At 66.9% G+C, this 41,926-nt stretch carries 41 protein-coding genes; 24 read left to right on the top strand and 17 right to left on the bottom strand.

Annotated features, from left to right (window positions below; translation table 11 throughout):
- From A5704_RS13305 to A5704_RS13275, 7 genes are all read left to right on the top strand, one after another.
- Window positions 1-812, top strand: an 812-nt coding sequence (locus A5704_RS13305; RefSeq protein ID WP_156737670.1) for an amidohydrolase family protein, incomplete at its 5' end; no start/stop codon positions are given.
- A gap of 1 nt (window position 813) precedes the next feature.
- Complete coding sequence (locus tag A5704_RS13300) at window positions 814-1,917, top strand: amidohydrolase family protein (RefSeq protein WP_067782536.1); 1,104 nt, start codon at window positions 814-816, stop codon at window positions 1,915-1,917.
- 11 nt (window positions 1,918-1,928) lie between these two features.
- A complete protein-coding gene (locus tag A5704_RS13295) occupies window positions 1,929-2,954 on the top strand; it encodes an acyl-CoA dehydrogenase family protein (RefSeq protein WP_067889357.1) in 1,026 nt (341 codons plus the stop codon).
- Window positions 2,951-4,153, top strand: a complete 1,203-nt coding sequence (locus A5704_RS13290) for an acyl-CoA dehydrogenase family protein (RefSeq protein WP_067889353.1) — start codon at window positions 2,951-2,953, stop codon at window positions 4,151-4,153. The genes A5704_RS13295 and A5704_RS13290 overlap by 4 nt, the downstream gene beginning before the upstream one ends.
- Window positions 4,125-5,372 carry a cytochrome P450 gene (locus A5704_RS13285; RefSeq protein WP_082954857.1) on the top strand — a complete coding sequence of 416 codons (1,248 nt, stop codon included), beginning with the start codon at window positions 4,125-4,127 and terminating at the stop codon, window positions 5,370-5,372. Before A5704_RS13290 ends, A5704_RS13285 begins: the two co-directional genes overlap by 29 nt.
- The gene (locus A5704_RS13280) at window positions 5,369-5,560 is read left to right on the top strand and encodes a ferredoxin (RefSeq protein ID WP_067755181.1); all 192 of its coding nucleotides are present in this window, start codon (window positions 5,369-5,371) and stop codon (window positions 5,558-5,560) included. The genes A5704_RS13285 and A5704_RS13280 overlap by 4 nt, the downstream gene beginning before the upstream one ends.
- The gene (locus tag A5704_RS13275; protein ID WP_082954856.1) at window positions 5,553-6,458 is read left to right on the top strand and encodes an NAD(P)-dependent oxidoreductase; all 906 of its coding nucleotides are present in this window, start codon (window positions 5,553-5,555) and stop codon (window positions 6,456-6,458) included. Before A5704_RS13280 ends, A5704_RS13275 begins: the two co-directional genes overlap by 8 nt.
- A 192-nt stretch (window positions 6,459-6,650) precedes the next feature.
- On the opposite strand, the gene A5704_RS13270 is transcribed toward A5704_RS13275, so the two are convergent.
- The 3 genes from A5704_RS13270 to A5704_RS13260 form a co-directional block, all read right to left on the bottom strand.
- Window positions 6,651-8,090: an aromatic ring-hydroxylating dioxygenase subunit alpha gene (locus A5704_RS13270; RefSeq protein WP_067889350.1), complete on the bottom strand. Its 1,440-nt coding sequence runs from the start codon at window positions 8,088-8,090 to the stop codon at window positions 6,651-6,653.
- 19 nt (window positions 8,091-8,109) lie between these two features.
- The gene (locus tag A5704_RS13265; RefSeq protein WP_231965165.1) at window positions 8,110-9,021 is read right to left on the bottom strand and encodes an SDR family NAD(P)-dependent oxidoreductase; all 912 of its coding nucleotides are present in this window, start codon (window positions 9,019-9,021) and stop codon (window positions 8,110-8,112) included.
- Between the two features lie 78 nt (window positions 9,022-9,099).
- Window positions 9,100-9,996: an enoyl-CoA hydratase/isomerase family protein gene (locus A5704_RS13260; RefSeq protein WP_067784295.1), complete on the bottom strand. Its 897-nt coding sequence runs from the start codon at window positions 9,994-9,996 to the stop codon at window positions 9,100-9,102.
- A 76-nt stretch (window positions 9,997-10,072) separates the two neighbouring features.
- Here A5704_RS13260 and A5704_RS13255 point away from each other — a divergent pair, with 76 nt between their 5' ends.
- From A5704_RS13255 to A5704_RS13225, 7 genes are read left to right on the top strand one after another with little or no spacing between them, the layout of a single operon-like run.
- Window positions 10,073-10,504, top strand: a complete 432-nt coding sequence (locus tag A5704_RS13255) for an SRPBCC family protein (protein WP_067889347.1) — start codon at window positions 10,073-10,075, stop codon at window positions 10,502-10,504.
- A gap of 42 nt (window positions 10,505-10,546) precedes the next feature.
- Window positions 10,547-11,857: an amidohydrolase family protein gene (locus A5704_RS13250; RefSeq protein ID WP_082950438.1), complete on the top strand. Its 1,311-nt coding sequence runs from the start codon at window positions 10,547-10,549 to the stop codon at window positions 11,855-11,857.
- Window positions 11,854-13,047: an acyl-CoA dehydrogenase family protein gene (locus A5704_RS13245; RefSeq protein ID WP_067889344.1), complete on the top strand. Its 1,194-nt coding sequence runs from the start codon at window positions 11,854-11,856 to the stop codon at window positions 13,045-13,047. Before A5704_RS13250 ends, A5704_RS13245 begins: the two co-directional genes overlap by 4 nt.
- A complete protein-coding gene (locus tag A5704_RS13240; protein WP_067889341.1) occupies window positions 13,037-14,119 on the top strand; it encodes an acyl-CoA dehydrogenase family protein in 1,083 nt (360 codons plus the stop codon). Before A5704_RS13245 ends, A5704_RS13240 begins: the two co-directional genes overlap by 11 nt.
- A complete protein-coding gene (locus A5704_RS13235) occupies window positions 14,116-16,215 on the top strand; it encodes a CoA transferase (RefSeq protein WP_067889338.1) in 2,100 nt (699 codons plus the stop codon). The genes A5704_RS13240 and A5704_RS13235 overlap by 4 nt, the downstream gene beginning before the upstream one ends.
- On the top strand, window positions 16,205-16,447 hold the full coding sequence (locus tag A5704_RS13230; RefSeq protein WP_067889335.1) for a hypothetical protein: 243 nt from the start codon (window positions 16,205-16,207) through the stop codon (window positions 16,445-16,447). Before A5704_RS13235 ends, A5704_RS13230 begins: the two co-directional genes overlap by 11 nt.
- Window positions 16,444-17,562, top strand: coding sequence for a thiolase family protein (locus A5704_RS13225; RefSeq protein ID WP_067889332.1), 1,119 nt, complete (start codon window positions 16,444-16,446; stop codon window positions 17,560-17,562). The genes A5704_RS13230 and A5704_RS13225 overlap by 4 nt, the downstream gene beginning before the upstream one ends.
- An 8-nt stretch (window positions 17,563-17,570) precedes the next feature.
- Here the strand turns inward: A5704_RS13225 and A5704_RS13220 are convergent, their stop codons facing one another.
- On the bottom strand, window positions 17,571-18,125 hold the full coding sequence (locus A5704_RS13220) for a TetR/AcrR family transcriptional regulator (RefSeq protein ID WP_067784306.1): 555 nt from the start codon (window positions 18,123-18,125) through the stop codon (window positions 17,571-17,573).
- Between the two features lie 183 nt (window positions 18,126-18,308).
- Between A5704_RS13220 and A5704_RS13215 the strand changes: the two genes are divergently transcribed.
- Window positions 18,309-19,523 carry a cytochrome P450 gene (locus A5704_RS13215; RefSeq protein WP_067889329.1) on the top strand — a complete coding sequence of 405 codons (1,215 nt, stop codon included), beginning with the start codon at window positions 18,309-18,311 and terminating at the stop codon, window positions 19,521-19,523.
- An 18-nt stretch (window positions 19,524-19,541) separates the two neighbouring features.
- Here A5704_RS13215 and A5704_RS13210 read toward each other — a convergent pair whose 3' ends face one another.
- From A5704_RS13210 to A5704_RS13195, 4 genes are all read right to left on the bottom strand, one after another.
- Window positions 19,542-20,831 carry a phosphotransferase family protein gene (locus A5704_RS13210; protein WP_231969094.1) on the bottom strand — a complete coding sequence of 430 codons (1,290 nt, stop codon included), beginning with the start codon at window positions 20,829-20,831 and terminating at the stop codon, window positions 19,542-19,544.
- Window positions 20,832-20,895: 64 nt separating this feature from the next.
- On the bottom strand, window positions 20,896-21,753 hold the full coding sequence (locus A5704_RS13205) for a mycofactocin-coupled SDR family oxidoreductase (protein WP_067889322.1): 858 nt from the start codon (window positions 21,751-21,753) through the stop codon (window positions 20,896-20,898).
- 39 nt (window positions 21,754-21,792) lie between these two features.
- Window positions 21,793-23,013: a CaiB/BaiF CoA-transferase family protein gene (locus A5704_RS13200; RefSeq protein WP_067755144.1), complete on the bottom strand. Its 1,221-nt coding sequence runs from the start codon at window positions 23,011-23,013 to the stop codon at window positions 21,793-21,795.
- Between the two features lie 11 nt (window positions 23,014-23,024).
- Entirely contained in the window at window positions 23,025-24,227 is a 1,203-nt protein-coding gene (locus A5704_RS13195) for a cytochrome P450 (RefSeq protein ID WP_231969092.1), read from the bottom strand.
- A gap of 110 nt (window positions 24,228-24,337) precedes the next feature.
- Here A5704_RS13195 and A5704_RS13190 point away from each other — a divergent pair, with 110 nt between their 5' ends.
- From A5704_RS13190 to A5704_RS13165, 6 genes are read left to right on the top strand one after another with little or no spacing between them, the layout of a single operon-like run.
- Complete coding sequence (locus A5704_RS13190) at window positions 24,338-25,573, top strand: CaiB/BaiF CoA-transferase family protein (protein WP_082954859.1); 1,236 nt, start codon at window positions 24,338-24,340, stop codon at window positions 25,571-25,573.
- Window positions 25,570-26,772, top strand: a complete 1,203-nt coding sequence (locus A5704_RS13185; protein ID WP_067889315.1) for a CoA transferase — start codon at window positions 25,570-25,572, stop codon at window positions 26,770-26,772. Before A5704_RS13190 ends, A5704_RS13185 begins: the two co-directional genes overlap by 4 nt.
- Window positions 26,769-27,218: a VOC family protein gene (locus tag A5704_RS13180; RefSeq protein WP_067784316.1), complete on the top strand. Its 450-nt coding sequence runs from the start codon at window positions 26,769-26,771 to the stop codon at window positions 27,216-27,218. Before A5704_RS13185 ends, A5704_RS13180 begins: the two co-directional genes overlap by 4 nt.
- A gap of 52 nt (window positions 27,219-27,270) precedes the next feature.
- Window positions 27,271-28,464 (top strand): cytochrome P450, encoded by a 1,194-nt coding sequence (locus A5704_RS13175; RefSeq protein ID WP_082954855.1) that lies wholly within the window; start codon window positions 27,271-27,273, stop codon window positions 28,462-28,464.
- Between the two features lie 2 nt (window positions 28,465-28,466).
- Window positions 28,467-29,510: an acyl-CoA dehydrogenase family protein gene (locus tag A5704_RS13170; protein WP_067755129.1), complete on the top strand. Its 1,044-nt coding sequence runs from the start codon at window positions 28,467-28,469 to the stop codon at window positions 29,508-29,510.
- Between the two features lie 2 nt (window positions 29,511-29,512).
- A complete protein-coding gene (locus A5704_RS13165; RefSeq protein WP_067889312.1) occupies window positions 29,513-30,652 on the top strand; it encodes an acyl-CoA dehydrogenase family protein in 1,140 nt (379 codons plus the stop codon).
- Between the two features lie 11 nt (window positions 30,653-30,663).
- Here A5704_RS13165 and A5704_RS13160 read toward each other — a convergent pair whose 3' ends face one another.
- Window positions 30,664-30,882 carry a hypothetical protein gene (locus A5704_RS13160; RefSeq protein WP_067755123.1) on the bottom strand — a complete coding sequence of 73 codons (219 nt, stop codon included), beginning with the start codon at window positions 30,880-30,882 and terminating at the stop codon, window positions 30,664-30,666.
- A gap of 117 nt (window positions 30,883-30,999) precedes the next feature.
- Between A5704_RS13160 and A5704_RS13155 the strand changes: the two genes are divergently transcribed.
- Window positions 31,000-32,295: an amidohydrolase family protein gene (locus tag A5704_RS13155; protein WP_067755120.1), complete on the top strand. Its 1,296-nt coding sequence runs from the start codon at window positions 31,000-31,002 to the stop codon at window positions 32,293-32,295.
- Between the two features lie 13 nt (window positions 32,296-32,308).
- On the opposite strand, the gene A5704_RS13150 is transcribed toward A5704_RS13155, so the two are convergent.
- From A5704_RS13150 to A5704_RS13125, 6 genes are read right to left on the bottom strand one after another with little or no spacing between them, the layout of a single operon-like run.
- Window positions 32,309-33,805 (bottom strand): adenylate/guanylate cyclase domain-containing protein, encoded by a 1,497-nt coding sequence (locus A5704_RS13150; protein ID WP_082954854.1) that lies wholly within the window; start codon window positions 33,803-33,805, stop codon window positions 32,309-32,311.
- Window positions 33,802-34,749: an SMP-30/gluconolactonase/LRE family protein gene (locus tag A5704_RS13145; protein WP_067755117.1), complete on the bottom strand. Its 948-nt coding sequence runs from the start codon at window positions 34,747-34,749 to the stop codon at window positions 33,802-33,804. Before A5704_RS13145 ends, A5704_RS13150 begins: the two co-directional genes overlap by 4 nt.
- Entirely contained in the window at window positions 34,746-35,282 is a 537-nt protein-coding gene (locus A5704_RS13140) for a nuclear transport factor 2 family protein (RefSeq protein ID WP_067755114.1), read from the bottom strand. Before A5704_RS13140 ends, A5704_RS13145 begins: the two co-directional genes overlap by 4 nt.
- Before the next feature lie 5 nt (window positions 35,283-35,287).
- Window positions 35,288-36,103, bottom strand: a complete 816-nt coding sequence (locus tag A5704_RS13135; RefSeq protein ID WP_067755111.1) for an SDR family NAD(P)-dependent oxidoreductase — start codon at window positions 36,101-36,103, stop codon at window positions 35,288-35,290.
- A 9-nt stretch (window positions 36,104-36,112) separates the two neighbouring features.
- Window positions 36,113-36,910, bottom strand: coding sequence for an enoyl-CoA hydratase/isomerase family protein (locus A5704_RS13130; protein ID WP_067755108.1), 798 nt, complete (start codon window positions 36,908-36,910; stop codon window positions 36,113-36,115).
- A complete protein-coding gene (locus tag A5704_RS13125) occupies window positions 36,907-38,103 on the bottom strand; it encodes a cytochrome P450 (RefSeq protein ID WP_067755105.1) in 1,197 nt (398 codons plus the stop codon). Before A5704_RS13125 ends, A5704_RS13130 begins: the two co-directional genes overlap by 4 nt.
- A 100-nt stretch (window positions 38,104-38,203) precedes the next feature.
- On the opposite strand from A5704_RS13125, the gene A5704_RS13120 reads away from it, so the two are divergent.
- The gene (locus A5704_RS13120; RefSeq protein WP_067755102.1) at window positions 38,204-39,016 is read left to right on the top strand and encodes an enoyl-CoA hydratase/isomerase family protein; all 813 of its coding nucleotides are present in this window, start codon (window positions 38,204-38,206) and stop codon (window positions 39,014-39,016) included.
- Between the two features lie 2 nt (window positions 39,017-39,018).
- Complete coding sequence (locus A5704_RS13115) at window positions 39,019-40,221, top strand: acyl-CoA dehydrogenase family protein (protein ID WP_067889309.1); 1,203 nt, start codon at window positions 39,019-39,021, stop codon at window positions 40,219-40,221.
- 2 nt (window positions 40,222-40,223) lie between these two features.
- On the opposite strand, the gene A5704_RS13110 is transcribed toward A5704_RS13115, so the two are convergent.
- Window positions 40,224-40,982, bottom strand: a complete 759-nt coding sequence (locus A5704_RS13110; RefSeq protein WP_067755096.1) for an enoyl-CoA hydratase/isomerase family protein — start codon at window positions 40,980-40,982, stop codon at window positions 40,224-40,226.
- Complete coding sequence (locus tag A5704_RS13105) at window positions 40,979-41,779, bottom strand: enoyl-CoA hydratase/isomerase family protein (RefSeq protein WP_067755093.1); 801 nt, start codon at window positions 41,777-41,779, stop codon at window positions 40,979-40,981. Before A5704_RS13105 ends, A5704_RS13110 begins: the two co-directional genes overlap by 4 nt.
- Window positions 41,780-41,926: the final 147 nt, after the last annotated feature.

The following is a 41,926-nucleotide window of genomic DNA, read 5'->3' as shown; positions in this document are numbered from 1 at the left end:
TTGTGCCGATGTGGGATCCGGAATTGTGCGCGGCCGAGGTGCGGCGTCTGGCCGGCAAAGGCTGCAAGGCCATCAGCTTCCTCGAGGCGCCGCACGCTTTCGGCTTCCCCAGCTTTCACAGCGAGCACTGGGACCCGATGCTGACCGCGATGTCGGAGACGGGCAGCGTGCTGTGCATGCACATCGGGGCCAGTGGCGGCCTGATCACGCTGGCGCCTGACGCTCCGATCGACCATCACATCATCCTGCCCACCCAGCTCACGCTGATGGCCTTGCAGGACCTCATGTTCGGCCGTACCCTGCGCAGATTCCCGGACCTGCGTATCGCCCTTTCCGAGGGCGGCATCGGTTGGATCCCCTATTACCTCGAGAGGGCCGACCGACATGCCAAGAATCAACTCTGGATCGGTCAGGACTGGTCGGATCGCATGCCCAGCAGGATATTTCGGGACCAGGTCCTGGCTTGCTTCATCACCGACCCGGCCGGCGTCAAGCTGCGCAACGAGATCGGCATCGACAATCTGGCGTGGGAGTGCGACTATCCGCACACCGACTCGACCTGGCCCAACGGCCCGGAGCAGTTGTTCGGCGAGTTCACGGCTGCCGGTGCGACCGACGAGGAAATCAATAAGATCACTCACGAAAACAGCTGTCGTTTCTTTGATTTCGACCCGTTCAAACACACCGCGAAGAAAGACGCGACGGTGGGTGCGCTACGCGCCAGGGCCACCGACGTCGACCTGTCGACGGTGAGCAAGGCCGAATACCGGGCCCGTGCGGAGGCGGCCGGCCGGGAGACGGTGCAGGTCTGATATGACGAGTACCGTCGATCTGCCCAAGATCTCGGCCGATGCGCACGTCGACGAGCCGCATGACCTCTGGTATGAACGCCTCAGCGTGGACCTGCGCGATCACGCCCCGCGCCGCATCCTGGCCAATGACGCCGGCGGGTGGAGCCTGGTCGTCAACGGCAGCCCCATCGGTTGGAACGAACTGTCGGCAGAAGAGGCAGCAGCCAAGGAGGCCGAGCGCGTGGCGGCGGCCTCGCCCGACGTGCGGCTCGACATGATGCGGACCGACCGCATCAACGCCGAAATCGTCTTTCCCACCATCGGGCTATACGCGTGGGGCATCGCCAATCCCCTTGCTGGGCAGTCGGTATGCGAGGTCTACAACGATTGGATTCGCGAGCAGATCGGGGGACACGACCGGATCAAACTTGCGATGATGATCCCCACCTGGAATGCCGACATGGCCATCGCCGAGGTCGAGCGGGTGGCTGCCGATCCGTCGGTGGGTGGACTGCTGTTGCCGCTGGTCGGCAAGCCGGAGTGGAACTCCAAAGAGTGGGAACCGCTGTGGGGCGTCATCGCGTCGACGGGCCGGCCGGCCGTCATGCATCAGGGCAGCGGCCACGACATGATCTTCTATCGAGGGTGGGGGAGCGGCACGGCGAATCTTCTTGCCACGCAATCGATGGCGCCGCGCGCAGCCGCCTTGTTGAGCTGCAGCGGGATCCTGGAGCGGCATCCAGACCTGCACGCTGTCTTCGTCGAGTGCAACGGCGGCTGGATCTCGTGGGCGATGCAGACGCTGGACTACTATTACCAGGCGCACGACGAGATCGGCTGGACCAAACCGAAACTTGCCGAACTGCCCAGTCACTACATCCGGCATCAGATCCACTCGACCTTCCAGGACGATCCCGTCGCGATTACGAACCTCGCGGATACCGGCGCCGAATGCCTGTTGTGGGGCAACGACTATCCCCACCCCGAGAGCACATACCCAGAGTCGGAGAAGATCCTCGACAGGCTCTTCGCCGGCGTCGACATCGACAGTGCGCGGGCCATCATCGGCGGAAATGCACGCAGGCTATTTGGTTTTGACGAAAGCGTCCTGAAGGACGCCCCCTGAGTGGCCGTCCGATGAACGCAGAGTTCTCGCTTCGCCAACAGGACTACTCGCTCAGCGAGGAGCAGGCCGCACTGCGGGATTCCTTCCGGGCCTATTTCGAAAAGACCATCCCGACATCACGGGTTCGCTCGGCCGAACCGGACGGGTTCGACGCGGCGCTGTGGGACGAGCTCCAGGAACGTGCCCTCGTTGAGATGGCGCTGCCCCAAGCGGTCGGTGGCGACGGGGCCGGCTTGGTCGAGCTGGCGTTCGTGCTCGAAGAGGCCGGCCGCCGCGCGGCGCCGGTACCCCTGGCCGAGGTGTTGGCGGCGGCTCGCGCGCTCGCCCGCATCGACCCGTCATCGCGGCTGCTGGCCGCCATGCGCGATCGTGGCGCGGTTGTCACCCTCGCCCCGGGCACCGCCGACCGTCGGCTAGCACCCGCCGGAGCGATCGCAGAGGCCGTGCTCGCGCCGCAGGGCGCCAACCTGACGCTGGTCACCAGCCCGCCGGCGCCGACCCAGCCCAATCTGGCGTGCGCTCCGCTGGGCTGGCGCGAGGTTACCGGTGGCGCACGGGTGGGTTCGGCCGACGAGTGGGACCTAGCTGAACGGGAATGGCACGTCTTGACGGCGGCCGCGCTGGTCGGGCTGGGTCAGGCCGCCCTGGACCTCGGTGTGCAATACGCCAAAGAGCGCACGGCTTTTGGCACCCAGATCGGAGCGTTTCAAGCCATCGCTCATCCATTGGTCGACGCCGCCAACAGCGTGGGCGCGGCCCGGCGGCTGATGTGGCGCGCTGCCTGGTTCTGCGACCATGAACCCGAATCCGTTGGTGCGCTGGCCTTGTGCGCAGTGCTGGCCGCCGGTGACGCCGCCGAGCAAGCCGGGGCCACCGCCATCCACACCCAGGGCGGCTTCGGGTTCACCCTTGAATCCGACGTTCAGCTCTACTACCGCCGGGCCAAAGGCTGGGCGCTGGCCGTCGGCGACCGTCGCACCCTTCTGCGACGCGTCGCCCGGTGGGCGCCGCATGTGTTGAAGGATGCGCTCGCGTGAATTTCGAGACCATCGAACTCGACGACGACACCCTCACGTTCTGGCAGGGGGCACGCGCCTTCTTCGGCGAACACGTCACCCCGGCGGTGCTGGAAGACGAACGGCTGCACGGCGGCGGATTCAACGAGGGCCTGCACCTGGCGATGGGGGCGCGGGGATGGGTCGCGACGCAATGGCCGACGTCCGAGGGTGGGGCGGGCCTGGACGCGTTGCGGGCGCGCATCGTCGCCACCGAATGGGCGCGCAGCGGCGCGCCCTACATCCTGGCCTCCACGACGTTGCTACCACCGATCGCCATCCGAATCTTCGGCTCGCCGGACATCCAGGCCGAGGTGCTGCCGCGGGTCGCTGACGGCACCGTTCGCATCTGCCTGGGTTACACCGAACCGGACTGCGGATCGGATTTGGCCGCGGTGCGCACCCGCGCGGAGCGGGATGGCGACGAATGGGTTATCAACGGACAGAAGATGTTCACCACCGGTGCCCAGTTCAGCCAATACTGCTTTCTCCTCACGCGCACCGACCCGTCGGCGCCCATGCACAAGGGCCTCACCGTTTTCCTTCTGCCCCTGGACACTGCGGGGGTGGAGATCCGGCCGATCGGCACACTTGGCGGCGAACGTACCAATTTCGTTTACCTGCAGGATGTTCGCGTCAACGACCGCTGGCGCCTGGGCGACGTCAACGCGGGTTGGACCGTGGTCGCCGCGCCGCTGAGCCAGGAACACGGCATCTCCGCCGACGGCAGTGACCCGACCATCGGGGGGCCCTACCTGGCCGAGTGCGAGAAACTCCTCGCGGAGTTCGTTCGTTGGGCCGCAACGCAACCGGGTCCCGCAGGCACATCCTTGCTCGACGACACCGTGGTGGCCGAGCGCATCGGCGAAGCGCTCGTCAAGGTCGAGATGACGCGTTCGGCGTCGGGACCGCCGGCTCGCATCCTGTCCTCCGACCTGCTGGTGCAGACGGCGTCGGAGCTGATCGATCTCATCGGCCCGACAGCCCTTCTGGCGCGCGGGGCGGAGGGGAGTGCCGGCGACGGTGCATTCGAAGCGGGATTCCGATTCGCGCCGGGGACCGGCATCTATGGCGGATCCACCGACGTGGCGCGAAACGTGATTGCCGAGCGATTCCTGGGACTTCCCCGTAGTACACCGCGAAGGAACAAAAATGAGCGAAACGACAGCGCTGTCGGCTAGCCACGACGAACAGTCCGACGACGCCGTAACGGAGGGCATAGCCGCCGAGGCCTTCGGGGGTGACTTCGCAGCGATGCTGACTGTCCCCGAACCACAGGAAGTGTACGCAGGCATCGGATCGGCGCCGATAATCGTGATCGACAGCAATCACATTGTCGGCGCCGCCAAGAGCGTCGACGCTCTGACCCGCAGCCACGATGTGCGCGGATCGGGGGCAGTGGGCAATACGCAGAGCGCCGATCGCCCGCTGATTCCGCTGGACATCGACCGGCCCGAGCACACCAAATACCGCAAACTGCTTGACCCGATCTTTTCGGCGAAGGCGATCGCTCACCTGGAGACCGACGTAAGAACGCTCGCCGACGAGCTGATCGACAAGTTCATCGAACGCGGCCACGCTGACATCTACGCTGAATTCTGCGCGATCCTCCCGTCCACGATTTTCCTGCGCCTCATGGGAATTCCGCTCTCCGAGCTGAACTACTTCCTGCAGAACAAAGACGATTTGCTGCGCGACGTCGAGGGGGAAACCGTCGCGCAACGTGAGGCCAGGTACAAGGCGGCGGGCAAACGGTGCTACGCGTACTTCAACCAAGTCCTCGACGAACGCGAAGCGAGCGGCGAACCCGGGGACGACATCCTCGGCCGCTTCATGACAGCCGAAGTCGACGGCCACTCACTGACCCGCGAGAACATTCTCGACATCTGCTTCCTGCTGATGATCGCCGGCCTGGATACCGTAGCGGCGTCGCTATCCTGCATCCTGTCCTGGCTCGCGCGCCATCCCGACGAGCGCCGTCAGGTAGTGGCGAACCCGGAAATGTGGCCCGACGCCATCGAAGAGTTGATGCGTTGGGAGACCCCGGTGCCGGTGGCATCGCGCACTCCGACCGTGGACATGCAGGTCGGCGAGACGACCGTGGCCGCAGGAACGCAGGTGACGGTGCTGTGGGCCGCTGCCAACCTGGATCCGGAGAAGTTCAAAGATCCTCTCAAAGTGGACCTGACCCGTCGGCCCAATCCGCACTACTCGTTCGCAAGCGGTTTTCACCGTTGTCTGGGAAGCCATCTCGCCCGGATGGAGCTGCGGGCGGCACTCGACCAATTTCACAAGCGCATTCCCGATTACGAGATCACGCCGGGCTCATCGTTGCGATACGAAGCTCTTCCGGTGCGGCTGGCGCGGCCGCTGCCACTGAGTTGGGAGGTGCGTGGATGAGGCTGGAGCTCGACAGCGGAGCCTGCCAGGGGCATGGCCGCTGCTACAGCCTCTCGCCCGCGTTGTTCGACGCCGACGAGGAGGGGCACAGCGTGCTGCTGGCGGCCGAGGTGCCAGTAGGAGAGGAACCCTCCGCCACGGACGCCGTGCGGTCCTGTCCCGAGGAGGCCATCGCCCTTCATGACTGACCAAGCCGGCTCGACCGCGCGCCCCGACTCCGCGACGCCGACGTCGTCGGCTCGTCCGCAGATCCGAGCCGGATTCATCGGTCTCGGGGACCAGGGCAAGGGAATGGCGGATCGGCTCATAGCCTGCGGGGTGCCCACGACGTTGTGGGCACGCCGGGCGGAATCGCTTGAGCCCTATCGCGGTTCTGCGGCGTCGTTCGCGGAAACCCGGGCCGAGCTGGGGGCCAACAGCGACGTGGTCGGGATCTGTGTGGTCGACGATGCAGGGGTCCAAGACGTCGTCCTGGGCGAATCCGGGGTGCTCGCCGGCATGTCGCCCGGGTCCGTGCTGGCCATCCATTCGACAATCAGCCTGGAGGTCTGTCACCACATTGCGCGGATCGCGGCGGAACGGGGCGTCGGGGTGATCGACGCTCCGGTCAGCGGCGGCGGCTTCGCGGCTGCCGAGGGCAAGCTCACCGTCCTCGTCGGCGGCGAGGACGAGAACTACGAAAAATGCCGCGCGGAGCTCGAAACTTTCGGCGGCAACGTGATTCACCTCGGGCCGCTCGGCAGCGGGTTGATCGCCAAACTCGTCAACAACACTCTGCACGCCGCCCACTACGCCCTGGCGCGCGACGCGATGGTTGCCGGCACTCGGTTGGGCCTGGACGAGCACGCTCTGGGCCGCGCTTTGTCGGTTAGCAGCGGCAACAGCTTTTCGCTGAACACCGCCGTCGCTGTCGGTGGCTTCGGGGTGTTGGCTCCAATGGTGGGACCCCTGCTCCGTAAAGACATCGGAATCTTCGACCGGCTGACCGGCGAACGCGATGCCCCCACCGGCTCGCTGATCGCAGTCGCCGACGAAGCGCTGCAACTTTTCGGATATCCGCGTGAGCCGACTGAAACAGGTCTCTGACCGGTCACCAACGTGTTTCTGGCGCAGCCCGATTCGGCAAGTTGGTGTTGCGCCCACCGGGAACTCCACGTGGGTCGCCAACCAGCTTGTACGTCAGGCCATCCCGGCGATCGAAACCGGCGGCTGCACGGTCGGCGGTGTTGCTGTCGTCGCATGAATGCGGCTGGGAGCCGCCGCCGATGGCGAGAACCCCTATCGCTTCTCCGATGTCGACGCGGAGGAACCGCCCTCCTGAGCGCGACGATCCACACCGTCGCGGTCCGCACCGAAAAGAAACCTGTCGGCGATCGCATGCTCGTTGCGAATGGACATCTCCTGGGCGGTGTTGAGCCAGAGTCCCTCGAACCCGGCCGAGTGCATGCCCGCGTGGATGGCGCCGATGTTCCTCAGGTCCTGTGAGGGCAGCTCGCCCCAGCCGTCGTGGTCCTGCCACCGCTCGAAGACCTGCCACTGCGTCTCGGGCACCTCGCCGGGCGCGAAATGCTCCAGCGAGAACATCTCGAACGTGCACCGATTCGGGTCTTCGGCGTCGGGCAACATGCGGTATCCCAGCAGGCAGGACTTCTCGACCAGGATCACCATGGTCGGAAACACATGCCAGTCGCCGTTCCCCGCGAAGTATTGCTCCATCGACATCCGCGGGAAGTCAACGCCTTCGGCGCGGGCGAGCTCCTCGCACATCTGGTGGTACAGAACAAACGGTGGGACGTCGCCGGGCTCCATCGCGGCCAGCTTTTGCGCGGCCCGGTAGTCTCGCTCGGTGACCAGCGACCCGACCTCGAGGTATTGGTATTTCATCGAATTCGCGAACACCTCGGGTCGCGCCGCCTGCTCCTGGCGGCCCTTGTCGCGGCCGGCATGCTCGGGACGCTGTGTGTAGACGAACCGCGAGTGGTTCTTATAGGTGATGGTCGGGGTGTAGGGAGCGTAGACGTATTCTTGCGGCGCTGCGGGCTCCGCAGACGGCCGCGGGCCCTGCGCCGATCGCATCGTCTGCGGATGGGTCCCGGGCGTGTGATAGCCCTCGATGAAAGCGTCGACGACGGTCTTGTAGTTCGCCGGCAGGAACGTGCGCTTGCGCCAGCGGTAGCGCATGTCCTGCAACCGAAATGGAGCCAGCGCGGTCGGCAGCGGGTCCAGCCACTCGAGCAGATCCGGCGGGTCCTCGGCCATGCTCACGAACACCCAGCCACCCCACGTCCCAACCGCGATGGGACGCAGGCCCCACTGCTGGCGGGGACGCGGTGCGAATTCGTCGCGACATGGGACGAAGGAGGACCGGCCATCCAATTCATAACGCCAGCCATGGAATTCGCAGCGCAGCTCTTTGTTGGCCGAGCAACCGCTGCCGCGGACGACCTTCATGCCGCGGTGGGCGCAGGTGTTGTGGAATGCCTTGATGCTGCCGTCCTTCTGGCGCACCACGGCGATGGACTGCCGGCCGATCGTGTACTCGTAGAAGCAGCCGGCGTCCGGTACTTCCTCTACGCGACACGCGGGCTGCCACACGCGGGTGAACAATCGCTCCAGCTCGAGGTTCAGGAATTCCGGGTCGATGTACCGGCTCTTGGGCACGAAAGTCTCGCCGCAGGCGAACTTTTGTGGCACCCGCTCGGTGGCAAGCTCGGTCATTGTCGCACTTTTCGTCGGCTCAGCTGGAGGGTGGCTTGTCAAAGATGTTGGGATACAGCACCGCTTCCTTGAACGACGTCTCGATCTCGGCGAATGCGGTCGGGATGTCCCACGTCCCCGACGCCGACACGATCTCGCGTTCGACGACCGGATTGGACATCAGGCTGATCCGCCCGTTCCCGGCGAAGATCACGCGCCGGTTGAGCCAGTCGGACTGCTCGCTGGCCAGATACACGACCGGCGGCACGCAATTCTTCGGCGAAAGGCGAACGTTCGAGTCCGAGTAGTCCATGCTGCCGCCGCCCTTGATGCCCTGCGTCATCCGGGTGCCCGCGATCGGCGCAACGGCGTTGCAGCGCACCCCGTAGTTGCGCAGCGCGTTGGCGCACGAGAAGGTCAGGCCGACGATGCCCATCTTGGCCGCGGCGTAGTTCGGCTGGCTCGGCGCGCCCTGCAAGCCCGACATGGATGTGAAGGTGATCAGCCGGTACTGCCCGCCGCGGTTCTCCCGCCACCAGGCCGCCGCGTGGCGCGTGACGTTGAACGTCCCTTTGAGGTGCACCGACACCACCGCGTCCCAGTCCTGCTCGCTCATCTTGAAGACCATGCCGTCGCGAAGGATCCCCGCCGCGTTCACCACGACGTCCAAGCCGCCGAGCGTCTCGGCGGCCCGGCCGATGAGATCCGCGCACGCGGCGAAGTCGGTGATGTCGGTGGTGTCGGCGAATGCCTTGCCGCCACGGCTCGTTATCGCCGCCGCGACGCTTTCGGCCGGACCGGAGTCGTGTCCGGTCCCGTCGACGCCGACGCCCGCATCGGAGACCAGGACCGTCGCGCCCTCGGCGGCCAAGCCCTCTGCCACCGCGGCGCCGATTCCCCGCCCGGCCCCCGTCACCAACGCGGTCCGTCCGTCCAACACACCCATCGTCATCCAACTCCTCGTGGCCTCGCGTCAAAGACGAGCATACAGAACATACAAACAATATCTGTATAGCTGTTTAGCTATCGCCTACTCGAACCCCCACTCGGCATAGCGGCGTTCCAACTCGGCCATCGCCTCCCGGCCGCCGCGGGTACTGCGTTCCTTCATGAAGTTGAACTCGTCGTCGCGCCACACGAGGTTGCTGAACACCGTGTGGCCCATCGGGACCCAGTCCCCGAACTGCGCCATCCCGACGGCGTGCCAAAACGCGATCAGAGCGTGCTTTCCCACCATCAGGCCGTCGGCCGAGTGGTGAGCGATCGCGCGGGCATAGCGCAACGCTTCGTCGCGGAGCCGCTCGGCGGGCACCACCGACGCGGCTACCCCCCACTCGCGTAGTTCGTGCGCGGACACCTTGCGGCCGGTGATCATCGCCTCGTAGCCGCGGTTGGGTCCCATCTTGAGCAACGCGAGCGGCATGGCCGTGGAGAACCCGGCGAACCCAATGCGCGCCTGAGGGCGGGCAACGTACATGTCATCCGAGACGACCAGAATGTCGGCGGCCAGGGCCAGATTCATCCCGGCGCCCAGCGTGGCACCCTGACAGCCGGCGATCACCGTCTTCGGGAACTCCAGCCAATTGGTGAGGTGCCGGTGCAGCCGCCGGGCGTTGCCCAGGCGCGCGGTCTGCGGCAGTCGCTCGCCCTTGCGCAGTCCCGCTTCTTCCACCGGGAGCCGGCGCACGTCGTCGCCGCTACAGAAGTCCTTGCCTTCGGCCAGCAACACGACGGCCTTGACCTGGTCATCGTCCTCGGCGCGGTCCAGCCGCTCCTTGAAGAGTCGATGCATGCCCGGAGACAGGATGGCGTTGCGCCGTTCGGGCCGGTTGATGGTGATCTGCGCGATGTGCGGTTCGACAACCTCATAGCGGACCCAGTCCTCATCGACCTCGAATTCGCCTCCAGCGGCGGAGTCGGTGGCCATCAGCCCTCCTTCGCGCGTTGGCAGTACATAAGTACACTAGTCGATCAATTGTCACATCGGGTGATACGGTCGGCGAATGCCAACATTCACGGTCACCAAGCGGCTCGCCGTGCCACCGGACGCGGTGTGGGCCGTTCTCGCCGACTTCGGTAACGTCGACTGGATCCCCGGACCCAGCGATGTCAGGGTCGAGGGCGAAGGACCCGGCATGCGGCGGTTCATCGCAGCGAGCACCGAGAAGCCGGTCATCGAGACCCTGATCTGGATCAAGCCGGACGAGCGTGCGCTGTCGTACGAGATCACCAACAATCCGATGCCGGTCAGCCGCTTCGTGGCGGTCAACACCGTGACCGAGAGCGCGGATGCCGGCGGAGAATCAATCGTGGTCTGGGACATCGACTACGAGCCCATCGGTGACGACGCCGCCGCGCGCGATGCCATGGAGGCCGTTTACGGCCTGATGGCGGGCTGGGTGCAGGACTTCGCCCAAGCGAGAGAGTCCGGATAGAACACTTAGACAGAAAGTGTCTATTAGTTTAGGATTGTTCGAGTGATTGATCCTCTCGATCTGGTACTGATCAGCGTCGACGACCACACCGTGGAACCACCCGACATGTTCAACGGCCGGGTGCCAAGCCGTTTCGCCGACGACGCACCGCGCATCGTCGAGGACGCCGACGGCATGTGTTTCTGGGTGTACGACGGTCTGCAGCTGCCGAACATCGGGCTCAACGCCGTTGTGGGCCGGCCCAACGACGAATGGGGATTCGAGCCGTCGCGATTCAGCGACATGAGGTCGGGGTGTTACGACGTCGACGCACGGGTGAACGACATGGACGCCTCGGGGGTCCTTGCGTCGCTGTGCTTCCCGTCGTTCCCGACCATCTCGGGCGCGCTGTTCACCTACCGCGGGGACCGCGACGTGTCCGAGGCGATGGTGCGCGCCTACAACGACTGGCACATCGAGGACTGGTGCGGGCGGCATCCCGACCGGTTCATCCCGATGGGGATCCTGCCGTTGTGGGACGCGAGCCTGGCCGCGGCCGAAGTGCGGCGCCTGGCGGGGCGCGGCTGTCGCGCGGTGACGGCTCCACAGCACATCGGGAGCTACGGGCAGCCGCCCTGGCAGGATCCGCACTGGGATCCGCTGTGGGAGGCGATCTGCACAGAGAACACTGTCGTGAACATCCACATCGGCACGGGCGGCGGATTGCCGGTGCCGTCGGACCTGACCACCTATCTGGCGTACAACTCGATGCTGCCGATCGACACCCAGCGCTTCGTTGCCGACCTGTTGTTCTCACCCATTGTGAAGAAGTTCCCGTCCATCAAGTTCTCGCTGTCGGAGGGCGGCATCGGATGGATTCCGTTCCTGCTGGAGCGATTCGAGGACATCTACTCGCGACAGCGGGCCTGGACGGGAGACGATTTGGGTGACGGGCTGAGCCCCAGCGACGTGTATCGCCGCAACTTCATGTCGTGCTTCATCCGCGACCGGGTCGGCATCGAGATGCGGGAGCGCATCGGAGTGGACACCATCTGCTGGGAGATGGACTACCCGCACTCCGACAGCAGCTGGCCGGACGCGCCCGAGCAGCTCGCCGCCCAGTTGGAGGGCTGCACACCCGACGAGGTCGAGGCGATCACCTGGCGTAATGCGGCCCGCGCCTTCGGCTACACCGGCGTCGAGCGACGGGGCAGGGAACACTGCACCGTCGCGGCGCTGCGGGAAAGAATTGCCGGCCTGGATCTGTCGGCGCCCAAGGTGGACGCCGGCCGCGCGCCCAGGGCGGGCGCTACCGCGATCACGTACGGCGACATGAAGGTACGGATGGCGTCGATCCTTCGCGGTGGGGCGTGACCGAACCGGATTACGGGGTCGTCCTCACCGGGGCCGATCGGCAGTTCCGCGACGAGGTGCGCGGGTTTCTTGCAACGGCATTGACCTCGGACGTGCGCGTCCAGGGCCGCGACGAGATGGATCGATTGAGCCGAATGCGCCTGTGGCAGAGGCGTCTTCACGACGCGGACTTGGCGGCGATCTCATGGCCGTCCGAATTCGGTGGTCGCGCGGCCACTCCGGTGCAACAGCTCATCTTCAACGCCGAGATGGCCGCCGCGCACGCCCCAGAGCCCATCAACCGCAGCGCCGTCAATCAGCTCGGCCCCACGATCATCCAGTGGGGTACCGACGAGCAACGCCAACGCTATCTGCCGAAAATCCTTTCGGGCGACGAGGTGTGGTGTCAGGGATTCAGCGAACCCGACGCGGGCAGTGATCTCGCCGCCCTGAAGACCAGGGCCGAGATCCACGGCGAAGAGCTGGTCATCACCGGGCAGAAGGTCTGGACGTCCAAGGCGCAATACGCCGACTGGATCTACATCCTGGCACGCACGGATCCCACGGCGGACAAGCACCAAGGAATCAGCTACATCCTCGTACCCCTACGCACCAGCGGGATCGAGGTGCGCCCGATCCGCCAGATCACCGGGCAGGCCGAGTTCAACGAGGTGTTCTTCGATTCGGTGCGGGTGCCGCTCGACAACGTGCTCGGCCCACTGCACGGCGGTTGGCGGGTGGCCAAATCCACGCTGGGCTACGAGCGCGTCGGACAGAGCCGCACCCATCGGATCGAACGGCGGCTGGCGATTCTGATCAAGATGGCGCAGGAGCAAGGAGCGCTGGGGCACGAGGGCTGCGGCGACGGCTACGTGGCCGATCGGATCGTCGGTTTCGCCGCGCGGGTGGAGGCGCTGCGTCAGATCTCGGCCCAGGCGACGGCCGCCGGCGTCCGCGGCGTCAGTCCCGGGCCCGAGGCGTCGGTGGCCAAGCTGCTGACGTCGGAAGTCGATCAGGAGATGGCCAATTTCGGCCTGGAACTCACCGGGCCGGGTGGCACCCTGGAGCGCGGCTCGGCGGGGGCGGCGAACAACGGGAACGTCGCACGGAGCTACCTGCTGATGCGGGCGGCGACCTTCGGTGCGGGCACGTCTGAGGTCCAGCGCAACGTGATCGCCGAGAAGCTGCTGGGACTGCCGCGTGACCCCTGATGGCCCGTCGTCGCTGAACGAACTCGCACGCAGCGCGGCCGAACTCGAGCAGTTGCGGGCGTCGGCCGATGATGCCCTCCGAAAGGTGTGGTCTGCCAGCTCTTTTCGGAGCCTGCTCGATGGCCCCGGCCCGGTGTTCGACCCGAAGCTGTGGCAGACGATCGTCGAGGCCGGGTGGGCCGACGTCTTGGTCAGCGAGGCCGCCGGGGGCGGAGGGGGCGGGCTCCGTGATCTGTGCGTGCTGGCCGAGGCCGCCGGCGCGGCGTCGGCCCCTGCCCCGCTTGCGATGGCGGCGGCCACGGGATGGTGCGAGAACCGCTGCGCCGACGGGATTCCCCTGCTGTTGCCCGAGCGCGGAGAGCGCACCGCGGCGGGCGTCTCCGGAGTGTGGCCGCTCGTGCCGTTCGGTGCGGTCGCAACCAAATTGTTGGTCTGCGCGGGCGACGGAGAGTCCGCCGTGCTCGGGGTTGTCGACCCGGCGGAGGCGGGCGTGGTGCGCGAGCCGGTGACGCCCCTGGATCACAACCCCGGCGCACGAATCACGCTGAGCGATACGCCGATTCAGGTCCTCAAGACCGGGCCGGATGCGGTCCGCCGCCACGGTGAAGCCGCGCTGCGCGCCCTGATCGGCCGGGTGGCCGAGTTGGTTGGCATTGCGGCGGCCGCCAACGAGGCCGCAACAGAGTACGCGAAGCTGCGCGTCGCCTTCGGCCGCCCGATCGGCGCCTTCCAGGCGATCAAGCACCGCCTGGTCGATCAGCGGTGCGCGATCGAGATCGGGCGGGCGCTCGTCAATCGTGCCGCCGACGCTTGCCAACACGGGCATCCCGAGGCCCCCGCGCTGGGCTCCCTCGCCGCCTACTGGGGTATCGACGCGCTGCGTACCGTGCCCGAGGGCGCCACTCAGGTGTTCGGCGGCATCGCGTACACGTGGGAGCACGATGCCCACGTTCATCTCCGCCGGGCGGCCAGTGCCGCGGGAAGTCTCGGTCAGCGCGCGCACCACCGCGACATCGTGACGCGCTGGCTCACGGGGCGCTATCCGGTGGAGCAGCCGGGAGGTGACGGGTGAACTCGTTCCTCTCGGGTGTCAAAGTCCTTCAGGTCGGCGACGGGATCGCCGCTGCGGCGGCCACGTCGCTGCTGGCGAACCTCGGCGCCGAGGTGAGTAAGCTCGGCGGCGGTTTCTCGCCGTCCCGGGTAGGGCCGATGATCGCGGTTGGCGCCGCGTCGGTGCCACTGGTTGACGTGGTTCTAGATCGTGGCAAGCGAATTCTGCAATCACCAAGCGACACATCGGCATTGATCGACGCACACGACATCGTGATCGTCGACCACGACGCCGCGATCGACCCGCCGCAGGCCAGAAACGCCGTGGTGGTGAGCGTCAGCCCATTCGGCCTGACCGGACCGCGCTCCGTCGAGCGGGGTGGTGAACTGATCGCCCAGGCGACCGGTGGCATGCTCGCTACGATCGAGGGCTCCGACGGGACGCCGGTGCCCGCCCCTGGCTATGTCGCGCTCAAGGCGGCGGGCGCGGTGACGGCGCTGGCGGCCCTGCACGGCCTCGATCGGCGCAACGCTACGAGCGCGCCGGTGAGCGTGGATGTATCGGTGCAGGAGGCGGTCGCATTCACCGCGGCCCTTCCCGAGTGCGCCCACGTGCTGTACTCCTGCCCGGGAAGGGCGGGCAGCGGGCGTTATCTCGCCCCGTCGGGCTTGTTCGCCTGCCGCGACGGGCTGGTGCGCATCACCGCCGTCGAAAATCACCAGTGGACCGGCCTGTTGGTGGCCTTGGGTCATCCCGGATGGGCCACGGGCCTGGGCGAACGAGCCGCCCGGATAGAGCACGCCGATTTGATCAACCACCACGTCGGGGCGTGGGCGGCGACGCTCCTCAAGGAAGACTGCGCAGCCCTGTTGCAGGCCAACGGCGTGCCTTCGACGCCGGTGAATACACCCGCGGAGATCCTGACGTCGCCCCAATTCGCTTCTCGCGGAGCCATTTCGGTGACTCGACTGGGCGGTACTGCCCTGTCCGTACTGGCCCCCCCATGGGCGACGCGCCCGGGCGGGCGGTTCGGACGGCAGCGCACGGGCCGGCTGAACAACCTGCGAGTCGCCGAGCTGACCCACGTCCTGGCCGGGCCGATCGTCGGCGCGTTGCTCGGTGGGATGGGTGCCCGGGTGCTGCGACTGGAAGACCGCGACCGACTCGACATCTACCGCCGCACCGGACCGTTCGCCGCAGGGCGGCCCGGCGTCGAGCGCGGCGCGTATTTTGCGGTGGCCAACCACTCCAAGCGCAGCGCGCTGATCGATCCCGGCCGGCCGACGCAGGACGTCGCCGCCGCCCTCGAGGAAGCCGACGTGCTGATCGAGAATGTCGGCGCGGCACGGCTGACCCGGCTCGGCGTCGACCCCGTCGAAATCGCCGACTCGGGCCGGTTGGTGATGCGGGTCTCGGGTTTCGGGTCGACGGGTCCCATGGCCGGATACCGCGTGTACGCCAACAACGTTCAGTCCTACGGGGGTCTGGCCGGACTCACCACGGGATCCGACGGGTCGCCGGCGCGGCTCGGCACGGTAATCGCCGACCCGCTGTCTTCGGTGGTGGCGGCCACCGTGATAGCGGCTTGGGCGCTCGGGCCTGCCCGCGACTTCGGGGCGGTGATCGATCTGTCCATGGCCGAGGTGGTGGCGTCCACGGTGGCCGAATTCGTCGCCGCGGCCTCGGCCCCCGAGGGGGTGGTGTCCGACGGTGGGGCCGACGCGCGGGGCGGCGTCTACCGTAGCGCCGATGACCGCTGGGTGGCGGTCGAACTCTCGGCTCCCGCGGACCGGGCGCGCCTGACGGAATTGGCCGGGGAACCCGATCAGCTCGCCGCGCTGATCGCCGGCGCGCCGGCCGGCGAGGCGGCAGCGCGCCTGACGGCCGCGGGGTTGCGCGCCGCGGTCGTGCAGCGCGCGGACGACCTGGTGAACGACCCCCACCTGGCCGCGCGGGGATTCTTCCCGGAGATCGCCCACCCCGATCCGGATATCACCACCGCGCGCCTGGTCGGTCTCCCGTGGCGATTCACCGGGCAGGGCCCGATCCCGCTGGCGCCGCCGCCGGCCCTGGGCGACGCGAATGCCCGTCAGGAGAGGATGACAAGTGCCGGCTGATCCACCCAGTGATGAGACTGCGACGGTGTGGGCATCGACGTTCGTGCCGTCGAGGTCGCCGATTCCCGAGTTCGGCCAGGAGGGCTACTCCGTCGCATGGGTCGACACTCGCGACGGCCGGGTGCAACTCCTGGTGTCCGGGCCACGGCCCGGGCCCGGTGCCGTTGGCCGAATCGTCGAGCGGAAGCTTGGCGAGGCTGAAGTGCTGCTCTTCGAGGCGGATCCGGCGTGACGGGCGTCCACGTCGCGGGCGTCGGGCTCACCCCGTTCGGCAAACACGGCGACACCGCGCTCGCCCAGTTCGGGGTGACGGCCGCCCGGCAGGCGCTCGAGGACGCGGGTCTCGGCTATGACGCCATCGGCGAGGTCTTCTGCTCGTCGTCGATGGCGCCGCCGCAGACCGGGCTGAAGGTCGCGCATGCGTTGGGACGCAGCGGGATCCCGGTAACCGCGATCGAAAGCGCCTCGGCGGGGGGCATGGTCGCCCTGCGGCATGCTGTGTGGGCGGTGGCGTCGGGCCGCTGCGAGGCGGCGTTGGCGATCGGCTATGAGAAGACGACCGCGCTCGAGCCCGGCGGGGTGGTACCGGCGGCGGTCGATTTCTGGGACCGGTTCCCGCCGCAGATCCACTACGCGATCGAGGCGAATCGCTTTCTGTACGAGGCGAACTGCGCGCCGGATGTTATCGGTGCCGTCGCGGCCAAGTCGTATAACCAGGCGCGCCTGAATCCGCTGGCGGCTCGGCGCAACGACCACGAGGTGACCGTTGAACAGGTGATGTCGTCGCGGATGATCGCCGAGCCGCTAACCAAGATGATGTGTCACGCCTCGGTCGACGGCGGCGCCGCGATCGTCGTGACGTCCGGACAACGTCCGCGGTCCGTGGCGATCAACGCCATCGAGCAGACGAGTTGGCCCCGCGACCCGGGCTGGCCGCTGGCGGGTCCGTGCGTCGGTCCGCCGTCGCAAATAACCCTGACGGCAGGGCGGGCTTACGCCGCGGCGCAGGTCGCGGCGAATGACGTCGGAATTGTTTCCCTGCATGACATGTGCGCCAGCGAGGAGGTCACCGCGCTGATCGCACTCGGCCTCGTCGACGTCAAGGATGTCGCCGAACTCGTCCAGTCGGGCGGGTTGGGATCCAAAGGCAGGCTGCCGACCAACACCGACGGCGGCTGCCTTGCCCGCGGGCACGCGTTCGGTGCAACGGGACTGGCCCAGGTCGCCGAGGTGGTGAGTCAGCTTCGTGGAGAGTCGGATTCGCGGCAGGCCGCCGATCCCCGCGTCGGGCTGGCGCAGGCGATGGGGGGCGGTGGGTCCTGTGTTGTGGCCGTACTGGGTCGGTGATTCGGCCCTCAGCCGGGGTCTTCGTAAGACCGGCCGAAAAAGCGTTCGACGAGGGCGCGTTCGTCGGCGGGGTCCCTCACCGGCCACCACCACAGCGCCAGGAACGCCCGGATAAGCCATTGGGCGGCAAGTGGATCTGCATTGTCGGATCCGAGCATGTCATAGGCGAGTGCGGTGACAGCGGGGGAGTTCGTGAGCCACTCGCTGCGCGGCACCGTCGGTGCGGTCTGCATGAGCTGCGCCAACGGATCAGAGCGCAGGCGCTGCAGGGCCAGGATGGTGGCCGTCACCACTCGTTCGCGGCCGGTCAGGTCTTTGATGGCCTCGCGCACGGTATCGACGATGCGGCTTGCCTGGAGGGCAACCACCGCGTCCCTGATGGCCGCCTTTCCGCCGGCGTGCCGGTAAATAGTCGCCGGTGAGCAGTGGACCGTTTCGGCGAGGCTCTCGATGGTGAACTCGTCGTATCCGACGTGCGAGATGAGGTCGGCGGCGGCCGCATATATCCGTTCGGCGGCTGCGCTGCGGCGATCCCGGCCCACCAGCCAGTCGTTCCGTGCCATGCAACCCTCCCGTACAGCCGACAGAAACTTCCCTCAGGGTGAGAATTATCGGTAACAATTCTCAGGCTAACGCGCTGGTCCTCCCGCGCAAGCGGTTTGGGGTGCACGGACGGCGCGGCGGGAGGCTTATCAAACTTTCCTCGCCCTATTGACCGCGCCGACGGTCACCTTCAGCCTGGGTCTATGGCGGTCTTGAGCGACCCGGTCGATTTCTTCGGTGCCGAGGCTTTGCAGGATCCGTATCCGATGTATGACCGGATGCGCGCGACGGCTCCGGTGCATCGCATCGCCGATTCCGACTTCTATGCCGTGTGTGGCTGGGACGCGTTGATCGAGGCCGTCACTCGGGTCGATGACTTTTCGTCCAATCTCACGGCAACCATGATTTTCCGCGAGGACGGCAGCATCGGGGCGTTGCCGATGATGGAGGCGGGAAGCCCCACCCACGCCCTGGCCACGGCCGATGATCCGGCGCACGCACTGCACCGCAAGATCTTGCTCCCACACCTGTCCGCGCGCCGGGTGCGGATCATCGAGGAATTCGCTGCGGAGACCGCCGAGCGCCTGTGGGAGGAGAACCTGCACCAAGGACGCATCGAATGGATGGGCGCGGTGGCGAACCGGCTCCCGATGATGGTGGTCGCAAAATTGCTGGGCCTGCCCCATGCCGATGTCGACAAACTGATCCGGCTGGGTTACGCCACCACCACCCTGCTCGACGGCGTCGTCACCGAGGCGCAGCTCGCGGAGGCGGGGGTTGCGGCGTTCGAACTGTCGGCGTACGTCATGGAACATTTCGACAAGGCGGATACCGCGGACAAATCCGGGCTGATACCGGACATGGCCGCCCGCTACGCCTCCGGCGAGGTGGACCAGGCCGTGGCGATGGGCATCATGCTCACGCTGTTCAGCGCCGCCGGCGAGTCGACCGCCTCGTTGTTGGGCAGTGCGGCATGGATTCTCGCCGACCGCCCCGAGGTCCAACAGCGGATTCGCGAAAACCCGGAACTACTGGGCAATTTCATCGAAGAAGCACTGCGCTACGAGCCGCCGTTTCGTGGCCACTACCGCCACGTGTGGCGTGACACCACCCTCGGCGGGGTGGAGGTGCCGGGGAATGCGCATCTGATTCTTTTGTGGGGAGCCGCCAACCGCGACCCCGAGCACTTCGAGTCGCCCAACGAATTCCTTCTCGACCGCAGCAACGGGAAGGGGCATGTGACGTTCGGCAAGGGCGTGCATTTCTGCGTCGGGGCGGCCCTGGCCCGGTTGGAGGCTCAGATCGTGTTCAAGATGCTACTGGAGCGGACCACCTGGATCGACGCGTGTGACGTCGGAGATTGGCTGCCCAGCATCCTGGTCCGACGACGGAAGCGGCTGGAGCTCGTCGCACGGTAGCGGCCTCCGACGCGCGCGTCAGCGGCCGAGTAACCGGGCCAGCGGCGTCAGCGGGTGCACGCCGCCGGCGCGGTTGAGAACCGGCTCCAGTAAACGCATTTGCCGCATGATGCGGCGGTGGAACAGCCGAATGAGCTCGGTGTCCATGTTGTCGGGCGCCTGCAGCACGAATGCCTCCAGCGCCGCATCGCCTGCGCGCCAGTCGGCGTATCGGGAGCCGAGCAGGCGTTCGACGTCGTCGAGGTTTTCGGATTCGATCGCGGGGCCGTGCCGGCAGACGCCGGCGACGTAGCGCGCGGTTTGCGCCGTTTGACGCCGGCGAAAGCGCTCAATCTCGGTCTCGGCCGCTAGCTCCTCGATGATGGGTGCCAACGCGTCGATAAGGCCGCTCTGGCGGACATCTGTCGCATGCGGGAGTCGGTAATCGCCGAGGGCGATGCCCTCGACCGCGGCCATGGCTTCGACTGCGTTGAGCGAGCATTGCTGAAACCACTCCTCATATTGCAGCAAGTCGCTCATCGGAAAAGGGTTGTGCAAGACCATCACCAACGAGAGAGGCGTGGTGAGCGAGAACTGCGCGGTGTGGAACTCGACCACCGGCAGGTCCAGTTCCACGCCGGAAACCTCCTCATAGCGCCGGAACGCGCGCTCGAGGTCGCCGAAGGGCTCGGAGATGTCGCGCAGGCGCAGTCCTGCGAGGTCGTGGGCGGTGTCGCCGAGGTAGGCCAGTTCGACGTCGAGCAGTCCGGTCACACGACCGTCGGCGAACATGAACTGTCCGGGATCGCCGAGGACGAAGCGAGGGTCGAACCGGTGCGCGGGAACGTGGCGGCGGATCCAGCCGATGCCGAATTCCAGAAACGGCTCCGGGCGCTTCTTGGTAGACCGATACCTCGCGACGGACGCTTCGAAGCTCGACAACGCATGCTGCTGAGGGCTTTCGGGCAACTTGAGCCCGGCGGTGGAGAACTCACCCGGATCCAGCCGATGGATCCGCGCAAGGATTTCCATGTATTCATCGATGACCGAGTTGCGTTCTGCTGCACTCGGCGAGGTTGACAGATTGGTGGCGCCGGGGAGGCGATCCATCACGATGGCCGGTGGTGCCTCAATCCGACCGTGAATGCGTGGGACTGGAATCCCTTGCTTCTCCAGGGCTTCAAGGATGTCCGCCTCTCGATGGGTGGACAACGAGAACTCCATGCCCTCGCGGTTGCCCCGCACATACAGCGGCATGATCGTGCCGTCGCGTTCGACGTCGGCGAACCAGGCCGGACGCCAACGTGGTTGGCGCTCGAAGGCCCGCACGGGCCCCAGGTGACTCTCGAGCCAGCTTCGTACCGCCTGATCGGGTGTCATGTCGTCGGGGAGGTCAGAAACCCATTTTCAGCGCGGCACCGGCGTCGATGAACATCTGCAGTCCGGTGACGTATCGCGATTCGTCAGAGGCGAGGTAGACCACGGCGTGCGAGATGTCCTCGGGCTGCACCCAGGGCACCGGCATCGCCTGGAGCATCGGGTAGATCACGAAGGCATCGTCGTGTGTCGGAGCCTCCAGGTCGGGCCGGAACGTTTTGTACATCATCGGGTTGTTCATCATCGCGGTGTTCACGTTCGTCGGGTGCACGGCGTTGACGCGTATCTCGCGCGCCGCCAGCGTCATCGCCATCGATTTGACCCAGTCGCGGACGAACTTCTTGGCCAGGCCGTAGCCGAGCCCGCCGGGGCCCGAGTTGCCGCCACCGTTGAACATGTCGTGTTGGGAGACCAGTCCGGCGATCGAGCCCGTGGCGATGATCGACGCACCGGTGTCCAGATGGTCGAACGCGGCGTTGACGGTGTTGACAACGCCGAGAAAGTTCACGTCGAGCACGTCGCGGAACGCCGGATACCCTTTGTGCTCTCCGTGCGGGCAGATGCCGGCGTTGGCGACGACGACGTGCAGCCCGCCCAGTTGGGCAACGCCGTCGTCGATCGCCTTCTTCAGGGCCGCCCGATCCCGCACATCGGCCACCGCGGTGACCACCCGCCGGCCGGCCTTCTCCACCAGCTTCGCCGTCTCGTCGAGGTCGCTCTTGCGTGCCATCGGGTAGTCGTTGGTCGCGATGTCGTCGCAGATGTCAACGGCGATGATGTCGGCACCCTCGTCGGCGAGATGGACTGCGTGACTGCGTCCTTGGCCGCGCGCCGCACCCGTGACGACCGCAACTTTGCCGCTGACTCGATTCATCTGCTTACTCCGTTGGTTGGATCTTAAGAGGGCTGTCGATCACGCGATGGTCCCGCTGTCCTTGAGGGCGATGATGTCGTCCCAGTCCTTGCCCAGTTCGAGCAATAGCGCCTCGGTATGTTCGGCGAACTCCGGTGTCGGGCCGAGAGTAAACGGTGTCTGATCGAAAAGCACGGGGCTCGATACCAACTCGAGGGCACCGCCGCTGCCTTGGACGGGCGCGATGACACCGTTTGCCCTCACCTGCTCGTCAGCCACAACATCCATCGTGTTCTGTACGGGCGCCCACTGCCCTTCGAAACCGGCCAGCGCTTTGCGCCAGTGCTCGAGGGTTTTGCTTCCGAGCACCTCGCGCAGGATCGCAGTTGCCTGCGCCGCGTTGCGGGTTAGCAGCTCATGGCTGGCAAAGCGTTCGTCGGTGGCAAGCTCGGGGAGTCCGACCCGCGAACAGAAGTCCGCCCAATGGCGGAAACCTTGCATCATCGACAATCCCATGTACCGCCCGTCGCCGGTGCGGTAGAAGCCCACCAGCGGATTGTGGGGGGCGACGTTGGCGCCGGCGGGGTTTGCCTGCCACGGCTCTCCGGAGATCAGCGCGGCGTTGACTGCCACCCCCATCGCCCACACCCCCACTCCGAGGAGCGACACATCCACCACCTTGGCCTCACCGGTCCGATCACGAGCGAACAGCGCCGCCGCGATTCCGCCGGCAATTGTCATGCCGCCCAGAGAATCTCCGTACGCCGGGCCGGGTTGTGCGACGACGCCGCCCATATCGGGCGGGGTGACGCTTGCCGCGCTACCGCCCCGGCTCCAGAAGCCCGTCATGTCGTAGCCACCGATGCCGGCCTCGTCGCCGAGCGTTCCGTATGCGCTGCCCCGCACATAGACGATGTCGGGATTCGCCGTCCGCAAGTCATCGACGTCGATCCGCAGTTTGGCACGGGCGTCGGGCAAGAAGTTGGTCAGGAACACGTCGCTTGTGCGCGCAATGTCCATCAGCAATTCATGGCCGGCCGGTGTCGAGATGTCCAGGGCGATAGATCGTTTGCCGCGGTTCGCGTGCTCCATGACGGGGTTGCGGTCGCCGGCGATCTGCACGTTGCCGAGCTGACGTAGGCCCCGCTGGGCATCGCCGGTGCGCGGATGTTCGATTTTGAGTACGTCGGCGCCCCAGTCCGCCAGCACCGCGCCGGCGGCCGGAACGAACGTCCACTGGGCGACCTCGAGGACGCGTACGCCTGCCATGGGTCCGCTCATGGGCACGCCCCTCAGCGGTAGTCGAGCACAACAGGCAGGTGGTCGTGCGTGTGCACCAGCGTCGACACGCGGGGCACTCGGTCGCCGACCACGTGAATCCCCTTGGCGCGCCGCGCCACTTCCTCCAGCAGCAGACGAGCTTCGCGTCGAGCCAGGGCGGCGCCCATGCAGAAGTGCTCGCCGACCCCGAAGCCGAGGTGATTGGCGGCGTCCTGGCGGTGGATGTCGAATTGTTCGGCGGTCGGGCCCCAGTGCTCCTGGTCGCGGTTCGCGGACGCATAGGCGAGCAGCACCCCGTCGCCTTCCTTGACCTCCGCACCGCGCAGACGAACGTCGCGGGCCGCCTGCCGGGCCATGCTCATCACCGGCGTCCAGTAACGCAGCACCTCCTCGACGGCGTTGCCGCTCAGGCCGGGTTCGGCGAACAACACCGCCGATTGGTCGGGATGCGTGTCGAGGCAATCGGCGATTCCCGCGATCAGGCTCTGCGTGGTCTCACTGCCGGCGGCGAGCAAGGTGAGCGCGTAGATCATCACCTGCATGTCGTCGAAGGGCTCCCCGTCAACGGTCACCTGGGAGAGCATCGTGAGCAGATCGTCCTGAGGATGCTCCTTGCGTTCGGCGACGAGGCCCATCAGATAGGGCCCGATGTGTTCGAAGATGAACGCGTAGTCCTCGTCGCTCGCGGCCCCACCACCGACGTTGGCGATGGTGGTCGCCCAGCCCGCGACCTTCGGCCAGTCTTCCTCGGGCACTCCCAGCAGGTAGGCGAACACATACACGGGGATGGGCTCGGCGACCCGTTGAATCCAGTCGAATTCACCGTTCGGCAGGTCGTCGAGCACATCGTTGACGACCTGGCGTACCCGGGCCTCCATCTTGGCGACCGCGGCCGGCGTGAACCGCACGCCGACGGCCTTGCGGTGCACTCGGTGCACCGGCGGATCCATGAACATGATGCCGCGGTTGCCGTACCCCTGAGGGTCGCGGCCCTCCCGGTGCGCGATCAGATCCATCATGATCCCAATGCGCTCCGACTTGAACCTCTCGGGTCGAGCCGAGATACCCTTGATGTCTTCGTACTTGGTGATGACCCAGAACTGGCCCTCCTCGTACCAATGCACGGGATCGTGTTCGCGCAGCTGCGCGAATGTGGCGTTCGGGTCGCCGAGGTAGAACGCCGGCTCGTCGAAGCGGGCCGCTGTGATCGTCACCATAAGACTGAACAATAGAACATCAACTGTTAATCTGCGAGTGGCCGTCCCGCCGGCCTGGCTGCGGCGCGGCATTGGCAGAAGAACAAAATCTGTTTTATTGTTGCATGGTGAGCGTCGGGTTGTCCCACCTTCGGGTATGCGACCTGGGCGGTCAACTGGCGGGCGCCGGGGCGACGAAGATCCTGGCCGCCTTCGGTGCCGAGGTCATTCGCGTCGAAGACCCCGCAACGCGCGGGATGTGGGACGCGCTGCGCGGCGTCGGCCCGTTCGTCGACGAGCGCCGGGGCGTGAATCTGGGTGCCGGCTTCAACAACCACAACGTGGGCAAGCTCGGAGTGACCATCAACCTGCGTGCCGACGCCGGCAAGCAGCTGTTGCGTGAGCTGATCGCCCTGTCCGACATCGTCTGCGAGAATTTCGCCGCCGGCGTGCTGGACAGGATGGGTTTCGGCTACGACGAGCTGCGCCGGATCAAGCCGGACATCATCTACGTCTCCAACTGCGGCTTCGGACATAGCGGCCCCTACCGCGATTTCAAGACCTGGGGTCCCATCGTTCAGGCGCTGAGCGGGCTCACCTTCACCGCCGGGTTGCCCGACCGTGAGCCCGCGGGATGGGGCTACTCGTACATGGACCACGTCGCCGCCTACTACATGACGGTCGCGATCCTGGCGGCCCTGCATCAGCGCGAACGCACCGGCGAGGGTCAACACATCGACTTGGCCACGGTGCCTGCGGGCATCGCGATGCTGCCCACCGAGGTGCTGGATTGGACGGTCAACGAGCGGCCCGCGCGCCGGCCGGGGTTCCCGGACGGTAACCACGCCGACTTCGGTGAGATGGCCCCGCATGGGATCTACCCGTGCCTGGGCGAGGACCGGTGGGTCGCCATCGCCTGCCGCGACGACCGGGACGTCGCCCTGCTGTCCAAAGTCGTCGACGAACCGCGATTGACAGAGGACCGATTCGCCACCCTGGAGCAGCGGTTGCTCGGCGCCGACGCACTCGACGCACTTGTCAGCGCCTGCACCCGGACCCGCGAAGCCTCCTCGCTGGCAGCCGAACTCACCGCGGCCGGGGTGCCGGCGAGCGTCGTCAAGTCGCCCCGCGAACGAATCGACGAAGACCCGGACCTGGCCGAGTGGGGGCTCTTCCCGACCGTGACGCACCCCGAGATCGGGACGGTGCGCGTCGAAGGGGTTCCCCTGCGCATGTCGGCCTCGCCGTGGAGCATTTCGCGGGCCGCGCCGTGTCTGGGCGAACACAACCGAGACGTGCTGGGCGGGCTGCTCGGGCGCAGTGATCAGGAGCTGGACGACTTGACGAAGCGGGGTGTGATGTGAACGCGCTGAGCGGGATTCGCGTCGTCGAGATCAGCGGCCAGTTCACCCCCGTCGGGGGAAGGTTGCTCGCCGAACTCGGCGCGGAGGTCGTCGTGGTCGAACCTCCCGCGGGATCTTCACATCGGTCACGACCGCCGTTCGCGCACGACAACATCGGGTCGGATACCAGCCTGCGCTGGTGGAGCGGCAACGTAGGCAAGAGGTCGGTGACCGTCGATCTCGACACCGCGGAGGGTGCCAACGCACTGGGGCGCCTGATCGCTGGCGCCGACATCGTGATCTCCGGGTCCGGCCCCGTCGGCGATGCCCGGCACCCGTCCCTGATCTGGGTGGCGGTCACCCCATTCGGCCTCGACAGCATGCGGGCCGACCAACCCGTCACCGACCTCACCATGCTCGCCGGCGGGGGTCCGGTCTGGAACTGCGGCTACGACGATCACTCCCTGCCGCCGGTCCGTGGCGCCGGCGAGCAGTCGGCCAACCTCGCCGGCCTGTATTGCGCGATCGGAGCGCTGGTGGCCCTTGCGCACCGGGACCAGACCGGCCAGGGTCAGCTCGTCGACGTCAGCGTCAATGCGGCCTGCAACGTCAGTTCGGAGCAGACGACGTACCACTGGCTGGTCAACAACGAGACGTGCGTCCGCCAGACCGGCCGTCACGCGTACTTCACGCGGAGCCAACCGACGCAGGTCCGGTGCGCGGACGGCGCCTACGCCACCACCGGCGTGCTACCCCGCAAGCCGACCGAATTCGCGAACCTGCTGACCTGGCTCGCGGACCTTGGCCTGACCGACGAGCTTCCCGAGGCGGTGTTCCTGGAAATGGCCGCCTCTCGCGACGAGCCGGTCGACATCGCGATGATCGGTGCCGACGACGAGACCACCGCGATACTTATGGCGGCCCGCGACGCGATCACCTTGATTGCTTCCCGGATGCCGGCGAATGAGTACTTCCTGGAGAGCCAGCGACGCGGATTCCCCGCCGGAGCGGTGCTGTCACCCGACGAGGCCTTCGAGGACGAACACATCGCCGCCCGCGGGTTTCACGTGCCGGTCCACCACCCGGAACTGCGGGAGACGTTCCGCTATCCGGGCACGCCATACCTTTTCAGCGCCACTCTTGCGGGCGGGCCCGTACGGCCACCCTTGCTCGGGGAACACAACGCGCTGCTCGACGAACTTGCCGACGACACCGCATGACCCCCGGTGACCGCCTCACCCATATCGGGCTGTGCGTCAGCGATCTCGAAAGATCCGTCCGATTCTATTGCACGGCAATGGGATTCGACGAAAGCGGCCGCCTGACGGTCGACGGGCCCGAGACGGCACGGCTGCTGGGCGTGCCCGGGCTGGTGCTGGACTTGGTCTACCTGCAACGCGACGGATTTCGCCTCGAGTTGCTCGGCTACCCGGTACCGGGCGTGCGCGAGAAGCGCCGGCCCCGCCGGATGAACGCGGTGGGCTTCACGCACCTGTCTTTCCGCGTCGACGACGCGGACGCGGTCGTCGCGCGTATCGAGCGCCTGGGTGGCCAAGCCCGACCGGAACGAACGGTCACATTCGACGGCGGCAACCGGGGACTGATGGCGACTGACCCCGACGGCAACTGGATCGAGTTGATCGAGCGCACGCCGCCGAGCGACTGAGCAGTTAGTCACTCAACGTCCGATTGTTCATTGCGATGATAGAGTCAGGGCTGTGCCAGCGACCAGCGAGTTGATGTATTCGCCGTTCTCCAAGGCGATCTTCGACGATCCGTACCCGGTGTACCGGAGATTGCGCGACGAGGCGCCGGTCTACCGGGATCCCGAAAACCGCTGGTGGGTCCTGTCCAGGTTCGACGACGTGTCGCAGGCTCTGCGGGATTGGGAGACGTTCTCGTCCAAGCGCGGTCCGGCACCGGAGAACCCGGACAACGACGGACGGAAGTACTCGGTGATCTCGATGGACCCGCCTCGCCACGACCGCATTCGCGGGGTCCTCAAAGGGTTCTTCACGCCAAAAGCGGTCGCCGCCATGGAGTCTGCCCTGCGGGCGGTGGTCCACACGCACCTTGGCCGGCTGCAACCGGGTACCACCGTCGACGCGATGGAGGCGTTCGCGTTCTCGGTGCCCACGGACGTGATCGGTGATCTGCTCGGCGTGCCGCACAGCGACCGCGCGCAGCTGCGCGTCTGGTGGGAGGCCTTCCTCACCCGGGAGGAAGGGCAGGTCGCGATGCCGGCCAAAGCCATCGAGGCCAACCGCCTGATCAGCCAGTACATCGGTGACCTGATCGAGCGGCGCCGCACCGACCCGGGTGACGACCTGATCAGCGTCGTGCTGCAAGCCACGTTCGACGACCCCGAGGCCGGCGGCCAGCGCGCCCTGACCCCGCACGAGGTGCTCATGTTCTGCAATCTCCTGTCTGCCGCCGGCTCGGAAACCACGCAGAAGCTGATCTCCAACGGCCTCGTCGCGCTCGCCGAGCACCCCGAGGAGTGGCAGCGCATCGTGAAGGACCGCAGCGTCATTCCCGCCGCGGTGAACGAGGCGCTGCGCTACGACACGCCGAGCCACTGGGTGGCTCGCACCTTGACCAGGCCCGTCGAGCGACACGGCGTCACCATGGACGCCGGCGACTGGGTGCTGCTGCTCCTGGGCAGCGCCAACCGCGACGAACGGCGCTACCACGATCCCGACCGTTTCATCATCGACAGGCCGCGCGGCACCGACGTGTATTTCGGGTGGGGAATCCACATCTGTCTCGGGCAATGGTTGGCTCGCCGCGAGGCGCAGCTGGTGTTCGAGTACATCGCCGACAGGTTTCCCGACTACGCCATCGGGGCTCGGGAACGCGTGCTTACCGCGACGGTGCGCGGATACACCAGCGTGGAGATGACCCTGCGCTGACCATGGAGATCGCCTTTACCGACGAGCAGCAACTGCTCCGCGACACCGCCGCGCAGCTGGGGGCGAGCGTGGGGGTTTCCAGCGCGGACGAAATCCCGACCGGCGAGGCGCTCGACGCCCAGTGGCGCCGCCTGGTGGATCTCGGTGTGCCGACGTTGCGTTCACCGCGCCTGTGCGGGCTCGAGGCGAGCGGCGTCGAAACCGTCGTCGTGATCGAAGAACTCGCCAGAACCCTCAGCGCCGTTCCGGTGGTGGGCCAGGCGGTGCTGGCCACCGAGCTCTTGGAGGCGGCCGGAGCCGAGAAGGAACTGGAGCTCGTCGCGGAAGGCGGCCTTCGGCTGGCGCCGGTGCTCGGCCCCGACTTGATGGGTTTCGGCTCGGCTCACCGACCTGGGGTGGCATTCGACGCCGCGGGCGCCACCCACGGACTACTGACCGCCCGCACCGACGGACAACGTCGGCTGGTGTGCGCACCACTGTGCGGCGCCGACCCGCGCGGACTGGACCTGACCCGTGAATTCCATTGTTTGCCAGCCGATTCGGTCGCTTCGGCGGTGGTGACCGGCGAGGCCATCGAAGACGAACGGTGGCAGCGGGTCGAGTCCTTGGCGATGACCGCCGTCGCCGCCGACCTGGTCGGCATCATGCAGGGTGCCCTGGACGACGCGGTCCGCTATGCGGGCGAGCGGGCTCAATTCGGGGTCAAGATCGGCTCGTTTCAGGCCGTGGGTCATCTGCTCGCCGATGCCCTGGTGCAAGTCGAAGGCGCCCGGAGTTGCCTCTGGCACGCCGCGTGGGCGATCGACCACTCGCCGGCCGACGAGGCGCGGCTGGCGGCGATGACGGCCAAGGCATACGCCTCGGCCGCGGGCCGGGAGGTGGTGGAAACCACGGTGCAGGTCTTTGGTGGCATCGCGATCACCTGGGAGCACGTTTCACACCTGCGGCTGCGTCGGGCGCTGTTGGACCGGCGGTTGTTCGGCGACGAGACGGTGCACTACGAGGCCATCGCCGCGCTGCGGCTGGCGAACCGGGAACTCGCCTAGCCATGGACTTCAACGACAGCGCACCCGAAGCGCAGTTCCGCGCCGAGCTCAGGCAGTGGCTGTCCGAGCACGCCGCCGACGCCGCGATTCCCGACGACCCGGCGGCGCGGGCTGACGCGCAAAATGCCTGGCACCAAACGCTTTACGAAGCCGGCTACATCGGGTTGTCCTTTCCCGTCGAGTATGGGGGGCATGGCAAGGCGCCGGTCTACGAGGCGATCCTCAACGACGAGCTCGGGCGGGCCGGCGCCGCGCCCATCGAGGGCGTCGGTCACCTCAGCAACGCGTTACGCCTGTTCGGAACCGACGAGCAGCGCGACACGCTGCTGCCCGGGCTATTGTCGGGCCGGGTGCGCTGGTGTCAAGGGTTCTCCGAACCCGAGGCCGGATCCGACCTCGCCGGCCTCAAGACCCGGGCCGATTGCCTCGACGCAGGCGGGCGTGAGATGTTTCGCGTCAACGGCCGCAAGATCTGGACGAGCTTCGGTGCGGTTGCCGACTGGTGCTTCCTGCTGTGCCGCACCGAGCCGGACGCACCGAAGCACGCCGGCATTTCCGTGTTGCTGGTGCCGATGTCGACGCCCGGCATCGAAGTGCGGCCCATCGTGAACGCCGCGCGCAACCGCGAGTTCACCGAGATCACGTTCGACAACGTCGATGTACCCGCGGGCAACCTGCTCGGCGGGCGCGGGGAGGGCTGGTCCATTGCCAACCAGCTGCTCGCCTACGAGCGCGGTCCCAGCGACATCAACTGGATCGGCCGGCTCAAGACGCAGCTACGTCGCCTCGAGGACGACGTTCGCGTCGGCTGGCTCGAAGACTCGCCGTCGGCTCGGGCCCGGCTCGGGCAGGCCTACGTGGAGCTGCGGGCACTGCAGATCAAGGTCATGAGATCGCTCACGGAGCGCCAGAACGGCCGGCTTCCCGGGCCCGAGGGTTCGGTGGACAAGTTGCTCATGACACGTGCCGACCAGTTCTTCGCCCACGCCATGATGGACCTTTCGGCCAGCGGCCCGCTGCTCACCGAAGGCCTGGAATGGGATATCTACGTGTGGTCGCGCGCCGCGGGCATCTACGGCGGAACTGCCCAGGTCCAGCGCAACATCGTCGCCCAGCGGGTGCTGGGCTTGCCGCGCGCCTGAGTGGAGCGGGGTCAGCCCTGTGGGTCCCGCGTCAGGTGCTTGTAGGCCTCCTGGAGCCCGTTGAGTCGTCGCATCAGGGTCGCGTCCTGATCATCCGACGCGCCGAGTTTGGCAGCGACCTCGGCGATCTCGGCGGCGAGCCGTTCGGCCGCCTCACCTTTGGTGAGCAGGTCCTGGTCGGCCCAATCGTCGTGCGGGATGCGCGACTGTGGGCTATCGGATGTTGTCATGGTCCTCCTTGATGCGCCCTGTTCGTTTGGGCTCCGGCCACCATCGGCGCTATAGTCAAATAGTCAGAATCTGTTCACTTGTACCGTATCGCACGACTTCGAGAGACGACTCCCACAATGCCGCTGCAACCTTCGATGAAGCTCCTGTCCGTCGATGATCACCTGATCGAGCCACCGCAGGTCTGGGCGGACCGACTGCCGAAGAAATTCCTCGACGCCGGTCCCCGCATCGTCGATTTCCCGCGCGACGGGGCTCCGCCGGTGCAGCAGTGGGTCTACGAGGGCAGGGCCTATCCGAACATCGGGCTGAATGCCGTCGCCGGCAAGTCGCCGGAGGAGTTCGGTGTCGACCCAATCCGCTACGCGGACATGATCCCCGGGTGCTACGACCCGAAAGCCCGACTGGCGGACATGGACATCGACGGCGTGCACGCCATGCTGTGCTTTCCGTCCTTCCCGCGCTTCTGTGGCACCGTCTTCCTGGAGGGCGAGGACAAGGAACTCGCCCAGTTGTCCGTCCAGGCGTGGAACGACTTCTCGCTCGACGAATGGTGCGCCACCGACCCCGCCCGCTTCATCCCGATGGCGATCACACCGCTGTGGGACGCGGCCCTGATCGTCGCCGAGATCGAGCGGGTGGCGGCCAAGGGCGCACGGGCGATCGGGCTGCCGGACAACCCGACCAACTTGAAGCTGCCCAGCTACCACACCGCGTACTGGGAGCCGGTGTGGTCGGCGCTCGAAGAGACGAACCTGACCGCGGTGATGCATTTCGGCAGCGGCGGGTTCCCGCCCCAGACCGCACCGGAGGCACCTTTCGCGGTGATGATCACCTTGATGGGCACAACGTCCATGGCCGCGGCGACCGAGCTCATCTTCTCGCCGGTGTTTCACAAGCACCCGAACCTCAAAGTCGCGTTCTCCGAAGGCGGCGTCGGCTGGATGCCGTACCTCGTCGAACGCGCGGACTACGTCTGGCGCAAGCACAAGTTCTACCAGAACATCCACCCCACGGTGGCGCCGTCGGAGCTGTTCCGGCGCAACATCTCCGGATGTTTCATCGAGGACGAAGTCGGCATGTCGATGCGCCACCAGATTGGGATCGACAACATCACCTGGGAATGCGACTATCCGCACTCCGACTCCTTCTGGCCCAAGAGCCGCGCGCGCGCCGAGGAGATGCTCGCCGACGTGCCCGACGAGGAGGCCGCCAAGATTGTCGAACTCAACACGCGGCGCTGGTACGCCTTCCCCGAGGGCGGCTTCAAGTCCTGCACCGCGGATGCCGGGTGGCGCCCCAACGGCGGCAACCCGCCGGAGTACGACTACGACGAGGTCATGGCCGGCCACGGCGGCATCGGATTCGACGCATTCATAGACAAGATGGAAGAGCAGAAGTCTCACAAGGTCTGACGCGCACGGAGCTTCAATCGACCGGGACGGCGATGTCGGTCGAATTCGCCCGTCCGCGTAGCACTTTCGAGTCGACGACCCGCCATCGGTGCGACTCCTCCTGATCGGCCATGTCCAGCGCCACGGCGGACGCGGCGACGCCCACCGACAGCTTGGCGACGTCGGTGAGCCGCGCCGCCTCGTTGACCGGGTCGCCGATCACCGTGTACTCATAGCGGCCGGGGTGGCCGACGTTGCCGGCCACCGCCATGCCGGCCGAGACGCCGATGCCGGCCCTGATCGGCGCGCCGGGCGGATTCAAAATCCTGTTGAGTTCGCGGGCCGTCGCCAGCGCATGCGCGGCGCGGTCATCGTCGTCGAGGGGGGCGCCGAAGATCGCCAGCGCGGCGTCCCCTTCGAACTTGTTGACGAAGCCCCGATTCGCTTCGACCGCGTTCACGACCATCGTGAAGAAGTCGTTTAGCGTCGCCAGCAACTCGGGCGGCTCCAGTGTGGTGGCCAGTCGCGTCGAGCCGACCAGATCCACGAACAACACCGCCACTTCGCGGTTGACACCGCCCATCTCGATCTGGTCACCGGCGGCGGCGAGTTGCTCGGCCAGACGGGCCACATCCTGGCCGACGTGGCGGCCGAACAGGTCGCGCAGCCGTTCTCGTTCCCGCAGTCCGGTCGCCATGGTGTTGAAGCCCGCCTGTAACAGACCGAGCTCGGAGGCGTCGAAAACGGCAACGGACACGTCGAATTCGCCGCGCTGCACGCGTTGCATGCCGTGCCTGACCTCGTCGATGGGATCGGCGATCGTTGACGCGTTGAATGCGGCGACCACCAGGCCACAGGCCATGGCGCAACCCACGAGGACGAGTACGACCAGCGCAAGCCGATGAGCGGAGTACTCGACGAACAGGGCGCTCGCGGCGACGAGCATGACCATCAGCGTCGGTACTCCCGTTCCGATCACCCAGGCGCTCACCGCTCGCAGCCGAAGACCCGGCCCCCGTGGCCGTGACGGCGGGTCTTCGGTGAGCAGCCTGGCCGCCGTCGGCCGCAGCGCAAACCTGCACATCCAATAGGACAGCGCGGTTGTCACGACGGCACCGAGCAGGATCGAAACTCCCAGGGTTGCGGCCAGCCAGGGGGTGCGAAAATTCGTGAGTACGAATATGACGGCGGCCGCCGACCATACCGTTCCGTGGATCACGGCCATTCTCATCGGGATGGCCAGGACGACGCGGCGCGCGGTGGCATCGTTGGCCCCCGCGGGCAGGCCCAGCAAGGTGTACCCGCATATCGCGGCCAGCGGCAGGGCGGTGCCCGAATAGCAGACGCCGGCAACGATGTTGACCAACATCACGTGGTGTTCGCGGAGCGCCGCACCCGTCGGCAGGGCCCACGCGGTCAATGCCGCGATCAGGACCGAGCCAGTGACGGTCGGGACGATCGCCCCCGATATCACGAGCGATTTGCCGGCGGGAGCGAACGGCGAACGCAGCCGGCGCCGGACGGGCTTCACGGCGACTGCCGGGCGGCGGTCGACTTTCCCCGCCAGCTCTCGACACTGACGAGTCGTCCCGATGATGCCAACGTCATGAACACGGTGCCGCCGTCGGGGCTCAGCGCGACGTTTGTGGTCATCGGATCGTCGGCGGGAATCGCGCCCAACAGCTCGCCGGTCGGGGAGATCACGGTGACACCGCCGGTCCCGAGGGTCGCGACGAGGATTCTGCCGGCGGCGTCGACACAAAGCCCGTCCGCCCCTCCGACATTCAGTGGGCCCCCGCTGGGCACCGTTGCCAGACCGCGCGCCCGGGTCACCATTCCGGGGCCGTCGAGCGCGAATTCCCAGACCCGGCGCGTTCGCGTCTCGGCCACGTAGAGCAACGCCCCGTCCGGGGACAGGGCCACGCCGTTGGGCATCTCGAGTGGGTAGACGATCTCGCGAAGCCCACCGTCGACGGTGCCGTAGAGCAGGCCGGTCATGCCGCGGTTGCGGCCTCGCGTGACTCCGCCGTCGGTGACGTAGAAGCCGCCATCGCCGTCGACGCAGATGTCGCTGGGCCGCATCAGCGGCAGCGTGCCGCCTGAAAGCGCGGTGAATTCGGTGCACAGGGTGCTGACCCGACCGCTGGCTTCGATCAGCTGCAGCGCGGGAGTGACTGGGTGGTCGGGCGCCCCCACCGGCCGGAAAAGTGTTGCACAGCCGACGAAATCGTAGGGCCACGGCCCGAGTCCGAAGGTGGAGCCGCCGTTCTGGCAGACCACCAGCCGACCGTCCGGAAGCCGGGCCACCCCGTTGGGGCCACCGCCGGTCTCGGCGACCGTCTCGGTGACACCGTCGGGGCGGACGCGGGTGATCCTGCCGGCCGCCATCTCCGACACCACGACGGAGCCGTCGTCGTAGACGACCGGGCCTTCGGGGAAGGAGAGCCCCTCGGCTAGGCAACGGCCGGAGCTCACGGCCGCGTTTCCCCGTCGGCCTTGCTCTGCCACCAAGCCGTGAAGACCGGGTCGCTCAGCGGCAGGTCGCCGACGCCGGTCTGGTTTCGTGGCCAGGCTGCGGCTCCTTGTGTCAGGGGCGACGGCCGGCGGCTGACGCCGTAGCACAGGTGATGCCTTCGGTGCAGGAAAAGCCAACGCCCGCAGTGCCGCTCGTAGCGGTCCTCGTACTTGATGAGCTGTTCGACAAACCCCTCGGCGTCGGTCTGGGCGAAACACTGGGCCCAGACCTGCCCGCGGGCGCGGTCCGCTGTGTCCAGCTCGACGAGGTGGTTAGCGACGAGGATGACCGCGAATACGCTCCCGTCGACGCTGGCCGACATCAGCCGGCGCAGCGCCTCGGGGCCCTCTCCGTGCTCGCCGAACCGGGCGTGCGGGACGAACAATTCGGCCATCGCATCGACGTCCCGCGTTTCGATCGCGGCGGCGTAACGGAAGGGCAGTTGACGAATTTCCTCCTTCGCCAACAGGTCCCGAATTTCGGTGTCGTGCATCGGGGCTAGGGCACCGGGGTCGAGGGGCCGAGTACGTAGCGCCCCGATTGCGGATGGTGATACCAGCCGCCGGCCGCCGATGTCCCGCCGTCGACGTGCAGCGTCTGCCCGGTCACGTAGGCGCTGAGGTCACTGGCGAGGAAGATTGCGGCGCCGGCCATTTCGTCGACGTGGCCCGCGCGGCCCATCGGCACCATGAGTTTGGCGTTTTCGACGCCGTTGGGCGCCATCTTCTGCAGGCTCTCGGTGAGCGTGAAGTCGGGCGCGAGCCCGTTGACGCGGATGTTGTGCGGTGCCAATTCAAGCGCGGCGGTCTTGGTGAAGTTGACCACGCCCGCTTTGGCCGCGGCGTAGGCGGCAAACCCGGGCGCGGCGCGGACCGCCTCGATGGTGCTGATGTTGATGACGCTGCCGCCCTGTCCCGCCTCGACCAAGGCCCGCGCTACGCGTTGCGTACAGAGCAGCACCTGCGTCAGATTGATCCGGATCAGGGCATCCCAGCCGTTGGGCGAGGTGTCCAGCAGGCCCGACCAGAAGACCCCGCCGGCATTGTTCACCAGGATGGTCGGAACCCCCAGCGCGTCGACGGTCGTGGCCAGCGCCGCGTCGACCTGTTCGGCGTCGCGCACGTCGGTGACGCACGCGAGGCCGCCGACCCGCGCGGCCACCTCCGTGGCACTCGGATGGTCCTTCTCCCAGATGGCCACCCGTGCGCCGAATTCGGTGAGGGCCTCGGCGATGGCGCTTCCGATCCCACCGCCCCCGCCCGTGACGACGGCGACCCGGCCGTCCAGCGATGCGGCGTTTCGGTGCAGCGTCATGAGCGTCTCTCAGCGCCCACGAAAGTCCGGGTCGCGTCGCTCGGTGAAAGCCGCCATGCCCTCGGCGACGTCGTCGGTCGCGGCGACCTGCTCCACCAACAGCGCCTCGGTGCGAAACGCGGCATCGCGGTCGACGTCGAATGCCTGATTCAGCATCGCCTTGGCCGCCGCCAGCGCACGGGTGGGCCCGCTGGCGAGCCGTTGGGCCCAGGCGGCCGTCTCGGCTTCCAGGTCATCGGCACCGACGACCTTATTGACCAGGCCGATCCTCTCGGCTTCCGCGGCGGAGAGCTCCTCGCCGAAAAGCAGCAGCTGCTTTGCGACGTTGAACGGAACCTTGCGCGCCAGCAGATAGGCGGCACCCCCGTCCGGTGCGAGCCCGCGCCGCGCGAAAAGCTCGATGATGCGAGCACTTTCGGCGGCCACGATGAGGTCGCACGCCAGCACCATGCTGGCGCCCACCCCTGCGGCGGTCCCGTTGAGCGCACACAACACCGGCTTTTCGCAGTCCAGCAACGCCGTCACCACCGCCTGAGACCCGGTACGCAGAATGCGGGCGGCGTCGCCCGCAATGCGGTCCTTCTTGGGCTGCATTCCCGGGTCCCGAAGATTCGGTCCCGTGCAGAAATGCTTGTCACCGCGGCCGGTGAGCACCACCGCCCTGACGCCCGCGTCGTCGGACGCGGAGCGCAGGTTTTCGATGAGGGCCTGCTGCACCGCCCGCGTCACCGAATTGCCGGCCTCGGGGCGGTCCAAGACCAACCAGAGCACCGCGCCTTCGGTGCGGACGGCGAGGTCGGGTGTCACAGCCGCATCGGCACGCTGGCGGGGCCGCGCACGGAATTGGTGTGCACGTACGTCACGGCATCACGGTCGACGTCCCAGGTCGGGAAACGCTTCAACGTCTCTTCCAGCGCCACCCGGGCCTCGAGGCGGGCCAGCGCCGCGCCCAGGCAGAAGTGTGAACCATGGCCAAAGCTGATGTGCCGGATTCCCGTGCGCTCGACGTCGAGGACGTCGGGGTTCTCGTATTGGCGTTCGTCGCGGCCCGCCGACCCGGTCAGCAGGGCAACGCGCGAGCCCGCCGGGATGAGCGTGCCGTTGTAAGTGACGTCGCGTTTCGTGTAGCGGCCCTGTACCGGCGAGGGGGCGTCGTAGCGCAGCAGTTCCTCGACGGCGTTGCCGATCAGGTCGGGCCGGTCGACCAACTTGGCCCGCTGGTCGGGGTATCTCGCCAGTGTCAGCGCGGCCCACCCCAGCAAGCGGGCAACGGTCTCGTTGCCGGCGACGTTGATCATCGCGATGAACATCAACACTTCGCCATCGTCCAGGCGGCGGGTCTCGCGGCCCGCCTGGACCAGGTCGGAGCTCATCAGGTTGCCGACGATGTCGTCGGTCGGTGCGGCCCGCCGTCGCTGAATCTGATCGGCGTAGTAGCCCAGCAGTTTCACGTTGGCCTGCTGGCCCTCCTCATTCAGCTCGGTCGTGCCCTCGTCGCGATGCAGCTGGGCATCCGACCACTCGCGCAGGTTGTCGTGGTCTTCCTCGGGGAAACCCAGCAGCGAGCTGATCACCATCACCGGGAGCTTCATCGAGAAGTCGCGCACGTAGTCAAAGCCGTCGGTGCCGACGAACGCATCCAGGTAGGCGCAGCACAGCGAGCGGACCCGGTCCTCGAGCTGGGCGACTTGAGTGCGGAAGAAGGTGCGATTGACCATCTTTCGCAGTGCGGTGTGGTCGGGTGGATCCATCATGATCATCGCCCGGGGCGGCGGCCAAGGCTCGTCGGTGATCGCGTCGAGGGTGATCCCGTGCGACGAGGAAAACGTCTCGGTATCCAGCGACGCTTCCATCACGTCGGCGAACCGGCTCAAAGCGTAGAAGCCGTACTGGTCGTTGTAGTAAGTTGGCGCTTCGTCGCGCAGCCGTTTCCAGACCCCATACGGATTCTCGTGCAACGCGCGGTCGAACGGATCCCAACGTAACTCGATCGTCGTCATCGGCACCGTCCCTTCCCAAAGAACACTAATACATTATCTGTATAGTTGCACCATGCTGACGGCGTGGTGATCGTCTGCCCGGTGTTGAGGAGGACGAACGATGGAAACGCGAGAACTCGAGCACGTGATCTACCAGAAAGATGGCCCGATCGCGCGGATCATCCTCAACAACCCGGACGCCGCCAACGCCCAGAGCTCGGAAATGGTCCACAGCGTCAACGAGGCGCTTGACGATGCGCAGTACGACTATGACATCAAGGTCGTCATCATCAAGGCCAACGGCAAGGGGTTCTGCTCCGGTCACATCCCCACCGGTGCGTACCCCGAATTCATGGCCGAACTGCAAGCGTCCGGCAAGGTGTGGCGTTCGGCCGCGCAGTTGTTTTTATGGCCGGTGCTGAAGTTGTGGGAATTCCCCAAGCCGGTGATCGCCCAGGTGCATGGGTATGCGATCGGCGGAGGTACCACCTGGGCGCTGATCCCCGAGATCACGGTGTGTTCCGAGGACGCGTGGTTTCAGATGCCCCTGGTGCCGGGGTTCGGCCTGCCGGGCGCCGAGACCATGTTCGAGCCGTGGGTCTTCATGAACTACAAGCGGGCCGCCGAATACCTCTACACCGCCCAGCGATTGAGCGCGGCGGAAGCGCTCGAGTTCGGTCTCGTAAACCGGGTGGTCCCGGCCGACAAGCTTGAGGCCACCGTGGAGGAACTGGCCACCCAAATCGCCAAGGCGCCGCTCATCACGTTGCAGGCCGTCAAATCCGGCGTCATCCGCGCGTGGGAGACGATGGGGTTCCGCACCCACCAGCAGGCCACCAACGACCTGCAGGCGATGGTGACCGGCAGCAAGGAATTCCAGGAATTCATGGCGGAGCTGATGAAGAAGGGCTCCAAACCGACCGAGCGCATCTAGCCATGCCGTGCAAGCCCCTCATCCAATTCGGCGGTGACGAGAACACCGAGGCACTGCGGACTTCGATCCGCGAGTGGCTGGCGGACAACCTCGCCGACGAGTTCCGCCGCACCGCGGCCAATCCCGACTACCTGCCGCGCGACGCCCACGAACGTGCGGTCTCGTTCTGCAGAAAGTTGCACGAGCAGGGCTGGTTCGTGCCGCACTGGCCCGCCGAGTACGAGGGCGGCGGACGCGGGATCGTCGAACAGGTGGTCATCCGCGAGGAACTCGCTTATGCGGGCGCACCGCTGGTGAACACCAACGGAGTCAACATGCTGGCACCGGTGCTGTTCAAATACGGCACGCCCGAGCAGAAGGCCGAGCACCTGCCGGCGATCGCCCGATCGGAACGCATGTGGGCACAAGGCTATTCGGAACCTGACGCCGGCTCGGATCTGGCGTCGCTGCGGATGACGGCCCGGCGAGACGGCGACGAGTACGTCCTCGACGGACAGAAGACGTGGACCAGCAACGGCGTGCTCGCCGATTGGATCTTCGTCCTGGCGCGCACCTCGCCCATCGAGGACAAGCGCCAGGCCGGAATCTCGTTCTTCCTCGTCGACCTGGAAAGTCCGGGAATCACGCGCCGGCCGATCCGGTCCATGACCGGGTATCCGACCTTCGCCGAGGAGTTCTTCGATGGTGTGCGTGTGCCCGCCGCCAACCTCGTCGGAGCCGAGGGGCAGGGCTGGACGGTCGGGAAGGCGCTGCTTGACGCCGAACGGTCGAACGTCACCAGGGCGGCCCAGGCGCAACGCTACCTCGATGAGCTCATCGACTGGTGCCACGCGCAGAAGGGCTCGGCGCACGACCCCCTGTCCGATCCGGCCAACCGCATCGCGTTGGCCCGCGCCGTCGAACGCGTCGAGGTGGGCCGCGCCCTGTCGTATCGCGTAGCGCACCTGCAGGCGGCCGGCGCCCTGGATCCCGCGCTTCCGTCGTTGTCGAAGCTGTATCACTCCGAACTGACCGCCGAACTGCGCGCACTCGGGGCCCAGATCCTGGGTCCGGCAGGCGAACTCATGCCGGACGATCCCGACGCGGTGCTCGACGGGCACTTCTCCGAAGGCCTCTTGCTGTCCTTGCTCCACACGATCGGCGGCGGCACCAGCGAGATCCAGCGCGATCTGATCTCGACTGTTGGCCTCGGGATGCCGCGCTGACGTCAGGCGTACCCGGCCCGGCCCTTGGCGGCCGCCGAACGTTGTTGCGCCACGGTCGCCATCGCCAGCTCGAGCGGATGGAAGGCGGCGAGCTGGGCGGCCTCGGCGGAATTGATCAGCCGCTTCGTCATCTCCACCGCCCCCGCATCGGCTCGGGAGATTTCGTCGGCGATGGACAGGGCGCGGCTGACGGCGGATCCGGGTTCGACGATCTCGGTCACCAGCCCGAGCTGCTCCGCCTCGCCGGCCGGCAATCGTGTTCCTCGCAGCAGCAACGACGCAGCGCGGTTGCGGCCCAGCTGCTGCGTTAAGCGCCAGGCCAATCCGCCGTCGGGCACCACCGCACGCGCGACGAACGGGGCGGCAAAAAATGCGTCGGAAGCGCACACGACGAGGTCGCACGCCAGCGCCAAGCTCCAGCCGAGGCCGACGGCCGCACCCTCGACTGCTGCGATCGTCGGTATCGGCACAGCTTTGAGTTGTTCCATTACGCGTTGGGCGTGCTCGACGCGGCCGGCAGGGCCCAATGGACCGTCGCCGCGTGCCGGCCCCGTCTTCAAATCCCCACCGGCGCAGAAGAAGTCTCCGGCGCCGGCTAAGACCAACGCGCGGTCGCCGTACGCAACCACTCCGCCGAGCGCGATCGACAGCTCGGTCCAGGTTTCGTAACAGAGGGCGTTGCGCCGGCGTGGCCGATTGAGGAAGAGGACGGCGATGCCGCCATGGTCCTCGCGGCGAATGAGCGGATCGCTGTCCGTCACTGTCGGCCGAGGAACTTGTCGATGGCGGCCCGGTGTTCGGGCGTGGTGAAACACTCGGTCTCCGCGGAGATCCCGTATTCGAGGATGCCGGTGATCGCGCGCTGGGCGTGCAGGTTCAGCGTTCGTTTGGTGTCCTGCACCGCCCTCGGTGGTAACGCGGCCAGGCGGTGGGCGATCGACAGCCCCTCCTGCTTGATCTCCGCGTGCGACACGACGCGGTTGGCCAGGCCCAACTCGACGGCCTTGTCGGCCTTGATGCGTTCGCCGAGCATCAGGTATTCCTTGGCCTTCAGCAGGCTCATCAACAGTGGCCACAGCACCGACCCACCGTCACCGGCGACCAGGCCGCTCGCGACGTGAGTGTCGGCGAAGAACGCGCGGTCGGACATCAGGACGATGTCACACAACACCGCGATGCTGCACCCGAAGCCGACCGCGGGCCCGTTGACGGCCGCGACCACAGGCAGCGGAAAGTCGATCATGTCCCGCACGATGCGGCGGGCGTCGCGCATCCCGGCGCGGCGTGTCACCGGGTTGTTGACGTGGGTTTCCAGCCACTCCACCAGGTTTCCGCCGGCGGAGAAGTAGTCGCCCGTGCCGGTGATCAGCACAGCCCGCGCGTCGGCATCTTCGGCCAGCGTCGCCCACAGTCTCGAGAATGCCGTGTGCATTCTGTTGTTGACCGCGTTGGCGTCGTCGGGGTTGTTCAGCGTCACGATCCGGACGGGACCGTCGGCGGCAACGAGGATCTCGTCGCACCCGGTCAGTTCCGACGTGCCCTGCGGTAACTCGGTCATGGGCGGTCAGCCGTCCTCGTGCGGCGCCAGCCACGCCGGTCGTCGGGTCTGGACAAACGCGTCTCGATCGCGGCTGACCGCCCAAGCCGGAGATCGCTTCTGCAGGAACGCCGTGAAGGCCTCGATCTGTTCGGCGGTTCCGATCGA

Source organism: Mycobacterium sp. E735 (assembly GCF_001666955.1).
Classification (GTDB): domain Bacteria; phylum Actinomycetota; class Actinomycetes; order Mycobacteriales; family Mycobacteriaceae; genus Mycobacterium.
Note: the sequence above shows the minus strand (reverse complement) of the source record. Positions and strands in the feature narration are given on the sequence as shown.

Excerpts from the sequence above, each read along its gene's own strand:
- A5704_RS13300 (WP_067782536.1), top strand. The coding sequence starts at position 814 with ATGACGAGTACCGTCGATCTGCCCAAGATCTCGGCCGATGCGCACGTC.
- A5704_RS13295 (WP_067889357.1), top strand. The coding sequence starts at position 1,929 with ATGAACGCAGAGTTCTCGCTTCGCCAACAGGACTACTCGCTCAGCGAG.
- A5704_RS13285 (WP_082954857.1), top strand. The coding sequence starts at position 4,125 with ATGAGCGAAACGACAGCGCTGTCGGCTAGCCACGACGAACAGTCCGAC.
- A5704_RS13280 (WP_067755181.1), top strand. The coding sequence starts at position 5,369 with ATGAGGCTGGAGCTCGACAGCGGAGCCTGCCAGGGGCATGGCCGCTGC.
- A5704_RS13275 (WP_082954856.1), top strand. The coding sequence starts at position 5,553 with ATGACTGACCAAGCCGGCTCGACCGCGCGCCCCGACTCCGCGACGCCG.
- A5704_RS13270 (WP_067889350.1), bottom strand. The coding sequence starts at position 8,090 with ATGACCGAGCTTGCCACCGAGCGGGTGCCACAAAAGTTCGCCTGCGGC.
- A5704_RS13265 (WP_231965165.1), bottom strand. The coding sequence starts at position 9,021 with ATGACGATGGGTGTGTTGGACGGACGGACCGCGTTGGTGACGGGGGCC.
- A5704_RS13260 (WP_067784295.1), bottom strand. The coding sequence starts at position 9,996 with ATGGCCACCGACTCCGCCGCTGGAGGCGAATTCGAGGTCGATGAGGAC.
- A5704_RS13255 (WP_067889347.1), top strand. The coding sequence starts at position 10,073 with ATGCCAACATTCACGGTCACCAAGCGGCTCGCCGTGCCACCGGACGCG.
- A5704_RS13220 (WP_067784306.1), bottom strand. The coding sequence starts at position 18,125 with ATGGCACGGAACGACTGGCTGGTGGGCCGGGATCGCCGCAGCGCAGCC.
- A5704_RS13215 (WP_067889329.1), top strand. The coding sequence starts at position 18,309 with ATGGCGGTCTTGAGCGACCCGGTCGATTTCTTCGGTGCCGAGGCTTTG.
- A5704_RS13205 (WP_067889322.1), bottom strand. The coding sequence starts at position 21,753 with ATGAATCGAGTCAGCGGCAAAGTTGCGGTCGTCACGGGTGCGGCGCGC.
- A5704_RS13200 (WP_067755144.1), bottom strand. The coding sequence starts at position 23,013 with ATGAGCGGACCCATGGCAGGCGTACGCGTCCTCGAGGTCGCCCAGTGG.
- A5704_RS13180 (WP_067784316.1), top strand. The coding sequence starts at position 26,769 with ATGACCCCCGGTGACCGCCTCACCCATATCGGGCTGTGCGTCAGCGAT.
- A5704_RS13170 (WP_067755129.1), top strand. The coding sequence starts at position 28,467 with ATGGAGATCGCCTTTACCGACGAGCAGCAACTGCTCCGCGACACCGCC.
- A5704_RS13165 (WP_067889312.1), top strand. The coding sequence starts at position 29,513 with ATGGACTTCAACGACAGCGCACCCGAAGCGCAGTTCCGCGCCGAGCTC.
- A5704_RS13160 (WP_067755123.1), bottom strand. The coding sequence starts at position 30,882 with ATGACAACATCCGATAGCCCACAGTCGCGCATCCCGCACGACGATTGG.
- A5704_RS13155 (WP_067755120.1), top strand. The coding sequence starts at position 31,000 with ATGCCGCTGCAACCTTCGATGAAGCTCCTGTCCGTCGATGATCACCTG.
- A5704_RS13140 (WP_067755114.1), bottom strand. The coding sequence starts at position 35,282 with ATGCACGACACCGAAATTCGGGACCTGTTGGCGAAGGAGGAAATTCGT.
- A5704_RS13135 (WP_067755111.1), bottom strand. The coding sequence starts at position 36,103 with ATGACGCTGCACCGAAACGCCGCATCGCTGGACGGCCGGGTCGCCGTC.
- A5704_RS13125 (WP_067755105.1), bottom strand. The coding sequence starts at position 38,103 with ATGACGACGATCGAGTTACGTTGGGATCCGTTCGACCGCGCGTTGCAC.
- A5704_RS13120 (WP_067755102.1), top strand. The coding sequence starts at position 38,204 with ATGGAAACGCGAGAACTCGAGCACGTGATCTACCAGAAAGATGGCCCG.
- A5704_RS13115 (WP_067889309.1), top strand. The coding sequence starts at position 39,019 with ATGCCGTGCAAGCCCCTCATCCAATTCGGCGGTGACGAGAACACCGAG.
- A5704_RS13105 (WP_067755093.1), bottom strand. The coding sequence starts at position 41,779 with ATGACCGAGTTACCGCAGGGCACGTCGGAACTGACCGGGTGCGACGAG.